The organism is Ancylobacter sp., from assembly GCF_965229075.1.
GTDB lineage: Bacteria > Pseudomonadota > Alphaproteobacteria > Rhizobiales > Xanthobacteraceae > Ancylobacter.
In genome coordinates, this window is the sequence record NZ_CBDDIO010000001.1 from 105,347 (window position 1) to 158,776 (window position 53,430).

Genomic DNA, 53,430 nt, shown 5'->3' on the forward strand with positions numbered 1-53,430 from the left:
CCGGCGGCGACGGCCCGCGTCATCGTGTTCGTGACCCCTTCGGTGGCCAACCTCGCCACCAATACGGGCCTGTTCGGCGTGACGCAGGCGTAAGCTCATGGGGAACCCCGTCACCTATACCCTCCAGCTGGCTGCGGCGAGCGCGAACAACATCGCGACGACGCAGACCCCCTCGGGGGCCGGGAACCTGACCCTCAACGGCTCCACGGTCGTTGACGGGGTTGCCATCCTTGATGTGGCGCGCCGCGTGCTGATTACCTGCGCAGGTAACAACAGCGGCGTGACCTTCACCATCTATGGCACGAACCACACCGGCAGCCCGATCTACGAGACGATCACCGGGCCGAACACCACCACGGCTCAGTCGACATTCGACTACAAGACCGTAACCCGCATCGCGATCTCCGGGGCCTCGACCGGCTCCCTGACCGTGGGCACGTCATCGGTCGGGTCCACCCCGTGGATCATCTCCAATATCCACGCGATCACGCCGTCAATCGGCCTGACATGCGTGGTGTCGGGAACGGTCAACTACACCGTCGAGTACACCCCCGACAACATCATGACGACGCCGCTGCTGACGGCGCCGACTGCTATCGCGCACCCCACTCTCGCAATCGAAGACGCGACGGCTTGGGGCTATTTCGACTTCCCCATCTACGGGTACCGCCTGACGATCAACTCGGGAACGGGCTCTGTCACATTCACCGGCATCCAGGCCGGCATCAAGGGCTGAGGAGGCCATTATGAAAGGTAAGACCGGCGACAAGGCGGTGCGCGCGAACTTTGGCGCCGCTATCCAGAAGGACGCTCACGACCGCCACGACGCTTTCAAGAAGGGCGGCGCGGTGAAGAAGAAAAAGAAGGACGTGGATTACGTCGACAGCAAGATGCCGATGCATCGCCTCGACAAGCCCCGCCGCGCGGCTGGCGGTTCCGTGGTCAAGAACACGGGTTCCCCGTTCTCGGTCGCCTCGCGCGTCTCTCCTGAGCGCTCCTGATCTTCCAGCGGCCTCCTTCCAGCGCCCGGCTTGCGGCTTCGGCCCCTGCCGGGCGTTTTGATTCCATGGGGTGAACATGACAACCAGCGGAACGTACACGTTCGACCCCACATTCCCCGAGATCGCCATTGAAGCGTTCGGGCGCATCAACGTGATGCCGTCTGCGATCACGCCAGACCACATGCTCAGCTTCCGCCGCTCGGTGGGCTATGTGCAGTCGCAGTGGTCGAACAAGGGCGTGAACCTCTGGACGGTCAATCTGGTCACGCAGACCCTGTTGCAGGGGGTGTCGACCTATAATGTCGACGCTTCCACGATCATGATCCTTGACGTGTATCTGCGGATCGCCGGCACAACCACGCCGACAGATCGCATCATGTCCGCGATCTCCCGCACCGACTACGCCTCAATTCCGAACAAGACACAGCAGGCCCCCCCGACAAGCTACTGGTTCGACCGGACGATCAACCCGACCATCACCGTGTGGCCGGCGCCCGACCAGACCTATGAGATGCGCTATTACCGGCAGGTTCAACAGCAGGACGGGAATGCTGTTGGCACGATGACGGCGGATATCCCCTTCCGCTTTCAGGAAGCCTACGCGGCGTGCCTTGCGGCTCAACTGTCGCTTACCTGGGCAAAAGACCTGTCCCCGGCCCTCCTGTCTTACGCAAAGGGTGTGTTTGACGAGGCGGCGGCCGAAGACCGCGAGCGCGTGCCGCTCAACATGGCCCCGGTCACGTCGGGATATTGGCAGTCATGAATTACCACGGGAAGGCGAGGGTCAACCCTCGGAACCTGCAAGCTTTTGCTCTTTGCGACAGGTGCTTCGGCGTCTACAATCATCCGGACCTGCAATGGCAGTTCGAATGGCGGGGAAACTCGCTCCAGAATACCGGCTATCTCGTGTGCCGGCGCTGCCTCGACATTCCGCAGGAACAGTTCCGCGCGCTTATCCTGCCGCCCGATCCGGTTCCTATCGCCAACCCTCGCCCGTACCCCTACCTCTATGCCGAAACCGGCTTTCGCGCCACGGCTGACGGGTCTCTGCGCATTACGGAAGACGACAATTACCGCGTCGTCGACATGGACGACGGTCCGCCGGTTCCATTGGAGCCGATCCCCCGCGTCATCTCGGTCATCCCCGGCGCGACAGGTGGCTATGCAGGGTCGACCTATCTTTCGGACCGCACCGGGCAATGGTCGGCAAACGGCACGGATATCCCTGAGCAAAATGGGCTCTCTTGGCCCATGACGATTGGCTACGAGGGCGACGCCATCCGGTGCGCGGACAGCAACGCCATCCGCATGTGGACCTTTGACGATCTCGGTGCAAACACGTCTGAGTGGGATGCGCGGCACCGGCTGCAACTGAGCGGGCTAAACGTTACGCAATGGGACGCCAGCAATGGCGTTTATGCGGCACAGACGGCGCCGGGGCAGGACCCGGTTTACTCCTCGAATGGCTTCAATGGGTTCCCGTGTCTTGTTACTACAACGTCCAGCCGTCTGTCGATTTCCGGTTCGCCTACATTTCCTCAAGTCATTTTTGATCCAAATAACGTAAGGGTATATGCAGAGCTTAATGGAAGCGCTATACTCGCGCCTCCAAATTCATGGCCAGCAAATGAAGTTGTTTTGATAACTATTGTTTCCTCTTCAGGAAGCGCAAAAATAAGAATTAATGGATCAACTGTTGCAACTTCGGGCACATCAAACGCAACTCAATCTGTGCTGTGGCTTGGCGTGCGCACAGGCGGGGGGGTATTTAGTCGCCTGATTGGCATCAACCAGATTCTTGGGCGTTCTGAGCAGCCGGACAGCGGGCTAATTGGGCAAACGGCAAAGATCGTGCGGGCTACTGACCGCTGGTCAGACGCCGATGTCGAGCGCGCTGAAGGCTGTGCGGTGTGGCAGTACAAGGTCGCGTCGATCCTGCCCGCCGGCCATCCCTACAAGCTCGCGCCTCCCACCATAACCGTTTGAGCGCATTCACCCATGGCTAACGTCAAGATTCCCGACCTTGCCCCGGCTCTTGGCCCTTTGACGGGACAGGAGCTTATGGAAGTGAGCTTGATCCAAGGTAATCCCGGAGCGGGGGCTGTGTCCCGACGCGTGACGACTTCGCAGGTTGCGGGGGTGAATAACTCATTCATCGCCGCTCCACGCATCATCACGGATTCTCCCTATACGCTCCTGACTACGGACTATGGTCTCACGCTTCTTTTCCCGAATTTGTGCTCAATCATTCTTCCCGCAACGTTTCCTGCGGGGTTCTGGTGCAACATCCGCAGGCAGGGCGGTTCTGCCGTCACGTGGGCCACTGAAGCTGGCGCTAGCGTGACGGCCTACCCTTCCGGTTCGGCAGTCGTTGCGCAGTACGGCCAAGTCCGGCTTGCGACGCTCTCCAACACAACCGGGACAAATGCCGCGTGGGCGGCAAACGGGAATATTGGCTGACCATGGCCAATATTAAAATCCCGGACCTAGCGCCTCTCGTCGGGCCGCTTTCCGGTGCTGAGCTTATGGAGGTCAGTGCCCTCCAATCCGAACCCGGTGCGGGGCAGGTTTCTCGCCGCGTCACGACGGCGCAGATCGCTGCGCCTGGCGTCAACGCGGCATCCGTCGCTACAGCAATAGCCGAAAATGCGCAAAACAGCGCTAACGACGCATTGGCTCAGGCCGATATCGCGGTAGCTGCGTCGGAAGCAGCTGCCTCTACCGTTGAAATGATTGGGGCGCTCGTCTCAACGGGCATACCGGTTCAGATTGTGCCGGCCACGACGGACTCGTTTGTGACCGTGGGGTATAGCACGGCTGGCGATGGTGGCGGCGCGCAGTTTGTGCGCGCTTCTGGATCTACGCTGGGTGGCTTCCAGTCCGCAGACGGGCAATGGTGGCAGATCGCGGATCTGCGTCTAACGCCGCAACAGTTTGGCGTGTTCGATGATCCATCCATGTTGCTCGACCAGTCCGCGCGCGTAAAGAACTGGTTCGACGCCTGTGTTGCCACCGGCCGCGCGCCTCATGTGGATCGGCCGCTCAATGTCATGGTGGCGACGCCCGTTTCTTATGCGCCTGTGGCCAACGCAGTCCCTAAATACATCAATCTGGCTCGCCTTCGGATTGGCTCTCCTAGTGGGGGGTGTATTCGGTTCGGCTCTCCAAGCTCTGCCATGTATCTGGCAACGCTACACACGCCTCAAATCGTGCGTGTAGGCACAACCGTTTGGCTTCCAGACGAACGTGCTTCTATGCTTTCCGATGATGCGGGACTGATACTTTACAATCTCATTTCATTCCGGGTTCATGTTGGCGCAATAGCAGGTTTTACTATCGGTTATGCTTTGGAGTCATCTGGTGGCTCATTCTATTCCGCATATAATGTTCTTACGTTCAGCTCAATTTCTGATTGCAGGTACCACGAAGTATTGCGGTGCACTGGTTCGGGCGGTTTTGTCAACGAGAACACATTAATTGGCGGGCGACGTGGTAATTACTCGACGGTAAATGCACTCGGAAACTCGTACGGCACGGTGATTACCTCTTCGGATGCTGGATATAAAGGGAATAATACAAACAGGTGGTATTCGCCATGTTATGAATTAGGCGCGCCCGCGTCGGCTGAATACCGCACTCCCGTCCTGCTCGACAGGACAGGTGTTTTTAACTACTGGCACCTCCCGCGCCATGAGAGCGGAAAAGGCCCGTTCGGCATTGCCAACAACGGCTCTGGGGCCAGCTCCAATGGCGGCTGTCTGAACGAAGTGATCTACGGATATCAGGCCGGTGCAGGCGCCGACTTCTACAAGGGCTGGCACCAGCGCGGCGGCGCGTTCGGAAATATAGCGCGGCACCCAACCTCAACGCCGCAGCCGAAATGGCAAAGCGGGCCGATGGCACAGAAAATCAGCGCTTCGGGCGACACTAGAGCGCAGATTGAGGCGCCGTATTTTTTCAAGGCGAATACCGCCGCCACTCCTCTGGCTGTCGCAGCCTCCAGCGGCGCCGTGCGCGCCAATGCGCGCTGCGTGCAGATCGAGGGGCAGAATGCGGTCCTGATTGAGGTCGACACCAGCAACACGAAGACGTGGCGCCTCTCGGGAGCGTTTGTTGCAAATCGCGGCGGCCGCTATTTCGTCCAGGCGTTCGATGCCGCTGGCGCGGTGCTGTCCGGAACCACTACCGACGAATGGGGCACGGAGACCTACGTTAAGGGACTGTCGGCGACAACAACGCTCTTCGGCGGGGGGTATCAATCTTCTTCCGACACGCCCTCGTGCGTCATTTTCACGGTGCGGGACGATGTGGCGTCGATGCACGTCGGTTATCATGGGGGCACAAGTGGGTGCGCTCTGGTCGGGTTTGAACTGGAGGCTTTCCCGGGCACTTACACCAGCAGCATTGGCATTACAACGCCCCTTGTGAACGTGTCCAGCACCCGGAGGACTGCAAGCGCAAACCCCGGAACGTCTGGCGTACATGGATGGTACACGCCTGGCGAAATCATCGGCTCGACTTCGCCGACCTCGGGGACGCCGGTCGGCTGGATTGTCAGCGCTGGCGCGGCGTTGGCGGATGCATGGGCCGGTTCTACTACCTACGCGGTCCTCGGGCGGTGCGTGGTGAACGGCGGCAATGTCTACAAGCTGCGCACGCCAGGCACCAGTGCGAGCAGCGGCGGTCCAACTGGCACCGGCGTAGCCATCGCCGATGGCACGTGTGAGTGGGATTATGTGTGCCCGAAAGCCGTCTTCGCGCCGCTCCCGCCGATGCCGTAGGGGGATACATGAACTACACCCAATACGTCGCCACGATGCGCAATCTTCTGGTCATCAGCGACACCGGGCCGGGCAACGACAATTTCGTTCAAATCCTGCCGACAATGATCGACTATGCCGAGCGCCGGATCAACAAGGATCTGGACCTCCTAGGATATTACACGTCCGCTACGGGTAACGCATCGAACGGCGTTCGCAGCATCACAATCCCCGATGCTATCGACATCCTCGATAGCGCCTGGGTCGTGACCCCGGCGGGCACGGCGCCGGATGCCGGCACGCGGGCGCCTCTTCAGCGGGTAACGGTCGAGTACATGAACTACGTCTGGCCTCAGGTGACGCAGACCGGAACGCCTCAGTGGATCGCGCTTTTGAACACGACAACGGCCTATCTGGCGCCCACGCCTAATGGGGCCTATCGGGTTGAGTTTGTCGGCCTCTCGGAGCCCGCGCAGCTTTCCGCCGGCACCCCGGAAACGTACATCTCCACCAACTTAACTGACCTGTTTATCGCCGCGTCCATGGTGTTTGGAACGGGCTTCCAGCGGGATTTCGGCTCTCAGTCCGACAACCCGCAGGCCAGCGTGTCATGGGAATCGCAGTATCAGGCGCTTCTCAGTTCCGCGGCCATCCAGGAGCTGCGCCGCAAGGCTCAATCGGTGTCGTGGACCTCCGATCAGCCGTCAGCTCTGGCGAAGCAGTCCAAGACCTGACATGCCGCAACAGAAGCTCCTCCTTAAGCCGGGCATCAACACCCAGGCGACGCAGACGCTTGCCGAAGGCACATGGTCCACGTCGAACCTTATCCGGTGGCGCGACGGGTATCTGGAAAAGCTCGGCGGCTGGCAGAAATACGACCCGGTTCCGTGCGTGGGTGTGGTGCGTGGGCTGCACTCGTGGATGGATCTTTCCGCTGTTGTCTATCTCGCGACAGGATCCGACCAAAGGCTTCAGCTTTACACGCAGGGCGCCGTTTTCGACATTACGCCGATCCGGGCCACGGATTCCGTCACGTCGGCTTTGTCGACTACTTCGGGTTCCTCTACCGTCGCGGTGAACGCGGTCGCGCATCAGGTCAACGTTGGCGATTGGGTGCGGATATTCAATGCCGTCTCGGTGGGCGGCATCGTGCTCCTAGGCTATTATCGCGCGACCACGATCATTGATGCCGACAATTTCGAGTTCGACGCTGGCGTGCTGGCGACGGCCACCGTTGCGGCGGGGGGGAATACTCCATTTTTCACCACCACCAATGGGTCGGCGACCGTCTCGGTGCTGTTTGAGGATCACGGCTATTCACCGGGCGAAACGTTTGAGGTGCAGGTTTCAACCTCGGTAGGCGGCTTGACGATTATCGGCGCATATCTGGTGGAAACCGTGCCAGATGTCGATAATTTCACCATTACGGCCGTATCTGGCGCATCGTCTGCCGACACTGCTTATGAAAACGGCAACGCCGTCGATCTTCAATTTTTGCTTCAGTCGGGGCCTTCTACTAACATTCCGCTAATAGGCTGGGGCTCTGGCGCTTGGGGCTCTGGAACCTGGGGTTTTTCCAGTTCGGCGTCGTCGGCCGTTCTCCCGCTGCGCAACTGGTTCCTCGACAATTTTGGAGAGTACCTGATCGCGCAGTATACCAATGGACCGTTCTACGTTTGGCAGCCGCCTATCGGGGCCAACAACCCGGCAACACTAATCGCAACGGCGCCCACGATCAACACAGCGTCTTTCGTTGCCATGCCGCAGGCTCAAGTGGTGGCGCTCGGCGCGGAAGTCCTTGGCTCTCAAGACCCGCTTCTGGTTCGCTGGTCCGATGCCGGAAATTACACCAACTGGACGGCATCGGCGACCAACCAGGCCGGCTCGTTCCGACTGTCGCGAGGCTCGCGGATCATCGGCGGCCTGCAAGCGCCTCAGACCTCGATCATCTGGACGGACACCGATTGCTGGACCATGCAGTATATCGGGACACCATTCATCTACAGCTTTGACACCATCGGCACCGGGTGCGGCCTTATCGCACCCAAGGCGGCGGCATGCCTTGGGCGGAATACCTATTGGATGAGTTCCCGAGGCTTCTTCATGTTCGGGGACAGCGGGGTTTCCCCGATCACTTGCGACGTGTGGGACCAGGTTTTCGCCCGGATCGATTTCGATAACGCGAACAAGTCGATTGCGGCGGCAAATTCCCTGTTCCACGAGATCGCGTTCTATTTCCCGTCTTTGGACGGAACCGGGGAAATCGACAGCTACGTCAAGCTGAACACCATAACGGGCGAGTGGGATTATGGTTCCCTCACGCGCACGGCATGGCTGGATCAGTCTATCATAGGGGCTCCTGTCGGCGTCGACCTTGAGCACTACATCCAGCAACACGAAGTGTCTGACAACGCTGATGGCGCCGCAATGACAGGCGTGTATGTCGAAACAGGTTATATCGACATTGCAGAGGGTCTAGATTATCCTTTTGTCGATATGATCATCCCCGATTTCAAATGGCGGGGCGAAAATGCTCAGGTGTCTCTTACCCTGTTCTTTACCGACTTCCCCGGCTCCGAACCGACAGTGCAGGGACCGATGCTGGTAACGCCGGCAACCACATTCATCTCGCTTCGCGCCCGCGCGCGTCAGATCGCACTTCGGATCGAGGATGAAAGCCTCGGCTGGTGGCGACTTGGCGCCGTTCGCGTGCGCACAGCGCCTTCAGGGAGGCAGTAATGTCTATTCTACCCTCTGGAAACGGCGACGGTTCCAGCACTGGCATTTGGTCCACGCTCAAGGCAGGGGTGGCCGCGCTTAACAACCTGAACCAGACGGTCAAGTCCGTATTCCCGCAGTCGGGATATGTCATAACCCCGACTGCAACGGCAGGCGCGGCGACCCTCCCTGCCAATCCCGAAGGTTTTGTGCCTTTGATCTTGGCCGATGGCACCGTCGTCAAGGTGGCGGTGTATAATCCATGAGCGACGCCACGGCGTGGCGCCCGGAGCCCGGCGGGTTCATCAATATCAGCCTCCCAGATGAGCTGATCCGGGCGACCGTGATGGAATGCCCCGACAAAGAAACCGTAGTGGCGATCCTGAACGTGACGCCACCTGTCTCCAAGACGCACAGCTACCGCCAGAACGATGTGATCGCCGCCCGGCGCGAACGCGATGAGTTCGGCCGCGACCTGTGGAGGGTCATCCATGCCGCTTAAGTCTGGCGCCAGCGACGAAACGATCAGCACGAATATCCGCGAAATGATGCGCGCGGGTCATCCGCAAAAGCAGGCTGTTGCGGCGGCTCTTGCGCAGTACCGCAAGCGGGCTGAAGGCGGTATTGCCCCTGACGCGGCGGCATCCGGTGGGATCGCCGCCCCTGTGGGCCTGATCCACGACCCGACGCCCGGCCGCACGGATCGGCTCCCCATGGTGGTTGGCAGTGACTCCTACGTCATTCCTGCCGACGTGGTGTCAGGGCTCGGTCAGGGCAACACGATGGCCGGCGCGCAGCTGCTGGATCAAATCCTCCAGAACAGCCCGCAGCCCCGCGCTCGTGGCGGCTCGGTGGACAAGGACGGGGTAGAAATCATCGCGGCCGGGGGCGAGTACGTCGTGCCGCCGGACGCGGTTGAGCGCCTAGGCGGCGGCGACCGCAAGCAGGGTCACAAGGTTCTGGACGGCATGGTCCGCAACATTCGCAAACAGGTCATCTCGCATATGAAGGCGCTGCCGGGGCCGGTGAAATGAACATGCATTCTCCGCAACAGGTTGTCCGGTTCTCCGGCGTTGAACTGGCGACGCTCGCCGATAAAGAAGACATCTTCCGGTTTCTCACGGGGCTGCACCACGAGAACGGTATGTTCCCGATGGATGGCGAGACGGTCATGCGGGCGCTGCACCCGATGTTGTCTATCGAGGGGCGCACGGGCTTCATTGGCGTCATCCGTGGGGCCAATGGCATTGAGGCATCTATCGGCATGACCATGGAGCCGTGGTGGTACACCCGGCAGCTGAGCCTCAATGAGCGCTGGAATTTCGTCCACCCGGATCACCGTCGGACCACGCACGCCAAGCGGCTGATCGAGTTCGCCAAGTGGGTGTCGGACAACGCCGCAGAGGGCGGAATCCCGCTCATCATGGGCATCATATCGACCGAGCGCACTGAGGCAAAGGTGCGGCTCTACAAGCGCCAGCTTGATTATGTCGGCGCGTTCTTCTCCCACGGGCTGGCCCCGCGTCCCGAGAGGCAAATCTGATGGGCAGCAAGTCGACCAAATCCACAAACACGACCTCTGCCGATCCGGTTGCCGCAGCGGCGTATTACAAGCTTCTCAACAGCTCGCAAAAGCTGGCGAAGCAGGAATACACGCCGTACACGGGCCAGCTTGTCGCTGGGTTCACGCCCGATCAGCAGGCGGCGTTTGAGTCGATCCGCTCGTCTCAGGGCGCGTGGCAGCCCTATTATGACCAGGCGCAGGAATATGCTCAACAGGGCGCGCAGGGCACGGCGGGGGCGCTGGAAGAGTTCAATACCGAAAACCTGACCAAGTACCAGAACCCGTACACTCAGAACGTCATCGACGCGACGATGGCGAACATCAACCGCACGAATGCCATCCAGCAAAACGACCTTGTAGGCAAGGCGATTTCGTCCGGGGCCTCTCCGTTCGGCGGGGATCGTGCCGGGATTGCGGCGGCGGAACTCGGGCGCAATCAGGCTTTGGCGGCAAACCAGACCATGGCTGGGCTTCAGAGTGACGCCTATAATTCCGCCGTGTCGCAGTTCAATGCACAAAACCAGGCACAGCAGCAGGCTTTGCAGGCTGATCGGAGCGCGGCGGCGAACGCCGGCACTCAGTTCGCCAATCTCGGCACGAGCGCGCAGGGAGCCAATCTGACCGATATCGGTTCCATGCTGACCGCTGGCGGCTTGCAACAGCAGAACGCGCAGGCCGGCCTCGATAAGTCCTATGAGCAGTGGCAGAACAAGCAAGCGTACCCTTACGCGAACCTGTCGTGGCTTTCCAGCATCATCAGCGGCGTTGGTCCGTTGCTCGGGACGACAAGCACGGGCGAACAGACTTCCCCCGGCATTACGGGCGGCGACGTTCTGGGTCTTGGCACAGCGGCTCTTGGGCTTCTTTCGGATGAGCGCGCCAAGGAAGACATTCGCCGTGTTGGCGAACTCGACAACGGCGAAACCGTCTATGCCTACCGTTATAAGGGCGACCCGCGTACGCAGATTGGCCTCATCGCGCAGGAAGTGGCGGAAAGCGATCCTGACGCCGTTATGGACATGGGCAACGGGCTGCTCGGCGTGAACTATGACAAGGCAACGCGGCTGGCCTCTGGAGGCGTGGCCGGCCCGGCTCCGTTTACGCCGATGACATACGATGTGCCGTGGATCACTATGCCCAATATTCAGTCTCGCGGCATGGGGTCGTCTTCTTCGCAAAGCACGGGCGGCACGAACCCCGGCAGCGGCATTACAGGCGAGCAAATGACCGGGTTCGGCAAAGCGCTTGGGAGCGCCATCGGCAGCCTGTCCAAGCCGTTTGGAGCGTCCACGACCAGCCATCTTGGTGGGGGCGGCCTTGGCCCGATCTACAAGCGTGGCGGTGTGGTCGGCTATGCCGATGGCGGGGGCATCTACGGCACCGATGAGGACCCCGCTGATGCTCCTTGGTTGTTGCCCGAAGATGATGGGGTATACGCGGCAGAGCCCGTGTCTATCGCGCCTTCCGGCGGTATAGCGCCGGCCCCCGAGCGCAAGACGGGAATTGCGGCTTACTTCGACCCCGGCACCCCCGCGCCGTCCGGTATCGGGGGGCGCGGCCTTCTGTTTGGCGAAGGCCCGAATTTGCCGCTTCTCTCCGCTGCCGGCGCCATGATGGCGTCGAACTCCCCGCGTTGGGGCGGCGCCTTGGGTGAGGGCCTGATGGCTGGCGTGGGCCAGTATCAGGCGCAGCTCGCGCGTGAAAAGCATCTTGACGGTAAGCCGCAGATTTTGAAGGACGGCCCGACCATCCGACTGTTCTACCCTTCGGATGGGCGCGTGATCGACACGGGCGTTGTCAACTACGAATTCCAAGGCAACAAGAAGCCCAAGGTAAGCCTTTCGCCGGTCTATGGCACCAAGGGGGGGAAAACCGTTCTTCTCCAGCCTGACGAGGCCGGCAATCTGGTGGAATCGGTAATCCCTGAGGGGGTTGAGATTTCGTCCGGGGTGGACAAGGTTGACCTCGGCACGCAGTGGGGTTTGATCGACAAGCGGACTGGTCAAGTCGTCGGCTATCAGCCCAAGGACATTGCTGGCGCCAAGGCACAGGAAGCCATTGGCAAGGCGCAGGGCGAAAGCGCGGCGGGCCTTCCCGACCAACTCGCGGGGGCGGAGAACTTTTTGGCGCAGATTGACAGTGTGCGCAATGACCCTGGCCGCGAATGGGGAACGGGCGTGTCGTCCATCGCCAACGTGGTTCCGGCTACGCCAGGCTATGATTTTGCGCAGAAAGTCGACCAGCTTAAGGGGCAGGCATTCCTTGAGGCTTACGGCAACCTGCGCGGCACAGGCGCCATCTCGGAAATCGAAGGCAAAAAGGCAACTGACGCCATTGCCCGGCTGTCCACGGCGCAGTCTGAGGGCGCTTTCCTTAAGGCGCTGAACGATCTCGAAAGCGTTGTCAAGGCGGGTCTTGAGCGGGCAAAAAAGAAGGCTGGCGCAGCCACGCCCGAAAGCGCGTCTGGGGAGGCCGGCGCACTGCCCACTCCGAAGACCCGAGCCGAGGTTGAAGCCCTCGCGCCCGGAACAAAGTTCATGTGGAATGGCAAGGTAGTCACGCGCCAATGACGCCGCAAGAACAGTACGCCATCGGTAAGCTTGTCGAAATGGGCTGGTCGCCGGTCGCGGCGGCCGGCATCGTTGGCAATCTGCGCCAAGAATCCGGTCTGAACCCGACAGCCTCTCACGACAACGGGACGGGCTACGGCATTGCCGGTTGGCGCGATCCTCAGCCGGGTCAGGGGCGTTGGACCAACCTGCGCAATTTCGCGCAGGAACAGGGCGCGCCGGTCGATAGCCTCGATACGCAGCTCAAGTTTCTTGATTACGAGCTGCGGGGGCCGGAAAAGTCGGTTGGCGCACGGCTCAAGGCCGCTACGGACCCGCGCCGGGCGGCTGCAACGTTCATTGACTATGAGAGGCCGGCGGGATGGAAGCGGGGCGACCCCAGCGGGGCGCACGGTTACGACAACCGCACGAGCGCGGCGGCGCAGCTTTTTGACCGCTTTGGCGCGGCCCCTGTGGCGGCGGCCCCCGCCCGCGCTCCATTGAATGGGGGCGTAATCGAAACCGCAGCGCTTCCCCCCGTTACTGATGAGCCAATGATCGACGTCAATGCTCAGCCGACCGGTGGCGCGGAGGACATTTCGGACCTGATTATTGAGGCGCCGCGCGCGCCTTTGGCTCAAGGTAATATTGACCTTAGCAAGCGTCCGGTCGTCAAAAACGCCGATGGGACTATCAGCACTGTTCGGTCTATGTCGTTCAATGAAGACGGTCGAGAAATACTTATACCGACTGTTTCCGACGACGGGCGCATAATGTCAGATGATGAGGCGATCGACACCTATCATAAGACTGGACGACATCTAGGCATGTTTGCTACGCCTGAAGAGGCAAACGCTTACGCCGAGAATTTGCACAATCAGCAGGCATCTCTCTATGGCTCAGATAACATCAGCGACCTGATCGCCCCGTCTCAGCGCCCCCGCGAGGCAGCCCAAAGCGGTGATCTCCCCATCGCGGCGGCGGGTGCGGCTGACGCGGCCCCGGATGCCGAGTTGGGAGATTTCGCCGAAGAGGCTTTGGCAGACCCGGCCCGCGCCAAGCGGATCGAGGATCGAACCAAGGAACTTGGTCGCGGCAGCGGATGGCTTGATGCCGCCATGCAGGGCGTGACCTTCGGATTTGGCGATGAGCTTCGTGCCGGCGTTCGTTCCTTGCAGAAGGGAACGAGCTATGACGAGGAAATCGAAGCGGAGCGTCAGGCGCTTGAGCGCTACAAGCAAGAGCATCCTTACGCCGCTCTCGGCTCTGAGGTCGGCGGCGCGCTCCTTACTGCCCCCTTCCTGCCGGCCGTGGGCGTTGTCAAGGGCGCCGGGCTCCTAGGGCGGGCGGCAAGCGCTGCCAAGACCGGAACGGCCTACGGCGCTCTCTATGGGGCCGGAACAGGCGAAGGGCTTGAAGGCCGCGCTACGGGCGCCATCAGCGGCGGTGCTCTTGGCGGACTGACAGGCGGCGGCGCTAGCCTCGGGCTTGACGCGGCGGCCGGTCTTGGCCGCGCCGGTATCAATGCCGTTCGGGCTCCTTTCCGTGGCGCTCTGAACGTCGAGAACGAAGCCGCGCGCCGCGTCGGCACCGCGCTCAACCAGGACCTTGGCGGCGCGCCTCCGGCTCTTGCTGAACTGGCGCTTAGGTCTGCCCAGAAAACGGCCCCTGCCGTCGTGGGAGACATTGGCGGGGAGACAACCAAGGCGCTCGCCCGCTCGTCCGCGAATACGTCCCCCGCTGGCCGTGAAGCGCTCCAGATCGCGACGCAAGATCGGTTCCCCGGTCAGGCCGGGCGTTTCGAGGACGTGTTGCGCGGCATCACGGGGTCGCAGGGCGACAACGCGGCAGTCCGCGAGGGCCTGAAGGACGCGGCGCGTCAGGCAAACGCCCCCGCGTACAAGAAGGCATATCAGGCCGGCCAATCCGTGTGGGATAGCGGGCTGGAGTCTCTGACCGGCGCGCCGGCCATGCAAACCGCTATCAAGGACGCCACCAATCGTAGTCGAAATGTGGCGGCTGTGCAGGGCACGCCGGCGCCCAAAAATCCCTTCAACGTGGATGAGGTCACGGGCACCATCTCGCTTAAGACCAACCCCGATGGAAGTGTTGCGACGCCGTCGCTTGAGTTTTGGGACGTTGTGCAGCGCAATCTCCGCAGCCAGTCGGAAACACTGAAGCGCTCCGGGGATGCTGACCGCGCGCGTGAGGTTGATGCCTTGCGCCGCGCGCTTCTCGACAAGCTAGACACGACTGTTCCTGAATTCGGCGCGGCTCGCAAAGGGGCCGCGCAGTTCTTCGGCGCGGAAGATGCCCTAGAGGCTGGCGAAAAATTTGCCGCAAAATCGTCCATGCCGCTTGATGAGGCGCGCCGAGCGTTCAACAAGCTGAACGGGCCAGAAAAGAAACTGTTTGTCGAAGGCTGGACAGCCAAGACAATGGACAATCTGCGCCGATCCGCTGACCGGCGGGACGTGCTCAAGAGCATGTTTAATTCGGCCGAGGAGCGCGGCAAAGCAGAAATGCTGCTAGGCAAGAACGGTGCCAAGCAGCTTGAATCGCAGATCAAGGTCGAAGACATGATGGAGCGGTTCCGCGCCGCTGTCAGCGGAAACTCGACCACGGCGCGCCAACTTCAAGAGCTAGGTATTGCGGGCGGAATAGGCGGCGGGGTCGCTTCGTTCAGCCCGACCGTCTTGATGGCATCAGCCTTGGCGTATTTCGTCCGTGCCGGACGGAACAAGATCGATGAGCGCGTGGCGCGCCGGGTCGGTGAAATGCTCGCCTCAGATGATCCGGCGGTGCTTCGCCGGGCGCTTGAAATGGTCAGCAAACAGCCGGCGCTTAGAGGCGCGCTCGACAAGGCGTCGCAATGGGTTGCCAAGGCACTCCCAGCCGGAACGCCAACGGTCGACATTCCATTGGGCACGCGCATGGTTGCCGGCCAGGAAGACCAGAACGGCGATAAAAGCCCAGGGATGAGGCCCAACCAAAAGGACAACAGCAGAAAATAGGCTGGCAGGACGGATCAATTCGCGCCCTGCTCCTTAAGCACCGCCTCGGCGTCAAAGGCTTGTTCAAAGCCGGATTCGCCGGGGCGCAGCATCACGACGGTAACGGACACCTTTTCGGTCGGCGCGCGCACGACGGTAGAGGGCGTGGAGTAGCTTGAACCATAAGCCGTGGCGTTGAACGTGTTGCCGTAGGAATAGCCCGAGACAGTCGTGTTGCCATAGGTGCGGCCGGGGATGACCCCGGCGACCTTTGAGCCGGTCTCATAACCCGCATCGGCAAAAATGAAATGGGTGTAGCCGCGCTGGATTGTCAGCTCAGCCGCTCTTTTCAGTGTTTCCTTGCCGGACTGACCGACGAACAAAAGCCCCTGCGCATTCGTCTCTAACCGATAGACGTTCGGCGCCACCTGCATTTCGGATGTCGAGACGCATCCGGCCATTCCAAGCGCAAGCAGCGCTGCAACCCACTTCATCCGATCCGCCCATGTTTCCAAGGCAGCGAGCATAGCGCGCAGCCGATGCGAAGTCATGCGCCCACCAGACAATCCTCCATGGTGAACCGACATGCCCAGCGTAAATAGCGCAAATAAGAACTACGAGCTTATGCAAACTGGTGAGAACCAGGGCACATGGGGCATCAAGACAAACGCCAATCTGTCCACCGTGGATCTGAATTTTGGCGGTCGGATTTCGGTCAATGTCGGCGGCAACTCCAATATCACCATCGCCACGTCACAGGCGCAGAACGTCTATCACACCCTGACCGGTACGCTAACCGGAAGCATTGCCTACATCGTTCCTACGCAGGGCTCATTCTACGCAATCAAGAACTCAACGTCTGGCGCATTTACGATCACTGTTCGGATGGCGTCGGGCTCGGGGGTAGCTGTCCCGCAAGGGTTCACAGCCTTCGTTTTTGCTGACCCGACAGCCGGCGCGGTTGTCCCCATGTTTACCGCCCCCGGCGCGGCTCTGGACATGGGCCAGAACCAGGTCGGCAATCTTCCAGCGCCCTCGGCGGCGAATGACGCGGCTCGAAAAGCCTATGTCGATTCCGCCATCTCGACTGTAACGGCGCTATTGGATGCGTTTGTGCCTCTCGGGACAGTACTGCCTTACGCCGGGCCCGCAACTGTTCCCGCCGGTGGAAAGTACGTTTTCCCCTACGGTCAAGCGATCAGCCGTACCACCTATTCCGCCTATTTCGCCATCGTCGGCACGACCTACGGGGTTGGTGACGGGTCCACAACGTTCAACGTGCCTGACCTCCGTGGCCGCGCCGTGTTCGGCCTCGATAACATGGGAGGGACGGCAGCCAACCGCATCACTACTGCCGGTTCAAGCATTAACGGCACGACCGTTGGAGCGGCAGGTGGCGCGCAAAATGTCACACTGACAACCACGGAAATGCCTAGCCATAACCACGGTGGCGTCACGTCCACGATTGGCGACCATACGCACGGCTATTCCCGCCCAACGACCACCATTTTCCAAGGCGGCAGCGGCGGCGCGTTCATCCCGTCTATCAGTTCGGGAACAACCGACCCCGGCGGCTCGCACAGCCACACCATCAGCGCTCAAGGCGGCGGCGGCGCGCACCAGAATATGCCGCCGGCCATCGTCATGCCCGTCATCCTCCGCGTTCTTTGACAGGAAAGCCAAATGGACCAGCAGCTTTTTAAGGCAAAAACTACCGTTTCGGCTTCGGCTACGACGACTTCCGGGAGCACGGCGGTCGCGCTTCCTACGGCGGGGATCAATATTTCTTGTCTCAACCAAGGGTCGGTCGTCGCCTACTTCAAGTTTGGCACTTCAACGGTGACCGCCGCCACCACTGACACGCCGCTTGACATTGGCGTATCCCGTGGATTCACGCGCAAGACGACCGATACCCATGTTGCGGTGATCACGGCCTCCGGGACAGCCACCGTCACGTTTACCTCTGGCGTCGGCGTCTGACCATGGGCCTCGCTCGTGGCCGGAGCCGGTCGCTTCGGGATGGTGGCGGAGCGGTTTATACGGCCGAAGCGAACGCTTTGTTTGCCAGAATGACAACGCCCCCATCTCCCGAGCGGAAATCATTAATAAACGCAACTATATCTTCGCTTTTGGCAAGCGGCGTATGGGGTAAAATGGATGCCCTATATATGCTGGCCGCTGCTGATTCACAGGCGGCGCGGCTAAACTGGATTTCTGACCAGTATAACGCGTCAGCAATCAACACCCCGTCTTTCACAGTTGATAGGGGATACACGGGAAACGGCTCATCGGCTTATTTGGACTCGTTGTTTAACCCTTTCACCGCAAGCGGCGCAAAATACATTCAAGATAGTGCCCATATCTCCATATGGGATCTAACAAACAGGGCGGCGAAGGCCGTATCAATCGAGACTGGAATATTTAACGGATCAACGTTCCAGACGCATATCAATGCCAGGTATACTGGCGATGTTGCTTTGGGCCGTGTTAACCAAGGCGTCACGGGCGCCATGCAGCCCGCCGTCACATCGTCAAACGGATATTATGTCATCAGCCGGACAGGCGCGACTGCTCAAGCCTATTACAAAAACGGCGCGCTCCTTGTCAGCAGTACGGTCGCATCGGTCTCGCTCGCATCAGCTAACGCCTCGCTCCCATTTCTTGCCGGCAAGAACGTCGGCGGATCAGCTGTCAGCTTCTCAACGGACCAGCTGGCCGCTGCGACCATCGGCGGGGGGCTGACGGCCAGCGATCAATCCTCGCTTTATGCCGCCATCGGCACATACCTCACCGCCATCGGAGCCACTTGACATGATGCAGAATTTCTTCGTGCTGACGCCAGAGCAGCGTGTTGCTTCCATGGAGTACAACACGCCCGAAGTTGCGATAGATCCGCGCGTGGTCGACAATACGACCCCAGGCGTCGGCCTAAATCTCAACGATAACGCCGTTGAGTATGAGCCGGGCGCCCCGGTCACCCTAGCTGGCAACTACGTTGCACCAAAAGCGATTGTGGACGACCCGGATTATGCCACCTACGCGCCGGGCATGATCGCCTATCTGCTGAACTTGCCGTGGTGCACTTTGGAAACCGAGACGATCTTTGCGCCAACCGTCATCCCCGGATGGTGAGCTTGGCCTGACCCTTCCGACAATCTGGGGATTGATATGTACATGATCATTTTGGTGTGCCTCGCCGGGATTGTCTTCGTTGTAGCCAAGGTCGCAGAATCCAAGGGCCGCTCCGCAGACGAGAAGATGGGAAGCATCCCGCTCTACTTTCTCGCCGTCGCCCTTGGCATCGCCGCGCTGATCACGCTCGCCTTCTGAACTTTCCGACAATCTGGAGAAACCCATGACCGCGTCGAGCTTCGACGAGGCGCTTAAGCGCGTACTCATCCACGAGGGCGGATACGTCAACCATCCAAAAGACCCCGGAGGCGCGACAAACAAGGGCGTCACTCAGCGGGTTTATGACGGCTGGCGCGACCGCCTTAAACTGCCCCGGCAGTCTGTTCGCTACATCAAAGACCAAGAGGTAGCTGACATCTATCGGCGCCAGTATTGGGATGCGATCCGAGGCGACGATCTCCCGAGGGGCATTGACTATAGCACTTTTGATGCCGCTGCAAACTCCGGCGTTTCGCAGGGGGCAAAATGGCTCCAGCGCGCTTTGGACGTGACCGCAGACGGGCAGATTGGCGAAGCAACGCTAGAAGCGGCCCGAAAGTCGAATGGTGCGACTGTCATCAACAAGGCAAACGATTTTCGGCTTGCCATGCTGAAAAGCCTGCGTACCTGGCCGACCTTTGGCAAAGGCTGGGAGCGCCGTGTTTCCGATGTCCGCAAGGTGGCGCTGGACATGGCGGCCAAAGCCCCGCTTCCTCCGGTGACAGGCGAGCCGGGAGGCGTCCCCGGCGCCGCGAAGGCCACGGTTGAAGATCGCAGCTTGAAGGACATCGCCAAGTCCCCCGAAGGGATGGGCGGCATTATAGCCGTCGGCAGCGCCGCGCTCAACGCTGCTTCTGACCCGACCAATCCTCTGGCGTGGGCGCTTGGCTTCGCGGTCATTGTCGCGGTTGGCGTAGGCGCGTTCTATTTCGTGCGGCGCCTGCGGAGTGCGGGCTGATGCTCGGCTGGGTTATCGACATCATCCCTTGGTGGGTATGGGCGGCGCTCGCCGCTGGCGCTCTAGCAGCAACATACACCCTCTGGCGCCCCGTGTGGGTGCTGCTGCCGTCCCCCGTCAAAACCGCCGTCATCGTCATCGCGACGGGCGGCGTTGCCTATCTCGCCGGCCGCAACAAGGGCGCGTCCGGTGCTCTCCAGCGCGCCAAAGAACAGGAGCAGGCCCGTGCAGACGAAATCATCGAACGCGGCACTGCCGCTCGCCAGCGTGCTGATCGCGACGCTTCTGACGGCAGGTTGCGTGAGCCAGACAACTGGAAACGGGACAACCGGTAGGGCTGTCTGCACGGTGCTACAGCCGGTGCGCTGGTCCGATTCCGATACAGACGAAACCATCCGCCAGGTTAAGGCGAACAACGCGGCCGGCAAGGTCGTTTGTGGATGGCGCTGAAATGGGTGAGCCTTCGCATTTTGACGACCTCACCCCGCGTGCCCGTGCGTTCCTCGCGAACCTGACAGACGAAAGAATTGAAGAACTAGAAGCGGCTATTGAGTTCTCTCGTGCCACCAAAACCGTCTCGCGCTTCATCAAATGGTGCATCATCACCGTGGCGGCGTTCGTGGTTGCTACTGCCGCTCTAGGCGATGCGGTGCAAAAAATATGGGGCTGGATCGCTCCCGCGTTCAATCCGAAATAATCCTCAGAATCGGAGCAATCCATGCGCTACCGCAACCTTGCGGCGTTCGCTCTATGCGCCGTCGCGTGCGTGCTTTTCGTGCTTTTTGCGCTGCCGGCGGCTTCGGTCCCCTTGGCGTCGTTCTCGGTCAAGATCGATATGCCGGAAGGCCACGGGTCTGGGGCGCATATTGGGAACGGATTCATCCTGACAGCGGCTCACGTCGTGGACGGTCGAGCGCCCACGGTCGTCACCAATACCGGCGCCCGTCAGGACGCAGAAGTCCTTTGGCTTAACCGCGAATATGATGTGGCGCTGTTGCGCATCCACGATCATGAGAACATCGGGGCGGTGCCGTTGGCATGTTCCGACCTTCCTGTTGGCACCGTGTATTCGGCCTATGGAAGCCCAGGCTCTGTCGACTTCGTGCATGCGAGCGGGGAGGTGGTTGGCGCGCCTGAAAAACGCGGCCCTTGGCTCTCTGTGGCGGCCCTAGATGGCACTGTCGTTATGGGTATGTCGGGTGGCGCCATTGTGTCCCGCAATCGCGTTGTCGGTGTCGCGGTCGGCGTTCAGACTGTCCGGGCCGGACTATTCCCCACCATCACCGGATTTGGCTTCGCGGTGCCTAGTCGGGTCGTGTGCGACTTGATGGGGCGCCCCTGACAGACATGGATGAATGGATTGTCCGTGACCCCGAGACTGGCCTAGTGATGGTTGGGCGCCGGCACAACATCGTGCATGACGACGCTCAAGGGCTTCTTGCTCTAGCGGCGCTGCTTATTCGAGCCGCCTATGAAGCGGAGAGGGGTGAGCACGATGCCTCGCTTATGCCAGCCTCGGAATGGCCGGCGGGGTTTCTCAAGCAGATTGCGGACCTCTAAACCGCGCAGTATCCCGCGTCTACCGTCGAGATAGCTTCAAAAATTCGCCCCACGGCTCTGCCGTGTCGCCATCGTACCCTGTCCGCTCGCGGAACCCAATTACTGCCATTTCATAGACGAAGCGCTGGAACTCTCGCCGCATGGCAGAGGCGTTTTTGTCATCGTTGACGTGCTGCATCCACCAGACGAACATCTCGTAGGGAGCATCACCGCGCACGTTGTTGCAGCGGCGGCATGCTATGACCGTTTCAATGCCGCCTCGGCTGGCCGGGGTGATGTGGTCCCGAGTACAAACAAGGCCCGGATCATCGGCTTGCCAATCTGACGGGGCAGTCATACGATGACAATAATGGCATCGCCCTCCGGGTGTAGCTTTCAGGCCGCGCATTTGAATGACGCCATAAGGGCGAACCATCCTTCACTCTCCTAGAGCTTCTTTCGCCAGCTTTCGCATATCCTGCACCTTAGACGATCCTAGCGTGCCGTTGTCTGCGCGCTCTATGATGGCGCGGAGGGCGGATCGGAGAATATTATTCTCCTGCACCGCTTCTTCCATCGTCACTGACTCAATACGGCCTTTGCCAACGCGAAAATATGCCGGTTCCATACTTGGAGCCTTTATGCCTGCTGTGGTTCGCTAAAGTGCAAAATTTCAATAAGCGCAAGCCTGTGGGAAATTGCCGTATTATAACAAGCGCTTGCCCCTATCTGCTCGTTTTTTGCTTGTCCAATATTGCCCATATTAAGCTCTTCAACTGATCGTTCGTAAGCGTCCTTCCCTAGACTAGAGTAAAGCCATATCATAGACTCGAACCTAGATCTTTTATCGTCCATCCCTCACTCCTCTATGTCTGGTGCGAAACAAATCGGGGTCCAGCCAGCGAGCATCCTAGGCGGGTCATCCTTGCCGAGCGAGAAATTACACTCTTCGCACGGCGCCCCGGCCCCACCACACCCGCAGGCCCTTTCCCCAGTCCACGGAGCATCGGTGTGCTCTTCGCACACCCAGCCGGTGCTCCCGCAATTTTGACATGACGGCTGTTTGGGTTTCATCCCCTCACCCTCTCCATAACGTACATCCCTGTAAGGAACCCCGCGACATAGGCGACGAAGACAGCCGCCAATAGCCTCGCGCTCATCAAGTCTGCGAGGAGGTCAAGCATTGCTCTCCTCCTTGGCTATGAGGGCGGAGAGCGCCGATCTCTCGTAATGATCGCGGGCAATTTCAACCGCTTCGATTTTTCCGTCTACCCTAGGGGTTGGGTACTGAATGTTGATCCCCTCGCGGCGCGCAAACCACCGACCGTCGTGCCCCCTTATAACGACGTAAACCCCAAGGTCTGAGCGGGCGATAGATATGTCGTTGGAAAAATCATTCCAAACCAGCGGCTTGATCCGAACACCAGCCCTCTCCAGCAGTTCTTTCAGTGCGGTGAGGTCAGTCATGGGAGGGCTCCCCGGTCTTGAGGGCGGCGCGGGCGATGTCTTCCGCTTCGATCAGCCGCTTGTACCTGGTCAAGGCGCCAGAACCGGCACCGATGTTGGCGATCCGGTACAGCGCTTCGCGGAGCTGAGCGATTTCTCCCGCATCGGCCTTCATCTGGTTACGCCAACCGTCCAGCTCCTCCTCCGCCTTCACCGCCCTTCCGAGCGCCTCTGTGGCCTGCTGATCGAGGGCGAGATATTCCATTGCCTTCTCACGGAGCACGGCCCTGAGCGCTTCAATCTCCTTCGCCCCGGCCTCTACCTGCCCCTTGTAGGCTTCGCAGCGTTCTTCGGCCTTCACCGCCCGCTCGCGCTCGGCTTCTAGCTGGTGGGTGAGGGTGGTGATGGTGTCCGCAGCGTTTAGGCCGGTTTCGATCAGCTTCGGCAGATCGCGGCCGTTCGCAGCTATGTCGGACAGGCGCGCCAGATTGTAGCCGTGGCGGGAGGCTGAGCGCCCGAAGTAGATCGCGTAGCCGTCACCATGCCGCTCGACCGAATAGATGTCCTCATGAGGCGGAATAGAAACGTCGAAGACCGATGCAACCCGGCTTGCCCCGATAGCTCGTGCGCCATTGAGGCCGGGATTATTCTCCCCCTCACTCATGGCCGGCCTCCGAGAGAGCGGCGCGGCCGGCGGTGATCGCTTCGACAATCTGATCGGGCCATATCCACCAGACCGGGAAGGCGCCTTCATCGCGGGCGCGCATCATGTCCTTGCCGCACTGGCAGCGCCGCCCGAGACTGTCGAAGCAGAGAGCGGTGAAGTGCGACCCGCGCCAGCCTTTCTTCTCGCCGTGCTCGGTGTTGTTGTATTCGGGATGGCGTGTCAGCCACGAGGAGGCTTTGTTGACCCACTGCTCGAACGTGTCGAAGCGCTGATCAGCAAAAGGAGGATTCACCCGCGCTCCTGGCGCGGACGGGGTGGGGTGGTCAGTCATCAGAAGCCCCCGCGATATGAGACAAATTCCATGCCCGCAGGCCATCAGATGCATAGCGGGAGTTCTCGGCGGAGGACTTCCCTGTTCGAGGCAGGGAAGGCCTCCACGCGCTGGGAGGCGGGCAATTCTCCCATCCTCCATGCTCGCCGGCACGCTGCCACCTGCCCGCTATTCCGCGCTTGTACTGCTCAGATTTCTTGCTGTAGGGCGTCCAGCGCATGGTGTAGATGTCCATGCCCAGAAATGGTGCGCCGTCACGTGGCGGCTCTTCGCCCTTCCATCGGTCTACATTTTCGGGGCCAGCAGATGCCTCTATGGCACGGGCCGCCTCTTGCAGGATGGCGTTCACTGCCTCATCGCTGATCGCGCCGTTGAAAAAATCTTCCAGCAGCATGCGCTCAAATTCTGTCGGCTCGTGATCCGGCCCCTCATCAGGACTGAACACGTAGTCATCAAGGTAGGCGTGCAACGCCTTGTAGATGCGGTTGCCGAGGCCGTTGTCCTTCCAGATCGGAAGGAGTTCAGTTGCGTTAATGTTTTCCTCAGTCATGAGCCGATCCCAATCATTGGGGGTCCGTTGGGGAGAGGGGCCAAAAACCGCTTTACAATCAGCCCCGATGTTCTGGGCTTGTTCACGGTTTTTCGGCTTGCCCTCGGTAAAACGCACGTCGTTGATTCCGCTTGTATTTCGTCAGTTTTGGACGAGATGTGCGATTTCGGCCCGGACGGCCTCTCCAACGGCCGCTCGCCCGACCGGCTCGACGCGCTGGTCTGGGCCGTCACCGCCCTGGCGCTCGGCCCCCGCGCCACGGCGCCCCGGGTGCGACGGGTGTGAGGGGCCGGGCCTGCGTGCCGGGCCTGCGTGCCAGGCCTGCGTGCTTCGAGACCGGCGCGTTGCGCCGGCACCTCAGCATGACGAGGGGTTCGACCTGGAGCGCCGTCATCCTGAGGTGCGCGCGGAGCGCGCCTCGAAGGATGGAGGTGGAGGGCGGTGATCCCGCCAGGATGCAATGAGATCGGCTACACGGACCGGAGCCCTTTGATGAAGCTCTTTCCCTTCCCGCTCGGTCGCCGGGCGGCGGCGCCCGAGGCGAAAGCCTCGCGCACCCAGGCGCTGGTGGCGCTGCTCGCCGGCCACCGGCCGCAATGGACGCCGCGCGACTATGGCGCACTCGCCCGCGAGGGCTATCAGCGCAACGCCATCGCCTATCGCTGCGTGCGGCTGATCGCCCAGGGGGTGAGCGAATTGCGCCCGCTGCTGAGCGAGGACGGGCGCGAGAGTGCGAGCCATCCGCTGCTCGACCTGCTGGCGCAGCCGAATGCGCGCCTGGCCGGGGCGGGGCTGATGGAGGCGCTCGCCGCGCATCTGCTGCTGGCCGGCAATGCCTATGTCGAGGCGGTGAGCCTCGGCGGCGCGCCGCGCGAACTCCATGTGCTGCGCCCGGACCGCATGCGCGTGGTGCCCGGTCCGGATGGCTGGGCGCAGGCTTATGACTATACCGCCGGCGGGCGCTCGGTGCGCTTCGTGCAGGAAGGTGTGCCGCCGCCGATCCTGCATGTGGCGCTGTTCAACCCGCTCGACGACCATTACGGCGCCCCGCCGCTGGAGGCGGCGCAGATGGCGCTCGATTTGCACAACGCCGCCGGCGCCTGGAACAAGGCGCTGCTCGACAATGCCGCCCGCCCTTCCGGCGCTCTGATCTATGCCGGGGCGGGCAATCTCTCGGACGAGCAGTTCGACCGGCTGAAGGAAGAGCTGGAGGCGAATTTTTCCGGCAGCGCCAATGCCGGGCGGCCGCTGCTGCTGGAAGGCGGGCTCGACTGGCGCCCGCTCTCGCTCTCGCCGCACGACATGGATTTCCTGGAGGCGAAGAACGCCGCCGCGCGCGAGATCGCGCTCGCCTTCGGCGTGCCGCCCATGCTGCTCGGCATTCCCGGCGACGCCACCTATGCCAATTACGCTGAGGCCAGCCGGGTGCTGTGGCGCCAGACCATCCTGCCGCTCGGCCGCCGGCTGCTGCACGAGATCAGCCTCTGGCTCGGCCCCGCCTATGGGCCGGGGCGGCTGGTGCTGGAGCCGGACCTCGACGCCATCGAGGTGCTGCACGGCGAGCGCGAGGCGCTGTGGCGCCGGGTGAACGAGGCGAGCTTCCTCACCGACGACGAAAAGCGCCAGGCGGTGGGCTATGGGGTGCGGGAGTGAGGGAATGCAGCACCATGTGATAGGCCAGGCACATCTCTTCCACGGTGATGCTGTCGAGATAATAAGCCAAATGGCGGATAATTCCATTGGAGCGTTGCTGGCCGATCCTCCTTATTCTAGCGGAAACTCGCTCCGATCCAATCGCGACATACTGACAAGCCAAAAATACTCATTCCGATCGGGAAAGAATCCAGAGTTCGATGGTGATTGCCGTGATCAACGGTCTTATCTCGCGTGGTCTAACCTGTGGTTGACAAAGGCGCGGGCGAAAGTGTCGCCATCGGGCATCTGTTGCGTCTTTTCAGACTGGCGGCAATTGCCGATTACAACAGACGCGATCCAAGCTGCAGGTTGGGTCTGGCGGGGCATTGTTCCTTGGGACAAGACTGAGTGCGCGCGGCCCCAACAAGGCCGATATCGAAACCAAGCAGAGTACGTCGTTTGGGGAACGAATGGACGACGGTCTTTGGCAGGTCCGACTGCGGCAGGTGTCGTTCGGTGTCGGCCTCCGCGCGACAGAGATCACATGGCGGGCAAGCCCGTCGAACTTATGTCCGCCCTACTTAAAATCATGGAAGGCCCCATACTTGATCCGTTTATGGGTTCCGGGTCCATTGGTGTTGCATGTATAAATAGTAATATTCCATATATAGGAATTGAATCTAATATAAAATACTATGAAATAGCGTGCAAAAGATTGGAAGAAGTTTCGAAATATTAGCTATATCAATTATCGATTTAGAAAATTTTGACGGAATCCAAACAAAGGCAGCTTGCAGTGTGGCTCTCGCCTCCATCTGCAGTCGGGAGACCCCCATGCAGCCGCTCATCACCGCTTTCGCCGCCAAGGCCGACATCGCCCATCTCGCCTTGCTGATGTGGGCGCTGGGGGCTTCGGCGCTGGCTGCCGTCGCGCTGCGCGAATTGGGCCGCGCGGTGCGCCGGTTCGATGATTTCGTGCGCGAGATCGCGCGCTTCAACGCCCAGTTCGGAGACGAGACATGAGTTCGACCCCGCGCATCCGGGCCTTCCTGCCCGGCCGCTTCACCGGGCTCGGCCCGCTTCTGCCGGCGCCGGACCGGGCCGGGCAGGCGCCGCAGGTGTTTCGCCAGTTCGGCCGCACGCTCGGCCGGCTGGAACGCACGGCCGCCACCCGCCGGCCGGGCACGGGGGAGGGGGCATGAGCCTCGACGCCCGCGCCTTCCCCCTGCGCGAGACCAAGGCCGGGGCCGCGCCCTTTGCCGGCGCGCTCGCCAGCATCGCGCCCGATGGCCGCTTCGAGGGCTATGCGGCGCTGTTCGGCCGGGTCGATCTCGGCCGCGACCTGATCCTGCCCGGCGCCTTCGGCCACTCGCTCGCCGAACGCGGCGCCGGCGGGGTGCGGCTGCTGTTCCAGCACGACCCGGCCGAGCCCATCGGCACCTGGCTCGGTCTCCACGAGGATTCGGTCGGGCTTTATGTGAAAGGCCAGCTCACCCTCGATGTCGCCCGCGCCCGCGAGGTGCTGGCGCTGATGCGCGCCGGGGCCATTGACGGGCTGTCCATCGGCTTCCGCGCGGTGGAGGGCCGCACCGACCCGCGCACAAGGGTGCGCCGGCTCTCGCGCATCGATCTGTGGGAAGTGTCGGTCGTCACCTTTCCGATGCAGCCGGATGCGCGCATCGCGGCGGTGAAGCGGGCCGGCGACACGCGGGCCGGAGCTTGTCTTGCGGGCGCGATCCGACGCGGCGCCCGCCGCCTGCGCGCCCTGCCGGGTCTGCGGCCGGTGGGGGGGACCTGAACCGGCCTGCGGGCCTCAAAGCCGGCGCGAGGCGCCGGCATCTCAGCAGGACGGGCGGTGGCATCACGAACGTCGTCATCGTGAGGTGCGCGCGTAGCGCGCCTCGAAGGATGGTCGCTCGCAGAGTGTCTCCCCTCATGGCCGGGCGTGACCCGGCCACCCGGACTTTGGCCGCGCACCAGCGGAAAGGCTGGGTCCCCGGGTCGAGCCCGGGGATGAGGAAGGGGGAGGGGCCCCGGATCGGCGTTGCGCGTGACGCGGCTTGTCCGGGGCTGCGGCCGGTGCTGTGAGGGCCTGCGTGGCTCAATGCCGGCGCGGCGCGCCGGCACCTCAGCATAACGGGCGTCGCTCAAAGACCCTCAGGACCGGGCTTGACCCGGCCACCCGGACTTTGGCCGCGCAACGGCGGAAGGGCTGGGTCCCCGGGTCAAGCCCGGGGATGAGGTCGCGTCCGTGGCCCGGTCACGCGACGTTGCAGCGCCGCGTGTGACGCGGCTTGTCCAGGGCACCGTTCCCTAAGGCGACCAACCCGCCTTCCGCCGTCATCGCGGACGGTCCGCCCGACCAATCCGGCATCGCACATTCCGTCTCACGATCCCGGCTCTCCGGCGGCGCCGGCGGCCGGGATGACCTCACTTCTTGCAAACAGGACATCAACTCCATGCAGCCGAGCCCCATTGCCCCCGAATGCAAGTCCGCCGGCCCCGAAGTCTCGGCCGCCTTCGAGGAATTCATGAGCGCCTTCGAGGCGTTCAAGGATGCCAACGACCAGCGGCTCGGCGCGCTGGAGCGGCGTGGCGGCGATGTCGTCGCCGACGACAAGGTGGCGCGCATCAATGCCGCGCTCGACGCGCAGAAGGCGCTGATCGATGAGCTGGTGCTGAAAGCCCGCCGTCCCCTGCTGGGCGGCGGCGATGCCGTCAGCGACCTCGCCGCGCGTGAGCACAAGGCGGCGTTCGACGCCTATGTGCGGACCGGCGAGGCGGCGGGACTAAAACGGCTGGAGGCCAAGGCGCTCTCCGCCGGGGTGGGCGCGGATGGCGGCTACACCGTGCCGAACGAGACCGAGCGCGAGATCGGCCGCCGTCTCACCGCGCTCTCGCCGATCCGCGCCCTCGCCGATGTGCGGGTGATCTCGGCCGGAACCTACAAGAAGCCGTTCATGACCTCCGGTCCGGCAGTGGGCTGGGTGGCGGAAACCGGCGCGCGCGGCCAGACCGCCAGCCCGGTGCTGGACGAGATCGCCTTCCCCGCCATGGAGCTCTACGCCATGCCGGCGGCGACGCAGACGCTGCTCGACGATTCGGCGGTGAATATCGACGAATGGCTCGCCATCGAGGTGGAAGCCGCCTTCGCGAGCCAGGAAGGCACGGCGTTCGTCACCGGCGACGGGGTGGGCAAGCCGAAGGGCTTCCTCGCCTATGACACGGTGGCGGAGAGCGCCTGGGTGTGGGGCAAGCTCGGCTTCCTCGCCACCGGCGCCGCCGGCGATTTCCCCGCCGCCAGCCCTTCCGACCCGCTGGTCGATCTCGTCTATGCCGTGAAAGCCGGCTACCGGCAGAACGGCTCCTTCCTGATGAGCCGGCGCACGCAGGGCGCGGTGCGCAAGCTGAAGGACGAGAACGGCCAGTATCTGTGGGCGCCGCCCAGCGCGCCGGGCACGCCGCCGAGCCTGATGGGCTTTCCCGTCCACGAGGCGGAGGAGATGCCGGGCATCGGGGCGGGTAGCCTCTCCATCGCCTTCGGCGATTTCCGCCGCGGCTATCTCGTGGTCGACCGGGCCGGGGTGCGGGTGCTGCGCGACCCCTATTCCGCCAAGCCCTATGTGCTGTTCTACACCACCAAGCGCGTCGGCGGCGGGGTGCAGGATTTCGACGCCATCAAGCTGCTGAAGTTCGCCGCCTGAGCGGCAAGTCAAAAAAAAATGGGGCGCCCCGGTGAGGGGCGCCCCAGAAGACGGTCAGGTCTCGAAAGGTCCGTTCGGCTCACTTGGTCGAGCGGTCACTTGGTCGAGCAGGTCACTTGGTCGAGCGGGCATTCGCCTCGACGGCCTGGTTGATATAGGCGTCGGAGGTGCCGGGCACGGTCAGGGTGGCGTTGCGGCCTTCCACGACCGGCTGCGCGGTCTGGCTCTGCACCTGCGGGGCCGGGTGGGTGCCATAGAGGGTGGCGTCACGGCCGGCGGCCTGGGCGCCCACGGCGCCGAGGGTGGCGAAGGCAACGGCGGCGATGAGGATCTTGTTCATGGTCGATACTCCTTGAAAAGTGGCCGGCGCGCGCTCACCTGGGGGCGCCGGCCTTGGGGGGAAGCGGGAGATCAGTTGGTCGAGCGGGCGTTCGCCTCGACCGCCTGCTTGATGTAGGCGTCGGAGGTGGCGGGAACCGCGACCGCGGCGTTGCGGCCCTCGACGACCGGCGCGGCGGCTTCCGCCTGCACCGAAGCGGCGCGCTCATAGGTGGTGGCGTCGCGGCCATCGGCAGCCTGGGCGGCAACCGAACCGAAGGTGGCGAGGGCGACGGCGGCGATGAGGATCTTGTTCATTTTGGTCTTCTCCGAAGAGTGGGTGGGCGGCCCGTGTCGGCCGCGCCGTTCATGAGGAGAAGCTAGTTCCGGCATCGGCGCATGGCCAGTTGCGATAAGGCGCCGATAGGATTGCGCAGATGCAATAACAACTGCGTGTTTGGCTCTGGCGGAGGCGCGCGGGCGTGCCTAAGGGCGCAATCGATAAGATCGCGCGCGCTTTAAAATCGAACCGAGACGGCACCGCACGCGCGCTCGTGACGATTGCACGCGCCGCTTCTGGCCGCTACAGGGCAGGACCACTTGCGGAGCCGCCTTTGACACGTCTTCTGTTCGTGTGCAGCCGCAACAGGCTGCGCAGCCCGACCGCCGAGCAGGTCTTCGCCGGGCGGGAGGGGCTTGAGGTCGCGTCCGCCGGCACCAATCGCGATGCCGACACCCCGGTGACGGCCGACCTCGTGGCCTGGGCCGACATCGTCTTCGTGATGGAGAAGGCGCAGCGGGACAAGCTGCAGGCGCGCTACCGCGCCGCGCTCAAGGACAAGCGGCTGGTGTGCCTGGACATACCGGACCGCTTCGCCTTCATGGACCCGGCGCTGGTGGCGCTGCTGGAGCGCAAGGTGAGGCCGTTCCTGCGCTGAGGTCGCGCCCTAGCGTCCGATTCCCCGCAGCGTGGCGTCGATCCAGGCGCGCTGCGGGCCGATGAGCGTGGCGCCGGTGACGCCGCCGCAGCCGCGCGCGCCGCCCGCCGCCGTCGACCAGCCTATGATGCCGGCGACCACACCGTCGATGAGCACCGGGCCGCCGCTGTCGCCGGTGCAGCCGCCCTTGGCGGCGCCGTCGGACAGGCGGACCATGATGCCGCCCGTCGTGCCGATGCTCGGAAGGGTAACGGCGCGCAGCGTGCCGGCACTCTTGCCGTCGCCGTCCTTGGTCACGCCATAGCCGGCGACGGTGAAGGCGGTGCGCTTCGGCGGCAGCGCCACCTCGCGGGTGAGCGCGGCGGGGCGGAAGCTGGCTGGGAGCGTCTCGCTGAGGCGCACCAGAGCGAGGTCCGGCGTCGGGCGGCGCGTTTCGAACGAGTTCGGATCGAAGGACGGGTGCACCGCCTTGCGGTCGACCGGGATGAGGCGCGGCGTCCCGGCCTCGAACACCACCACCGCATAATCCGCCGCCGGCTCGACGCAATGGGCGGCGGTGAGCAGCACGTTTGCACCCAGCACCACACCGGTGCAGGTGGCGCCGCGCGTCGACACGATCATCGCCGTCTCTGCCGCCAGCTCGGGCTCCGCCGGCCCGCCGCCGACAATGGCGCGGGCGGGGGTGGCGAGCGCGAGAGCGGTGAGGACGGCGGAGAGGAGGAGGCGCATCGGCTCGTTCCAGACAAGGGCGCGCCGTTGTGGCGGTGCCCGGCCGCAACGTCAATCGGCAACCCCTTCACACAGAGAGGCACCATGCCCGCGATCCTTCTCGCCGGGCCGACGGCTGAGCCGCTGACGCTCGCCGAGGCCAAGACCTATCTGCGCGTCGACCATGGCGCCGAGGACGCGCTGATCGCCTCGCTCATCACCGCCGCGCGGGCGACCGTGGAGGCGCTGACGCGGCGCGTGCTGATCGAGCAGAGCTGGCGCCTTGTCCGCAATGCCTGGCCCGCCTCCGGCCTGATCGCGGTGCCGGCGAACCCGCTGAAGGCGCTGACCGCCGCCCGCCTTATCGCCGCCGACGGCACCGAAACCGCGCTGCCGCTCGACGCCTTCACGCTCGACACGGCGCGGCTGCCGGGGCTGATCCGCGTCGCGCGGGGGGCTGTGCCCAACCCGATGCGCCCGCTCGCCGGCATCGCGCTCGACATCACCGCCGGCCATGGGCCGAACGCGGACCATGTGCCCTCGCCGCTGGTGGAAGCGGTGCGGGTGGTTCTTGCCCATTTCTACGAGCACCGCGATGTCGCGGGGGCCAGCGCGGCCTTTCCCGCCCGGCTCGACGCGCTGGTGGCGCCGTTCCGGGTGGCGCGGCTATGAGCGGCATTGGGGCCTTAAGGCACCGGCTGGTCCAGGAAACGCCGGTGGAGATGCCGGACGGCATGGGCGGCGTCACCCGCAGCTTCCTCGCCGTTGACAGCCTGTGGGGGGCGATCGCGACACGCGGGGCGGCGGCGGACCTTGCCGACCGGCCCGGCGCGCTGCTCGCCCACACCGTCACCCTGCGCGCGCCCGCCACCGTGCAGCCGGGCGACCGGCTGCGGCTCGGCGCCCGGCGCTTTCTCGTCGAGGCGGTGAGCGACCCGGACGGGCGCGGGCGCTTTCTGATCTGCGACTGCCGGGAGGAGACGCCATGAAATTCGCAACCCGCCTGCGCGGGCTGGAAACGCTGCGGCGCCGGCTGGCACAGCTGGCGCCGCGCCGGTTTGACGGGAGGCGGCGATGAGCGCCGCGACCGCGCCGGCGGTGGCGCTGCGCCGGGCGATCCACGCCGCCCTCGCCACGGACGCGGCGCTGACCGCCGCGCTGGGCGAAGGCCGCATCCATGACCTGCCGCCGGCGAGCCCGGCCTTTCCCTATGTGACGCTGGGCGAGGCGCAGGTGAGCGACTGGTCCACCGCCACCGAGGCGGGGGCCGAGCATCGGCTGAGCCTTGCCTGCTGGTCGCGCCAGGGTGGGCATGCCGAGGCGCACCAGCTGGCGCATCTGGTGCAGCAGGCGCTGCACGACGCGCCGCTCGGCCTTGACGGGCACCGGCTCGTCAATCTGCGGTTCACCTCGGCGGAAATCCGCCGCGAGCCCGGCGGGCGCACCTATCGCGCCCTGCTACGCTTCCGCGCGGTGACCGAGCCGGCGTGACGGACAGCGCCGGCAGCATTTGCACGCAAATGATTCTGCCGACTCAAGAATCCGCGCCGGGTTGAATCGGAATGTGAGAAGGCGCGCGATCCGGGCGCCGGCCCGGCCGCGCCGGGTGTGCAAAGCGGATTGTCGATTTGGCAAAGCCGCGAAGAAAACCGCGCAAGCGATTCCGCCGACTCAGGAATCCGCCTGAAGTTGATTCAGAACATGAAGTCACTTGGCGGCGTTTGCGGATTCGACGTGTGAAGTCGTCGCGACCTCATCCGCAGTCTTGCGTCGGAGTGAGTTTAGTTCCCAAGGGTTAACCATCTCTGAATACCGTCGAACACACGGTATCGCAAGCAAAGGAGCGGCCGATGGCGGCGCAGAAGGGCAAGGACCTTCTTCTGAAGATCCATGACGGCACGGCCTTCGTCACCGTGGCGGGGCTGCGGTCGCGGCAGATCGCCTTCAATGCCGAGGCGGTGGACGTGACCCATGCCGAGAGCGCCGGGCGCTGGCGCGAGCTGCTCGCCGGGGCCGGGGTGAAGCGGGCCTCGGTGGCGGGCTCCGGCGTGTTCAAGGACGGCGCGTCGGACGCGCTGATCCGCCAGAGCTTCTTCGACGGCACGCTGCGCAACGCGCAGATCGTGGTGCCGGATTTCGGCACGCTGGCCGGGCCGTTCCAGATCACCAGCCTGGAATTCGCCGGCGAGCACGACCGCGAGGTGACGTTCGACATCGCGCTGGAAAGCGCCGGGGAGATCACCTTCGCCGCGCTGTGAGGGGCGCGGCGAGGCGCACGCGCGGCGAAAAACATGCCCCGCCCTCAGGACCGGGCGTGACCCGGCCACCCCGTATATCGCCGGGCGAGCGGCGGAGAGGGCTGGATCCCCGGGTCAAGCCCGGGGATGAGGGGTTTCGAGGCGCTTTCAGAAACAGGCGGCCAGGAGCCGACGGCGCTGTGAGGGGCGTTCCCCATCTCCCTCAGGACCGGGCTTGACCCGGCCACCCCGTATATCGCCGGGCGAGCGGCGGGGAGGGCTGGATCCCCGGGTCAAGCCCGGGGATGAGGGCTGTTGGGGTGCTTTCATAAACAGGCGGCCAGGAGCCGGCGGCGCTGTGAGGGTGCGTTCCCCATCTCCCTCAGGACCGGGATTGACCTGGCCACCCCGTATATCGCCGGGCGAGCGCCGGGGACGCCCGGGTCCCCGGGTCAAGCCCGGGGATGAGGGTCGTGTTTTCGCGTCAGCTTCAGCCCTGAGGGAGGAACACATCATGGCCAATCGCCACCGTGGCGAGATTTCCGCCGAACTCGACGGGCGCCGGCGCACGCTGGTGCTGACCCTGGGCGCGCTGGCGGAGCTTGAGGACGCGTTCGGCGCCGAGGATCTGGTGGCGCTCACCGGTCGCTTCGCACAGGGGCGGCTCGCGGCGCGCGACGCCATCCGCCTCATCGCCGCCGGGCTGCGCGGGGCGGGGGAGAGCGTCACCGAGGCGGAGGTGGCGCGCATGACCACGCCGGGCGGGGCGGCCGGTTTCGCACGGCTCGTCGGCGCGCTGATCGCCGCTACGTTTGGCGGGGAAGAGGCGGGCGACGGCGCGGCCCGCCCTTTGCCCGATCTCCCGGAGGCGGCGGGATAGGGGGGCCGTCTCGCCTCGACGGGGAGGGTGCCCCGCCCTTTCCCGGGGAGGGCGCTCCGCCCTTCCCCTGGGAGGAGGCGATGGCCTTCGGCTTTGGCCGGCTGCGCCTGTCCTCGCGCGCCTTTTGGCGCCTCACCCCGCGCGAACTCGCCGCCGCGCTGATGGCGCAGTTCCCGGACTGAGCGGGCACTGCCTCGCCGCGCGGGCCCTCATCCCCGGGCGTGACCCGGGGACCCAGCGCAGCCGCCCGCGCCCGGTTCCAAGGCCGGGTGGCCGGGTCAAGCCCGGTCCTGAGGGCGCTCGGGCTACGCCTCCGCTGGGCCGAAACGCGGGACCATTTCATTCAGGAGGGCACGATGGCATCGGACGAATTGGATGCGTTCGACGAGGGGCTGACGGTCGATATCCGCGCCGATACCAGCGGCTTTCAGCGCGAGATCGCGGAAGCCGAGCGGCTGGCGCGCGGCTTCGGCCGGGCGGTGGGCGATGCGCTGACCGGCGCCACTTTGAAGGGCCGCGAGGCGGACGACGTGCTGCGCACGCTGGCGGGGCGGCTGTCCTCGCTGGCGCTCGACATCGCCTTCAAGCCGCTGGAGCAGGGCGTTTCCGGCCTGCTGCAAGGGGCGCTCGGCGGCCTGTCCGGCTTCGCCAAAGGCGCGGCGTTCGATAAGGGCCGCGTCACCCCCTTCGCCCGTGGCGGGGTGGTGGCGGCGCCGACCTATTTCCCCATGGCCGGGGCGCAACTCGGCCTGATGGGCGAGCGCGGGGCGGAGGCGATCCTGCCGCTGGCGCGCGGGGCCGATGGCCGGCTCGGCGTCGCCGCGCAGGGCGGCGGCCGCGCCACGCAGGTGACGGTGAATGTCGCCACGCCCGATCCGGGCGCCTTCCGCCGTTCCGACGCCTATCTCGCCGGCCTCATCGCCCGCGCCGTGGCGCGCGGGGAAAGGAGCCTGTAAATGCACGGCTTTCACGAGACGCTGTTTCCGCTCGACATCGCGCTTGGCGCGGCGGGCGGGCCGGAGCGGGCGACGGAGATCGTCACCACCCTCACCGGCCGCGAGGAGCGCAACACGCGGCTCGCCCATTCCCGCCGGCGCTGGGATGCCGGCTATGGCGTCACCTCGCTGGCGCAGCTCTCCGCCGTCGTCGCCTTCTTCGAGGAGCGGCGCGGGCGGCTGTTCGGCTTTCGCTGGCGCGACCGGCTCGACCATGCCTCCGGCACGCCGGGGGCGGCGGTGACGCCGCTCGACCAGGCGCTGGGCAGCGGCACCGGGGCGCGGGCGCAGTTTGCGCTGGTGAAGACCTATGGCGGCGCGCATGCGCCCTATGCCCGCCCCATCGCCAAGCCGGTCGCCGGCTCGGTGCGGGTGGCGGTGAACGGCGTGGAGCGGGTGGCGGGCACGCATTTCACCCTCGACGCGGCGGCGGGGCTTGTCACCTTTCTGCCCGGCCATGTGCCGGCGCTGGGGGCCAATGTCACCGCCGGCTTCCTGTTCGATGTGCCGGTGCGCTTCGACACCGATTTTCTCGAAGTGAACCTCTCCGCCTTTGAGGCGGGGGCGATCCCGCGCATTCCCATTGTGGAGATACGGCCGTGAGAGACCTGCCCGAAGGCCTCGCCGCGTCGCTCGCGGGCGGGGTGACGACGCTGGCGCGCTGCTGGCGGCTGACCCGCCGCGACGGCGTGGTGATCGCCCTCACCGAACATGACGAGGACCTCACCGTCGACGGCACGCTGTTCCGCGCCGCCGCCGGCGCCTCAGGCAGCGAGGATGCGGCGTCGCTGGGCTTCGCGGTCGGCGGTGGCGAGATGGCGGCGGCGCTGACCTCGGAGCTGATCGACGACGGCGATCTCGATGCCGGGCGCTATGACGGGGCGGGGATCGAGCTGATCCTTGTGGACTGGTCGGCGCCGGCGAACTTTCTGCTGCTGCGCCGGGCGCATCTGGGCGAGGTGCGGCGCAGCGAGGGAAGCTTCACCGCCGAGTTGCGCGGCCTCTCATCCGCGCTCAACGTGGTGCGCGGGCGGCTGTTCACCGCCGGCTGTGACGCCGATCTCGGCGATGGCCGCTGCCGGATCGCACTCGCCGCGCCGGCCTTCACCGGCCATGGCACGGTGGGCGCGGCGGAGGCGCCGGGGCTGATCGTGGCGGAAGGGCTCGGCGCCTATGCCGCCGGCTGGTTCACGCAGGGGCGGCTCGTCCTCACCAGCGGCGCCAATGAGGGCTTCGCCACCGAGGTGAAGGCGCACACGGTGAGCGAAGGCGCGGTGCGGCTGGAACTGTGGCAGCGCCCGCCGGCCGCGCTGGCGCCGGGCGATACGTTCACCGTCACCGCCGGCTGCGACAAGAGCTTTGCCACCTGTCGCGACCGCTTCGCCAACACGCTGAATTTCCGTGGCTTTCCGCACATGCCGGGCAATGACGCGGTGCTGCGGGTGGCGACGCCGGGGAGGCCGTGATGGGCGCGGCGGAAATGCGCGCGCAGGCGATCGCCGAGGCGCGGGCATGGATCGGCACGCCCTATCTCCACCGCGCCTCGCTGAAAGGCGAGGGCGCGGACTGCCTCGGCCTCATTCGCGGCGTGTGGCGGGCGGTTGTGGGGCCGGAGCCGCAGGACCTGCCGGCCTATGCCCCGGACTGGGCGGAGGCAACGAAGGCCGAACAGATGGCGGAGGCGGCGGGCCGCCACATGCGTGCCGTGGAACCGGAGGCGATCGCCCCCGGCGATGTGCTGCTGTTCCGCTGGCGCGAGGGCTTTCCCGCCAAGCACGCGGCGCTGCTGGTGACGCCCGAGCGCATGGTGCACGCCCATGACGGCGCTGCGGTGGCGGAGGTGTTCCTCGCCCCCTGGTGGCGCCGCCGCCTCGCCTTCGCCTTCGCCTTTCCCGGCGCGTGAGGACCGGGGCACGTCGTTTTCCACCTGGGGGAGTCGCTTATGGCCACACTCATTCTCGGCGCGCTGGGCGGGACGATTGGCGGGGCGCTGTTCGGGCCGGTGGGGGCGCTGGCGGGGCGGGCGCTGGGCGCGCTTGGCGGCTCCGCCATTGACAGCCTGGTGCTGAACCCCGGCCAGCGCACGGAAGGCCCGCGCCTCGCCGAGTTCGGCACGATGACCTCAACGGAAGGCGCGGCGCTGCCCCGGCTCTATGGGCGGGCGCGGCTGTCCGGCCAGGTGATCTGGGCGGCGCCGGTGCAGGAGGTGGTGTCCACCCAGACGCAGGCCGCCGGCGGCAAGGGCGGCATGGCGGGCGGCGGCGCCAGCACCACGACCTACAGCTATTTCGACAGCTTCGCCGTCGGCCTGTGCGAGGGCCCGGTGACGCGGATCGGCCGCATCTGGGCCGATGGAAGGCTGCTCGACACCCGCGCGCTGAATGTGCGGCTGCATCGCGGCGGCGAGGACCAGCTGCCCGATCCGCTGATCGAGGCGCGCGTGCCGGGGGCGCCGGCCTATCGCGGCCTCGCCTATCTGGTCTTCGAGCGCCTGCCGCTCGCCCGCTTCGGCAACCGGCTGCCGCAGATCTCCGTCGAGGTCGAGCGGGCGGTGGGGGCGCTGGAGACTGCGGTGCGGGCGGTGACGCTGATCCCCGGCGCCACCGAGTTTGGCTATGAGCCGCGCGAGGTGCTGCGGGTGGACCGGCCGGGCGTCTACCAGCTGGAAAACCGGCATGTGAGCACCCATGCCAGCGATTTTGCCGCCAGCCTCGACCAGCTGCTCGCCGCCTGCCCGAATCTCGAACGGGTGGCGCTGGTCGTCACCTGGTTCGGCACCGATCTGCGCGCCGGCCAGTGCCAGATCCGCCCGGCGGTGGAGCGGCGCAGCAAGCCGACGCAGATCGGGATCTTCCCCTTGAGCTGGCAGGTGGCGGGGCAGACGCGCGGCACGGCGGCGCTGGTGAGCCAATTTGACGGCAAGCCGGCCTATGGCGGCACGCCTTCCGATTCCAGCGTGATCGCCGCGCTTCAGGCGCTGAAGGCGCGCGGGCTCAAGGTGACGCTGAACCCGTTCGTGATGATGGACATTCCGCCCGGCAACACATTGCCCGACCCTTATGCGCCGGGCGCGATGCAGAAGGCGCATCCCTGGCGCGGGCGCATCACCTGCCACCCCGCCCCCGGTGTGGCCGGCTCGCCCGACGGCACGGCGGCGGCGGGGGCGCAGGTGGCGGCTCTGTTCGGCACCGCCACCGCCGGGCATTTCGGCGCGACCTCCGGCCAGGTCACCTATGCCGGCCCGGCGGAATGGACTCTGCGCCGCATGGTGCTGCACTACGCCAAGCTGGCGCAGATCGCCGGCGGGGTGGAGGCCATCCTCATCGGTTCGGAAATGGCGGCGCTGACCCGCGTGCGCAGCGCGCCCGGCGTCTACCCCGCCGCCGGCGCCTTCGCCGCGCTGGCGGGCGAGGTGCGGGCGATGCTGGGGCCGGGCACGCAGATCGGCTATGCCGCCGACTGGACGGAATATGGCGCGCATGTGCGCGAGGGTGGGGCGGAGCTGCGCTTTCCGCTCGACCCGCTCTGGGCCTCCCCCGCGCTCGATTTCATCGGCATCGACTGGTATCCCCCGCTCGCCGACTGGCGCGAGGGCGACGTCCATCTCGACGCGGACGCGTATGAGAGCGGGCATGACCGCGCCTATCTCGCCGGCAACCTCACGGGCGGCGAAGCCTTCGACTGGTATTACCCGGATGAAGCCGCCCGCGCCGCGCAGGCGCGCGCCCCGATCACCGATGGCGCCTATGGCGAGGCGTGGGTGTTTCGCCAAAAGGACCTCGCCGGCTGGTGGAGCCACGCGCATCACGAGCGCGTCGGCGGCGTGCGGCAGGCGAGCCCGACGGCATGGGTGCCGGGTTCCAAGCCGGTGCGGCTGATGGAAATCGGCTGCCCGGCGGTGGACAAGGGCGCCAACCGGCCGAGCGCCTTTCCAGACCCGAAATCGACGGAGGGCGGGCTGCCGCCCTTTTCCACCGGCGCGCGTGACGACCTGATACAGCGCCGGCATCTGGAGGTGAGTCTCGCCGGCTTCTCCGGCTCCACCACGCTGAACCCGCTGGCCCCGGCGCTGCCGGGCGGGCGGATGATCGACCCGGCGGCGATCCATCTGTGGACCTGGGACGCGCGGCCCTTTCCGATGTTTCCCAACGCCACGCATGTGTGGGCGGACGGGGCCAACTGGCAGACCGGGCACTGGCTCACCGGCCGGCTCGGCGCCGCGCCGTTGGCCGAGCTGACACAGGTGCTGGCGGCGGATTTCGGCGTGCCGGACATTGCTACCGGCGAGCTGCGCGGCATCATCGACGGCTATGTCGTCGACCGGCCGATGACGGCGCGGGCGGCGCTGGAACCGCTGGCGCGGGCCTTCGCCTTCGACCTCGTCGAGCGTGGCGGCGCCCTCGCGCTCGCCCCGCGCGGCGGGCGGGTGCGCGCGGTGCTGACCGATGACGACATCGCCACCGGCGAGGGCATCGCCGCCCCGTCGCTGGTGCGCGCGGCGGAGGGCGAATTGCCGCTCGCGGCCACGCTCGGCTTCATCGACGGCACGAATGACTACCGCCGCGCCACCGCCGTTTCGCGCCGTCTGGCCGGCGCGGCGCGGGCGGAAACCGGCATGGACATCGCCATGGTGGCCGATCCCGGCCTTGCCGCCAGCCTCGCCGACCAATGGCTGCAGGATGCGTGGGCGGGGCGCGACACTTTGAGCCTGACGCTGCCGCCCTCGCATCTCGCGCTGGAGCCGGGCGACCTGCTGCGGCTGGAACGCGACGGGCGGGCGCGGCTGATGGAGATCGTCTCCATCGAGGACCGGGGCACAAGGCAGCTCAACGCGCGCAGCATCGATCCCGCCGTGTTCGCCCTCGCGCTGCGCGAGGGGCGGGCGGGGGAGGTCGAGCTGCCGGGCGGCGAGGGGCCGGCGCTGGTGCATCTCATCAGCGTGCCGCTGGCGGGTGGGGAGGGCGCGCCGGTGCTGGCCTGGCTCGGCGCCTTCGTCACGCCGTGGCCGGGCAGCCTTACCGTCTGGCGGGCGGTGGATGGCGGCAGCTTCGCGCCGGTGGCGACACTTTCGGCGGCGGCAGTGACCGGGGAAACGCTGGAAGCGCTGCCCGCCGGCCCGCTCTGGCGCTGGCAGCGGGGCAGCCTTGAGGTCGAACTCGATGGCGGGCTGGTGGCGGGGGCGAGCGCGGAAGCGGTGCTCGGCGGGGCCAATGCGCTGGCGCTGATCGACCCCTCGGGCGGCGTCGAGGTGATCCAGTTCACCGAGGCCACGCTGATCGGCACGTCGCGCTGGCGGCTCTCCGGCCTGCTGCGCGGCCAGCTCGGCACCGAGGCGCGGGCGGCCGAGGACTGGCCGGCGGGGACAAAGCTGATGAAGATCGACGCCAATCTGGTGCCGGTCGCGAGCGGGCTCGACATGATCGGCCGCGCCGTCACCTACCGCATCGGCGGCAGCGATCGCGACCATGGCGACGACGCAGTGACCGAGATCGCCGCCACGCTCGGGCCGGAGGCGCTGCGCCCCTTCGCGCCGGTGCATGCCCGCGCCCGTCGTGGCCCCGCCGGGGTGACGCTGAGCTGGACACGGCGCACGCGGGCGGGCGGCGATTCCTGGGATCTGGTCGAGGTGCCGCTCGGCGAGACCAGCGAGGCCTATGCGGTGGAGATTCTGAGCGGCGACGCCGTGAAGCGCCGCTTCACCGTTTCCGCGCCGGCCGTTCTCTATGTGAGCGCCGACGAGATCGCCGATTTCGGCGCGGCCCAGCCCTTTCTCGATGTCCGCATCGCCCAGCTCTCGGCCGAGGTTGGCGCGGGGGCGGCGCTGACCGCGCGGCTGCGCAGCTGATTTCGTTCTCCCGACAGGAGCCCTTCATGAGCGAGACGACGCCGCTCCTCGCCCTGCCGCTGCTGGCGGCGGCGCAGGCGCAGAAGCATGTGACCCATAACGAGGCGCTGATGCTGCTCGACGCGGCGACGCAGCTCGCCGTGCTCGACCGCACCCGCACCGCCCCGCCGGCCAGCCCGCTGCCCGGCGACCGGCATCTGGTGGCGGCCGGTGCCAGCGGCGCTTTCGCCGGCCATGAGGGGGAGATCGCGCTCTACGATTCCGGCTGGCGCTTCCTCGCCCCGCGTGCGGGCTGGCGCGCCTATGTGGCGGGCGAGGCGCGCAGCCTGCTGTTCGACGGCACCGCCTGGCGCGAGGCGCTGGCGTTTACCGCGTCCGGCGCCACCGCCACCCTGCGCATGGCGGAGGAGGAACTGAACCTCACCGGCGCCTTCGTCGCCTCCACCCTCCTCATTCCCAGCCGGGCGATCGTGCTTGCCGTGGCCAGCCGCACCGTGGCGGCGGTGACGGGGGCCACCGCCTATGAGGTCGGCATAGCGGGCGATACCGCGAAATTCGGCGGGTTGCTCGGCATCGCCGCCGGCGCCGGCAACATCGGGGTGATCGGCCCTCAGGCCGTCTATGCCGACACGCCGCTGCGCATCACCGCGCTGGGCGGCAGCTTCACCGGCGGGCGGGTGCGCCTCGTCCTGTCCTATCTCGCCTTCACCCTCTGATATCAGGGAGCGAACCATGCCCTATGATTCCGCCAAGGACCCCTGGCACCGCCGCGCGCTTTCGCCCGGCGGGCTCGGCCGTGCCGGCGCGCTCGTGGTGCCGAACGACGCCACCGACCTGCCGCGCTATGCACGTCTGCGGGTGTTCGTGCCGGCCACGCTGGCGAGCGCGGACATCCGCATTCTCCCCGTCGATGCCGCCGACGACGCGCCGCTGACCCTTCCTCTGCCGCCCGGCCAGGTGAGCGTGCTGGAATTCCTGGTGCGGCGCGTGCTGGCCACGGGCAGCACGGCCGGCCTCGTCATTCACCGAGTCGATTGAGATGGCGGCCTTCGGCTTCGCCCTCGATCTCGCGCGCCGCGCCAGCAGCCCGCCGGCGCGGCCCTCGCTCGACGCCTTCGCCGGCACGCTCTATGCCGCCTACGGGCTGGCGCGGCTGGTGTCGTCCACTTCCGGGCCCGGCGTGCGGGTGCGGCGCTCCAGCGATGGCGCGGAGGCGGATATCGGCTTCACCTTCCCTGGGGCGCTGGATGTCGGCGGGCTGCTCGCCTTCGCCGGGAGTGCCAGTGCGTTCGTCGTCACCTGGTACGATCAGAGCGGCAATGGCCGACACGCGACGCAAAGCGTGACGGCGTCCCAGCCGCGACTGGTCAATGCCGGCGCCGTCGACATCGGCCCCAATGGGCGCCCGATCCTCGTCTTCTCCGGAGCGCAGAGTCTCGGCATTGCCGGCGCGGCGGGCTTCGCGCGCAACGCCGGCAATCTCACGGTCGCCGTGGTGGGGATGTCGTCGGCGCCGTCGCTGACCACGGCTTTCTTCACCGCGTCCAGAGGCGGGAACCTCTCCTGGTATCGTGTTGGCCTCCTACATACGCCGACCCTCAACGCCGTGCGGCTGGCGGTGTCCGCCACCGACGCCGACAACCCGCCTGTCGCGTCGCGGGCCTACACGATGGGTGCCTGGGAGCGCCTCATCGGGCGGGCACGCTTTCTCGACGGCGCGCTCGACATCGGCGTCAATGGCGGCTCGACCTCCGCGACGCTCGGCACTGCGGTGGCGTCGGTCGACAGCGACAGCCTGGTGCGGATCGGCATCTCGCCCAATGCCGGCGCCCCGCTCGCCGGCCAGATGTCGACATTGGTGCTGTCCCGCAGCGCGCTCGATGTCGCGGCCCTTGACGCCGCCCTGCAGGGGATCATGCCATGAGCTATCTGATCTTCGCCTCGGCCGCTGAGGCGGCTGCCCGCAGCGCGGCGGCCTGGCGCGCGCTCGGCACCCCCGCGGGGGCGACGCAGTTCCTCTGGGCGTGGCAGGAGCACCCGAGCGATGGGCGGGCGGCGCTGATCATTCCGCCGACGCCGCAGGGGGCGCAGATCGACCTGCCGCCCGCGGATTATGAGCGCTTGCTCACGGCGGAGGAGCACGCGGCGAAAGTCGAGGCGCTGCCCGGCGAGGGCTGGCCTGCCGCGGAAGTGTGAGCGCTACTCGGCCGCCGGCGTGAAGCGGTGGCCCAGCGCCTTGGGCGTCGCCGCCGGGGCGGGGGCCGGTGGGCCGAAGGGCACGCCCGCGGGAACGGGACCAGCCTCGCCATGGGCCGAGGCACCGGCGGCGGCTTTCACGGCGGCTGTCGCGGTCGGCTTGCCGACGATGGTCGGCCGCGCGGTGATTCGGCGCTTGGCGCTTTCGACCACGCCGGCGATCTTCTCGAATCGCTTCAGCCGGTCGATTTCGGCATTGAGTCGGTCCAGCTCGTCGCCAATAGCGCGGCAGATGGCCCGGTAGCTCTCGGGCGCCAGCCGATCGCGCATATAGGCCACGCCGCGCTCGGACTCGCTGGCCTTCAGCACCACCGGAGCGACCGCCAGCAACGCTTCCGCCTGCACCTGGCCGGAGCTGCGGCGGGCTTCATCGAAAATGCCCCGTAGGTCTTCAACGAGTCGATCTTCTGTTGCCATGCCGTGCGGTGCCCCTTGCCGGTAGCCAGCCATTCTCAAAAAGGGTCTTGGAATCCGGGTATTTTTGCAACCGTGCCCAGGTAGTGAGATCGTTAACATAGCGTTAATCCCCAGAAATCACCCCTAAAATTTTGCAGTGGAGTCATGCATGACCGCGTCGGGCTTCGACGGGGCGCTGAAACGCGTGCTCGTTCATGAGGGTGGCTATGTTGAACACCCCGCCGATCCCGGCGGGGCCACCATGCAGGGCATCACCCAGCGCGTCTATGCTGGCTGGCGTCGCCGCCACGGCCAGCCCGTGCGCCCCGTGCGGCGCATCGCGCCGGACGAGGTGGCGGTGATCTACCGCCGTCAATATTGGGACGCGGTGCGCGCCGACGACCTGCCGGCCGGACTCGACTATGCGCTGTTCGACGCGGCGGTGAATTCCGGGCCGGCGCAGGCGGCGAAATGGCTGCAGCGCGCGCTTGGCGTCACGGCGGACGGTCAGGTGGGCGAGGCGACGCTGGCGGCGCTGCACGGCCGGGCGCCCGCCCCGCTGATCGACGCGCTGTGCGACCGGCGGCTCGCCATGCTGCGCGGCCTGCGCACCTTCCCGACCTTCGGCACCGGCTGGGCCCGCCGCGTCGCCGAGGTGCGGGTGGCGGCTAAGGCATTGGCGGGCGCGCCGCTGTCCGGCGCGGCGCCGCCAGAGCCGGCGCGCGAGACCGGCGGCGCCGCCCGGGCCCGCCCTGCCGATACAAGGCTCGCGCGCACTGCCGATGGCGCGGGCGGGCTCATCAGCGGCGCCGGCGTGCTCGGCGCCGTGGTGGCGGAGCAGGCGGACCGCCTCGCCCCGCTCGCCGGCCTCGCCGAACCGCTCAAATGGCTGTTCGCGGCGCTGATGCTGGCCGGGGTAGCGCTGACGCTGCGCGGGGCGCTCACACGAATCCGCGCCGGCGAGGTGGCACCGTGACGGCGCTGCTCGGCCTGCTGGCGAGCCCGCTCGGGCGGGGCGCCGCGCTGCTGTTCGCCGCCGCGCTGCTGGCGGGCGGCATCTATCTCAAGGGCCGCTCGGAAGGCCGGGCCGCCTGCCTCGCGCAAGGAGAACGGGATGTGCTGGAGACGATCGCGCGCGCGAATGGCGCGCGGGCTGATGCTGATCGCCGCAACGCTGACGACGGCCGGCTGCGCGACGACGACACCTTCCGCCGCGACGAGGGGCGCCTGCGGCGCCTTCCGGCCGATAAGCTGGGCGATTGAGGACACCGACGCCACCCTCCGCCAGGTGAAGGCGCACAACGCCGTGGGGCGGGAATTGTGCGGCTGGCGGGGGAGGTGAAGGAGGGGCGCGGGAGGCCATGCCTCTGTTGCCTGTCATCCCGGCCGTAGCGCAGCGGAGAGCCGGGATGACGCATGCGGCCAGTTGCGCCGCACCCACCCTGACAACGGTCTCCCATCGTGACCAAAATAGGCTGGCTCTGACTCATCGCGTTGGCGGCAGGTGGAGACCACGATCGTGCTCGATGAACGCAAAATGTCTGTCCGCAATGGCATCATCAGCTATCTGGAACTGGCGTCATCGCCCGATGCACAGCGCGCCTATGAAAGGCGAGTGTCTATCGCGCGGGTGCCCGATGAACTGATCCTGATGTGGGAGGAGTTGGGTCTCGCCACCGATTCCGATTGGTACGGCGAGCCGGAGTTCTCTCTTGCTGAGCAGGCGGCCATCCGCGATTTTCATCAGGTCTGGAATGCCGTTTCCGACGAGGCACCTGACCCAATGCCGCCAACGATCGACGCTCTTATCGGCACCGCTGTTTGGCAGCGCCTGATCGACGGCGCCCGCAAAGCGCTTTTGGTGTTCGCGAAAAGGGGACGGCTCGACGAAGCAGCGTCGTCTTAGGTCCATTTCACACTCTGCCCGTCATCCCGGCCGCAGCGCAGCGGAGAGCCGGGATCGCCCGCCCGATGCCGCGCGATCCCGGATCGGCCTGCGGCCGTCCGGGATGACGAATGGCGCCAGCTGCGCCGCACCTGACATCCGCCACACTCGGTGGCATGCTCAGGCGGCCGCACTCGCCGTGAATCAGGGTTGGGAATGCTGCCTTCTTTTCACGATGGCCTGCTGTGCGGTCTGTCCGTTACGGAGACGACCGCGACGCTCTCGTTGGTCGAGGTCGACGGTCGCCGGTGGGCCGTGGAACTGACGGGCGTTCGCCTTCTCAAGGCCGACGACTTTCGTCAGGGCAATATCGTGCTCGATCTCGCAGTCGTCACCGGCGAGCCGCCCCCGCATGGATGGCTGGAAAAGCTGCTGCCGGCGCCTCATCCCGAGGTGGCGGCGGTGTATCACGACGCGCATCGCGCCCATCTCGACGAACTTGAGGCCGGCATCGCAGCCGGCGCGCTGACGCTCGTCGTGCTGTCGCCGTCCTATGGCTGTGAACTCCTCGCGATCTGCGAAGCGTGCCGCGGCGTCGAACTTCCCCAGCTCCTCTGAACACACCCACCCCTGACATCCGCCCCGCGCGGTGGCATGCTCAGGCCGCCGCGTGCCCCCCGCGCGGTGTGCGTGAGGAACTGCCGTGCGCCTGCTTGTCGTCGAGGACGATCCCGATCTGAACCGCCAGATGCATGAGGCGCTGGTCGAGGCCGGCTATGCCGTCGACCGTGCCTTTGATGGCGAGGAAGGCCATTTCCTCGGCGATACCGAGCCTTATGACGCCGTGGTGCTCGATATCGGCCTGCCGAAGATGGACGGGCTCTCGGTGCTGGAAGCCTGGCGGCGGGCGGGACGGAAAATGCCGGTGCTGATTCTCACCGCCCGCGACCGCTGGAGCGACAAGGTGCAGGGCTTCGACGCCGGCGCCGACGATTATGTCGCCAAGCCCTTCCACATGGAGGAGGTGCTGGCGCGCATCCGCGCTTTGCTGCGCCGTTCCGCCGGCCATGCCGCCAGCGAACTTACCTGCGGGCCGGTCATGCTCGACACGCGCTCCGGCCGGGTGACGGTGAATGGCCGGCAGGTGAAGCTCACCTCGCATGAGCACCGGCTGCTCGCCTATCTCATGCACCATACCGGGCGCGTCGTGTCGCGCACCGAACTGGTGGAGCATCTCTACGACCAGGATTTCGACCGTGATTCCAACACGATCGAGGTCTTTGTCGGCCGCCTGCGCAAGAAGCTGGAGGTGGATGTGATCCAGACCGTGCGCGGGCTCGGCTATCTCCTCGTCGCGCCCGAGGCAATGCGCGAGGCGCCGCGCTGATGCGCACCGGCTCGCTGGCGCTGCGCCTGTTCGTTTCGGCGACGGTGATCAGCGCCGCTGTGCTGGCCGTCACCGGCTTCGCGCTGCATCAGGTCTACCGCGCAGCGGTGGAGCGGTCCTTCGACCAACGGCTCGATGTCTATCTCAAGACCATCGTCGCCGATGTCGCCAATTCGCCCTCCGGCACCATGCCGGAGCCGACGACATTGGGCGACCCGCTGTTCAATTTCCCCATTTCCGGCTGGTACTGGCAGATCACCCGCACCGACGGGCCGGCGGCGCAGGTGAAGACCTCGCGCTCACTGCCCGAGGGCAAGCTGCCGCTGCTGTTCCAGCGCGAAGATGAAACCGACGTGTCCGGCATGCGCGAGGCCTATGCCGACGGGCCTTCCGGCCAGAGGCTGCGCATCGTCGAGCGCGTGGTCGATCTCGGCGAGGATGGGCGCTACGCGGTGGCGGTGGCGGCGGATGCCGGCGAGATCGAGGAGGAGGTCGCCGGCTTCGACCAGGCGCTGGCGGCGACGCTGGCGATTCTCGGCGGGGCTTTCCTGCTGACGCTGGTGTTCCAGGTATTGTTCGGCCTGCGCCCGCTCAAGCGCATGCTCGCGGCGCTGCACGAGGTGCGCACCGGCCGCGCCGACCGCATCGAGGGCGACTACCCCGTCGAGATCGCCCCCCTGGCGGCGGAGGTCAACGCGCTGATCGACACGAATCGCGAGATTGTCGAACGCGCCCGCACCCATGTCGGCAATCTCGCCCATGCGCTGAAGACGCCGATTTCCGTGCTGCAGAACGAGGCGGCGCGCGGCCACGGCGCGGAAGCCGGGCTCGCCGCCAAGGTGACCGAGCAGGCGCAGATCATGAAGGACCAGGTGGCGCACCATCTGGAACGCGCCCGCATGGCGGCACGCGCCTCCGTCGTCACCACGGTGGAGGAGGTCGAGCCCATCGTCGCGCGCATCGCCGCGACGCTGGCCAAGGTCTACCGCGCCAAGGGCGTGGCGGTGGAGGCCGAGGTGGCGGACGGGCTGCGCTTTCGCGGCGAGCGGCAGGATCTCGAGGAGATTCTCGGCAATCTCGTCGACAATGGCTGCAAATGGGCGCGCACGCTGGTGGAGATCGCGGTGGCGGCGGCGCCGGGCGCGGCGGGCGAGCGGGATTATTTCGACATCACCATCGACGATGACGGCCCCGGCCTGACGCCGGAGCAGCAGACCGAGGCGCTCAAGCGCGGCAAGCGGCTGGATGAGACCCAGCCCGGTTCCGGGCTCGGCCTGTCCATCGTCGCGGAACTCGTCGGGCTCTATGGCGGGCGGCTCACGCTCGGCCGTTCGCCCTTCGGTGGGCTGCGTTGCGTGGTGCGGCTGCCGGCGGCCTGACGGGGCGAAAGGGGTGACGGGGCCGCGCTTTCGCCCTATTCCTCTCATCCTTGGTGCGACAGGCGCCGTGCCGAAGCTGGAGGATGTAATTTCATGCGCGCATACCAATTCGTCGCCGTGGGCCTTGTCGCCGGCGCCCTCGCGGGCTGCAGCACCGCGCAGGAAAACCCGAACACCGTGGGCGGCGCGGCCGTCGGCGCGGTGGCGGGCGGCATCATCGGCCAGGTGGTCGGCCACAACACCGCCAGCACGCTGGTCGGTGCGGCGGTGGGTGGCCTGATCGGCGGCTCGATCGGCAATGCGCTCGACCAGGCGGACCGGCAGCGGGCGCAGCAGGCCGAAATGCAGGCGCTCGAATATGGCAATCCCGGCGCGCCGGTGAGCTGGCGCGGCGACAGCGGCGCCTATGGCACCATCGTGCCCGGCCCGAGCTATGCGCGCGGCGGCTCGCCCAAGTGCCGCGAATTCACCCACACCATCTATATCAATGGCCAGCCGCAGACCGCGCGCGGCACCGCCTGCCGCAATCCGGACGGCACCTGGTCGCCCGTGGCCGGCTGATCCGCGCGGCGGGGTGACGCAGGCGGGGTCCGCATTCTCGCGGGCAAAGCGGGCCCGCCGGGCCCGCGTGCTCGCGGCCAAAGCGGCCCTGCCGGGCCCGCGTGCTCTCAGCACTGTGAGCCTGCGGCGATCCGACTGAGGGTGTTACGGATTGGCGCCGGGCGTCGGGTCGGCTACCTCAGCGCATTAGAGGAACGCTAATGTTGCTGTGGATCGCCTTCTCGCTGATGACCGGCGCCGCCATTCTGGCGGTGCTGTGGCCGTTGCGCACCGGCGCGGCGGCACCCGCCGCCAGCACGGCTGAGGCCGATCTCGCCGTCTATCGCGACCAGCTGGCGGAAATCGAGCGCGACCGCGCCGCCGGCCTCATTGCCCCCGCCGAGGGCGAGGCCGCCCGCACCGAGGTGGCGCGGCGCATTCTGCGCGCCACCGCCGAGCGGGCGGGCGAGGGTGAGGCTTCAGGCGAAGGCCGCCGCCGGCGCGTCGTCGCCGTGGTGGCGCTGCTCGGCGTGCCGCTGCTGGCCGGCGGGCTGTATCTTTCCCTCGGCTCGCCGCTCTACCCGCCGCAGCCGCTGGCGCAGCGGCTGGAGGCGCAGCCCAACCCTTCCGACATCGCCATTCTCATCCGCAAGGTGGAAAGCCATCTCGAAGCCAACCCGAATGACGGGCGCGGCTATGAGGTGGTGGCGCCGATCTATGCCCGTATCGGCCGGCTCGACGACGCCGCCCGCGCCTGGGCCAACGCCATCCGCCTGCTCGGCCCCAGCGCCCAGCGCGAAACCGGCCTTGGCGAGGCGCTGACCGCACAGGCCGGCGGGGTGGTGACCGCCGAGGCCAAGGCGGCGTTCGAGGCGGCGCTGGCCGCCGACCCGCAAGACCCCAAGGCGCAGTATTTCCTCGGCCTCGCCGCCGAGCAGGACGGGCAGAAAGAGCAGGCGGCGGCGCGCTGGAGCGCGCTGGTCGCGCAGTCCCCACCCGATGCGCCCTGGCTCGGCCTGCTGCGCGAGGCGCTGGCCCGCATCGGCGCGCCGGTCCCGGCCGCCGCCGGCCCCGGCCCCGGTGCCGCCGATGTGGCGGCGGCGGAAAGCCTGACGCCAGAGCAGCGCGAGGCCATGGTGCGCGGCATGGTGGAGCGGCTGGAGGCACGGCTGGCGCAGCAGGGCGACGATATCGAGGGCTGGCTGCGGCTGATGCGCGCCTGGACCGTGCTCGGCCAGCAGGACAAGGCGAAGACCGCCGCCGGCCAGGCCCGCACCCATTTCGCCAGCGACACGGCGGCGCTCGGCCGCATCGACGCGCTGGCGCGCGAACTCGGGCTGGAGAGCTGACGCCATGACCCGCAAGAAACGCCGCCTTCTCGTCATTTCCGGCGCCGCCGCCGTCCTCGCTCTGTCCGCCGGGCTGGTGCTGTTCGCGCTCAACGACACCATCGTGTTCTTCCGCACGCCCAGCGAGATCGCCGCCGAGGGCACACAGCCCGGCACGCGGCTGCGACTCGGCGGGCTGGTGAAGGATGGCAGCGTGCAGCACACCGACGGCACGCATGTGCGCTTCGTCATCACCGACCATGGCGCGGATATGAGCGTCGCCTATGTCGGCCTGCTGCCCGACCTCTTTCGCGAGGGGCAGGGGGTGATCGCCGAGGGCGTCGTCGCGCCCGATGGCAGCTTTGCCGCCGACAGCGTGCTGGCCAAGCATGACGAGAACTATATGCCGAAGGAAGTCGCCGACGCGCTGAAGAAGCAGGGCGTGTGGAAGGAAGGGGAGGCGACGCAGTGAGCGAGGACCCCCGCCGCTTCGCGATAACCATCCTTCGAGGCGCGGGCCTTGCCCGAGCACCTCAGGATGACGTGGTTCTCTCTCGTTTTCGTTCTCGGTGCGCCGTCATCCTGAGGTGCCGCGACGCGGCCTCGAAGGATGCTTGTTGGGACAACCGCCCATGAACCCGGAAATCGGCCATTACGCGCTGGTGCTCTCGCTCGCCGTCGCCATCCTGATGACGGTGATCCCGATCTGGGGCGCACGCACCGGCGACGCGGCGCTGATGCGCGTCGGGTCTACCCTCGCGCTGGTGCTGGCCGGCTTTGTCGGCCTGTCCTTCGCCACGCTTGTCGTGGCCTATGTGCAGTCCGATTTCTCGGTGCTGAACGTGGTCGAGAACTCGCACTCGGCCAAGCCGCTGCTCTACCGCATCACCGGCACATGGGGGAACCATGAGGGCTCGATGCTGCTCTGGGTGCTGGTGCTGGCGCTGTTCGCCGCTCTGGTGGCGCTGTTCGGCGGCAATCTGCCGGCGCGGCTGAAGGCCAATGTGCTGGGCGTGCAGGGGGCGGTGGCGGTGGCGTTCCTGCTGTTCATCCTGCTCACCTCCAACCCGTTCATAAGAGTGGTGCCGCCGCCGGCGGAAGGGCAGGACCTCAACCCGATCCTGCAGGATATCGGCCTCGCCATCCATCCGCCGCTGCTCTATCTCGGCTATGTCGGCTTCTCCATCACCTTCGCCTTCGCCGTCGCCGCGCTGATCGAGGGGCGGATCGACGCCGCCTGGGCGCGCTGGGTGCGGCCCTGGGCGCTGACCGCCTGGGCGTTCCTGACGCTCGGCATCGCCATGGGGTCCTACTGGGCCTATTACGAGCTCGGCTGGGGCGGCTGGTGGTTCTGGGACCCGGTGGAGAACGCCTCGCTGATGCCGTGGTTCGCCGGCACGGCGCTGATCCATTCCGCCGTGGTGATGGAAAAGCGCGACGCGCTGAAAGTGTGGACGGTACTGCTCGCCATCCTCGCCTTCTCGCTGTCGCTGCTCGGCACCTTCCTCGTGCGCTCGGGCGTGCTCACCTCGGTGCATGCCTTCGCCACCGATCCCTCGCGCGGCGTATTCATCCTCGCCATCCTCGTCTTCTTCATCGGCGGGTCGCTGGCGCTGTATGCGCTGCGGGCGCCGATGCTGCGGCAGGGCGGGCTGTTCGCCCCGGTGTCGCGCGAAGGCGCGCTGGTGCTGAACAATCTTCTGCTCACCGCCGCCGCCGCCGCCGTGCTGGTCGGCACGCTCTACCCGCTGGCGCTGGAAGCCTATAACGGCGCCAAGATCACGGTAGGCCCGCCCTATTTCAACCTGACCGTCGGCGCGCTGATGCTGCCCGTGGCCTTCGCCATGCCGTTCGGCCCGCTGCTGGCGTGGAAGCGCGGCGATCTCGCCGGCGCCGCCCAGCGGCTGATGGCGGCGTTCGGCGCCGCCATCGTCATCGCCGCGCTGGCGGCCTATGCGCAGGGCGGTGGCCCGCTGCTGGCGCCCTTCGGCATGGGGCTCGCCGCCTTCGTGGTGATCGGCGCGGTGGCGGAAGTGACCGAGCGCGCCGGCTTCGGCCGGGTGCCGCGGGCGACCGCCTTCGCCCGGCTGCGCGGCCTGCCGCGTTCAGTGTTCGGCGCGGCGCTGGCCCATGCCGGCGTCGGCGTCTGCCTGTTCGGCATCATCGCCGAAACCAGCTGGAACGCCGAGCGCATCACCGGGGTGAAGGTCGGCGGGCGGTTCGAGGTCGGCGGCTATGAGCTGACGCTCGACCGGCTGGAACCGCGCAACGGGCCGAATTATCGCGATCTCGTGGGCGTGTTTACCATCCGTCGTGGCGGGATGGACATCGGCACCATCGAATCCTCGAAGCGCCTGTTCACCGCCCGCAATATGCCGACGACGGAATCGGGCATCCGCACCTTCGGCTTCAGCCAGCTCTATGTCAGCCTCGGCGACGAGCTGCCCGGCGGCGGGGTGGGCGTGCGGGCCTATTGGAAGCCCTATGTGACGCTGATCTGGATCGGCTCCATCATCATGGCGCTGGGCGGCGCGCTCTCGCTCAGCGACCGGCGCCTGCGCGTCGGGGCGCCGAAGCCAGCGAATAAGCCGAAGCCCAAGGCGGACGGCCCGTCACCCGTGCCGGCGGAGTGAGGGTAATGCGCAAGGCCCTCGCCTTCTCCCTGACCGCCCTCTTGCTGGCGGCGACGCCCGCCGCCGCCGTGCAGCCGGACGAGGTGCTGCCCGATCCGGCGCAGGAGGCGCGGGCGCGC

Annotated in this window: 66 protein-coding genes and 1 pseudogene (2 of these 67 only partly in view); 57 read left to right on the top strand and 10 right to left on the bottom strand. The window is 66.0% G+C overall.

The genetic code is table 11. The features are described from left to right. The 14 genes from ACO07Z_RS00665 to ACO07Z_RS00730 all read left to right on the top strand — a co-directional run. Window positions 1–93: the 3' portion of a hypothetical protein gene (locus ACO07Z_RS00665; RefSeq protein WP_421696929.1), read on the top strand. Its footprint begins 798 nt before the window's first position; only the last 93 of its 891 coding nucleotides appear in the window; its start codon lies off the left edge, out of view; its stop codon occupies window positions 91–93. A 4-nt stretch (window positions 94–97) separates the two neighbouring features. Next, entirely contained in the window at window positions 98–736 is a 639-nt protein-coding gene (locus ACO07Z_RS00670) for a hypothetical protein (protein WP_421696930.1), read from the top strand. A 10-nt stretch (window positions 737–746) separates the two neighbouring features. Further along, window positions 747–1,001, top strand: a complete 255-nt coding sequence (locus ACO07Z_RS00675) for a hypothetical protein (RefSeq protein ID WP_421696931.1) — start codon at window positions 747–749, stop codon at window positions 999–1,001. A gap of 76 nt (window positions 1,002–1,077) precedes the next feature. Then, on the top strand, window positions 1,078–1,764 hold the full coding sequence (locus ACO07Z_RS00680; protein WP_421696932.1) for a hypothetical protein: 687 nt from the start codon (window positions 1,078–1,080) through the stop codon (window positions 1,762–1,764). Then, window positions 1,761–2,987 carry a hypothetical protein gene (locus tag ACO07Z_RS00685; RefSeq protein ID WP_421696933.1) on the top strand — a complete coding sequence of 409 codons (1,227 nt, stop codon included), beginning with the start codon at window positions 1,761–1,763 and terminating at the stop codon, window positions 2,985–2,987. The genes ACO07Z_RS00680 and ACO07Z_RS00685 overlap by 4 nt, the downstream gene beginning before the upstream one ends. A gap of 446 nt (window positions 2,988–3,433) precedes the next feature. Next, entirely contained in the window at window positions 3,434–5,782 is a 2,349-nt protein-coding gene (locus tag ACO07Z_RS00690; protein ID WP_421696934.1) for a hypothetical protein, read from the top strand. A gap of 8 nt (window positions 5,783–5,790) precedes the next feature. Beyond that, window positions 5,791–6,495, top strand: coding sequence for a hypothetical protein (locus tag ACO07Z_RS00695; protein ID WP_421696935.1), 705 nt, complete (start codon window positions 5,791–5,793; stop codon window positions 6,493–6,495). A gap of 1 nt (window position 6,496) precedes the next feature. Next, window positions 6,497–8,500, top strand: coding sequence for a hypothetical protein (locus ACO07Z_RS00700; RefSeq protein ID WP_421696936.1), 2,004 nt, complete (start codon window positions 6,497–6,499; stop codon window positions 8,498–8,500). Next, a complete protein-coding gene (locus ACO07Z_RS00705) occupies window positions 8,500–8,745 on the top strand; it encodes a hypothetical protein (RefSeq protein ID WP_421696937.1) in 246 nt (81 codons plus the stop codon). The genes ACO07Z_RS00700 and ACO07Z_RS00705 overlap by 1 nt, the downstream gene beginning before the upstream one ends. Beyond that, the gene (locus ACO07Z_RS00710; protein WP_421696938.1) at window positions 8,742–8,981 is read left to right on the top strand and encodes a hypothetical protein; all 240 of its coding nucleotides are present in this window, start codon (window positions 8,742–8,744) and stop codon (window positions 8,979–8,981) included. The genes ACO07Z_RS00705 and ACO07Z_RS00710 overlap by 4 nt, the downstream gene beginning before the upstream one ends. Next, window positions 8,971–9,513 (top strand): hypothetical protein, encoded by a 543-nt coding sequence (locus ACO07Z_RS00715; protein WP_421696939.1) that lies wholly within the window; start codon window positions 8,971–8,973, stop codon window positions 9,511–9,513. Before ACO07Z_RS00710 ends, ACO07Z_RS00715 begins: the two co-directional genes overlap by 11 nt. Next, the gene (locus tag ACO07Z_RS00720; protein ID WP_421696940.1) at window positions 9,510–10,022 is read left to right on the top strand and encodes a hypothetical protein; all 513 of its coding nucleotides are present in this window, start codon (window positions 9,510–9,512) and stop codon (window positions 10,020–10,022) included. The genes ACO07Z_RS00715 and ACO07Z_RS00720 overlap by 4 nt, the downstream gene beginning before the upstream one ends. Beyond that, the gene (locus ACO07Z_RS00725) at window positions 10,022–12,613 is read left to right on the top strand and encodes a tail fiber domain-containing protein (RefSeq protein ID WP_421696941.1); all 2,592 of its coding nucleotides are present in this window, start codon (window positions 10,022–10,024) and stop codon (window positions 12,611–12,613) included. Before ACO07Z_RS00720 ends, ACO07Z_RS00725 begins: the two co-directional genes overlap by 1 nt. Continuing rightward, window positions 12,610–15,606 carry a phage tail tip lysozyme gene (locus ACO07Z_RS00730; protein ID WP_421696942.1) on the top strand — a complete coding sequence of 999 codons (2,997 nt, stop codon included), beginning with the start codon at window positions 12,610–12,612 and terminating at the stop codon, window positions 15,604–15,606. The genes ACO07Z_RS00725 and ACO07Z_RS00730 overlap by 4 nt, the downstream gene beginning before the upstream one ends. 14 nt (window positions 15,607–15,620) lie before the next feature. Here the strand turns inward: ACO07Z_RS00730 and ACO07Z_RS00735 are convergent, their stop codons facing one another. Then, window positions 15,621–16,079: a CC0125/CC1285 family lipoprotein gene (locus ACO07Z_RS00735; RefSeq protein WP_421696943.1), complete on the bottom strand. Its 459-nt coding sequence runs from the start codon at window positions 16,077–16,079 to the stop codon at window positions 15,621–15,623. Window positions 16,080–16,170: 91 nt separating this feature from the next. Between ACO07Z_RS00735 and ACO07Z_RS00740 the strand changes: the two genes are divergently transcribed. The 9 genes from ACO07Z_RS00740 (at window position 16,171) to ACO07Z_RS00780 (ending at window position 21,056) form a co-directional block, all read left to right on the top strand. After that, on the top strand, window positions 16,171–17,256 hold the full coding sequence (locus ACO07Z_RS00740; protein ID WP_421696944.1) for a phage tail protein: 1,086 nt from the start codon (window positions 16,171–16,173) through the stop codon (window positions 17,254–17,256). Window positions 17,257–17,268: 12 nt separating this feature from the next. Continuing rightward, the gene (locus ACO07Z_RS00745; protein WP_421696945.1) at window positions 17,269–17,565 is read left to right on the top strand and encodes a hypothetical protein; all 297 of its coding nucleotides are present in this window, start codon (window positions 17,269–17,271) and stop codon (window positions 17,563–17,565) included. Window positions 17,566–17,753: 188 nt separating this feature from the next. Further along, complete coding sequence (locus ACO07Z_RS00750) at window positions 17,754–18,395, top strand: hypothetical protein (protein WP_421696946.1); 642 nt, start codon at window positions 17,754–17,756, stop codon at window positions 18,393–18,395. Between the two features lies 1 nt (window position 18,396). Further along, window positions 18,397–18,717, top strand: coding sequence for a hypothetical protein (locus ACO07Z_RS00755; protein ID WP_421696947.1), 321 nt, complete (start codon window positions 18,397–18,399; stop codon window positions 18,715–18,717). A gap of 36 nt (window positions 18,718–18,753) precedes the next feature. After that, on the top strand, window positions 18,754–18,915 hold the full coding sequence (locus tag ACO07Z_RS00760) for a hypothetical protein (RefSeq protein ID WP_421696948.1): 162 nt from the start codon (window positions 18,754–18,756) through the stop codon (window positions 18,913–18,915). 25 nt (window positions 18,916–18,940) lie between these two features. Next, window positions 18,941–19,714, top strand: coding sequence for a glycoside hydrolase family 108 protein (locus ACO07Z_RS00765; RefSeq protein WP_421696949.1), 774 nt, complete (start codon window positions 18,941–18,943; stop codon window positions 19,712–19,714). Continuing rightward, the gene (locus ACO07Z_RS00770; RefSeq protein WP_421696950.1) at window positions 19,714–20,049 is read left to right on the top strand and encodes a hypothetical protein; all 336 of its coding nucleotides are present in this window, start codon (window positions 19,714–19,716) and stop codon (window positions 20,047–20,049) included. Before ACO07Z_RS00765 ends, ACO07Z_RS00770 begins: the two co-directional genes overlap by 1 nt. 116 nt (window positions 20,050–20,165) lie before the next feature. Further along, window positions 20,166–20,411, top strand: coding sequence for a hypothetical protein (locus ACO07Z_RS00775; protein ID WP_421696951.1), 246 nt, complete (start codon window positions 20,166–20,168; stop codon window positions 20,409–20,411). Window positions 20,412–20,432: 21 nt separating this feature from the next. Next, window positions 20,433–21,056 carry a trypsin-like peptidase domain-containing protein gene (locus ACO07Z_RS00780; protein ID WP_421696952.1) on the top strand — a complete coding sequence of 208 codons (624 nt, stop codon included), beginning with the start codon at window positions 20,433–20,435 and terminating at the stop codon, window positions 21,054–21,056. Between the two features lie 237 nt (window positions 21,057–21,293). Here ACO07Z_RS00780 and ACO07Z_RS00785 read toward each other — a convergent pair whose 3' ends face one another. From ACO07Z_RS00785 to ACO07Z_RS00805, 5 genes are all read right to left on the bottom strand, one after another. Next, entirely contained in the window at window positions 21,294–21,689 is a 396-nt protein-coding gene (locus tag ACO07Z_RS00785; RefSeq protein WP_421696953.1) for an HNH endonuclease, read from the bottom strand. Window positions 21,690–22,429: 740 nt separating this feature from the next. Then, a complete protein-coding gene (locus ACO07Z_RS00790; protein ID WP_421696954.1) occupies window positions 22,430–22,720 on the bottom strand; it encodes a hypothetical protein in 291 nt (96 codons plus the stop codon). Beyond that, window positions 22,713–23,363, bottom strand: a complete 651-nt coding sequence (locus ACO07Z_RS00795; protein ID WP_421696955.1) for a hypothetical protein — start codon at window positions 23,361–23,363, stop codon at window positions 22,713–22,715. Before ACO07Z_RS00795 ends, ACO07Z_RS00790 begins: the two co-directional genes overlap by 8 nt. Next, the gene (locus ACO07Z_RS00800; RefSeq protein WP_421696956.1) at window positions 23,356–23,697 is read right to left on the bottom strand and encodes a hypothetical protein; all 342 of its coding nucleotides are present in this window, start codon (window positions 23,695–23,697) and stop codon (window positions 23,356–23,358) included. The genes ACO07Z_RS00795 and ACO07Z_RS00800 overlap by 8 nt, the downstream gene beginning before the upstream one ends. Further along, on the bottom strand, window positions 23,690–24,364 hold the full coding sequence (locus ACO07Z_RS00805; RefSeq protein WP_421696957.1) for a hypothetical protein: 675 nt from the start codon (window positions 24,362–24,364) through the stop codon (window positions 23,690–23,692). Before ACO07Z_RS00805 ends, ACO07Z_RS00800 begins: the two co-directional genes overlap by 8 nt. A gap of 33 nt (window positions 24,365–24,397) precedes the next feature. On the opposite strand from ACO07Z_RS00805, the pseudogene ACO07Z_RS00810 reads away from it, so the two are divergent. The 7 genes and pseudogenes from ACO07Z_RS00810 to ACO07Z_RS00840 all read left to right on the top strand — a co-directional run. After that, window positions 24,398–24,532, top strand: a pseudogene (locus ACO07Z_RS00810) (ATP-binding protein); the annotation flags it as partial. A gap of 207 nt (window positions 24,533–24,739) precedes the next feature. Next, entirely contained in the window at window positions 24,740–25,900 is a 1,161-nt protein-coding gene (locus ACO07Z_RS00815) for a phage portal protein (protein ID WP_421696958.1), read from the top strand. Between the two features lie 70 nt (window positions 25,901–25,970). Beyond that, window positions 25,971–26,621 carry a DNA-methyltransferase gene (locus ACO07Z_RS00820; protein ID WP_421697856.1) on the top strand — a complete coding sequence of 217 codons (651 nt, stop codon included), beginning with the start codon at window positions 25,971–25,973 and terminating at the stop codon, window positions 26,619–26,621. 95 nt (window positions 26,622–26,716) lie between these two features. Next, window positions 26,717–26,905, top strand: coding sequence for a hypothetical protein (locus ACO07Z_RS00825; protein WP_244377874.1), 189 nt, complete (start codon window positions 26,717–26,719; stop codon window positions 26,903–26,905). After that, window positions 26,902–27,084 carry a hypothetical protein gene (locus ACO07Z_RS00830; protein WP_421696959.1) on the top strand — a complete coding sequence of 61 codons (183 nt, stop codon included), beginning with the start codon at window positions 26,902–26,904 and terminating at the stop codon, window positions 27,082–27,084. The genes ACO07Z_RS00825 and ACO07Z_RS00830 overlap by 4 nt, the downstream gene beginning before the upstream one ends. Next, window positions 27,081–27,680, top strand: a complete 600-nt coding sequence (locus ACO07Z_RS00835) for an HK97 family phage prohead protease (protein ID WP_421696960.1) — start codon at window positions 27,081–27,083, stop codon at window positions 27,678–27,680. The genes ACO07Z_RS00830 and ACO07Z_RS00835 overlap by 4 nt, the downstream gene beginning before the upstream one ends. A 661-nt stretch (window positions 27,681–28,341) precedes the next feature. After that, the gene (locus tag ACO07Z_RS00840) at window positions 28,342–29,586 is read left to right on the top strand and encodes a phage major capsid protein (protein WP_421696961.1); all 1,245 of its coding nucleotides are present in this window, start codon (window positions 28,342–28,344) and stop codon (window positions 29,584–29,586) included. Window positions 29,587–29,698: 112 nt separating this feature from the next. On the opposite strand, the gene ACO07Z_RS00845 is transcribed toward ACO07Z_RS00840, so the two are convergent. Together ACO07Z_RS00845 and ACO07Z_RS00850 are read right to left on the bottom strand one after the other, a co-directional pair. Next, window positions 29,699–29,926: a hypothetical protein gene (locus tag ACO07Z_RS00845; RefSeq protein ID WP_421696962.1), complete on the bottom strand. Its 228-nt coding sequence runs from the start codon at window positions 29,924–29,926 to the stop codon at window positions 29,699–29,701. Between the two features lie 71 nt (window positions 29,927–29,997). Continuing rightward, the gene (locus tag ACO07Z_RS00850) at window positions 29,998–30,222 is read right to left on the bottom strand and encodes a hypothetical protein (RefSeq protein ID WP_421696963.1); all 225 of its coding nucleotides are present in this window, start codon (window positions 30,220–30,222) and stop codon (window positions 29,998–30,000) included. A gap of 296 nt (window positions 30,223–30,518) precedes the next feature. Between ACO07Z_RS00850 and ACO07Z_RS00855 the strand changes: the two genes are divergently transcribed. Further along, window positions 30,519–30,842 carry a low molecular weight protein tyrosine phosphatase family protein gene (locus tag ACO07Z_RS00855; RefSeq protein WP_421696964.1) on the top strand — a complete coding sequence of 108 codons (324 nt, stop codon included), beginning with the start codon at window positions 30,519–30,521 and terminating at the stop codon, window positions 30,840–30,842. A gap of 9 nt (window positions 30,843–30,851) precedes the next feature. Here the strand turns inward: ACO07Z_RS00855 and ACO07Z_RS00860 are convergent, their stop codons facing one another. Next, a complete protein-coding gene (locus tag ACO07Z_RS00860; protein WP_421696965.1) occupies window positions 30,852–31,571 on the bottom strand; it encodes a S1 family peptidase in 720 nt (239 codons plus the stop codon). Window positions 31,572–31,655: 84 nt separating this feature from the next. Between ACO07Z_RS00860 and ACO07Z_RS00865 the strand changes: the two genes are divergently transcribed. From ACO07Z_RS00865 to ACO07Z_RS00935, 15 genes are all read left to right on the top strand, one after another. Further along, window positions 31,656–32,222, top strand: a complete 567-nt coding sequence (locus ACO07Z_RS00865) for a head-tail connector protein (protein WP_421696966.1) — start codon at window positions 31,656–31,658, stop codon at window positions 32,220–32,222. Further along, on the top strand, window positions 32,219–32,539 hold the full coding sequence (locus ACO07Z_RS00870; protein WP_421696967.1) for a head-tail adaptor protein: 321 nt from the start codon (window positions 32,219–32,221) through the stop codon (window positions 32,537–32,539). The genes ACO07Z_RS00865 and ACO07Z_RS00870 overlap by 4 nt, the downstream gene beginning before the upstream one ends. Before the next feature lie 85 nt (window positions 32,540–32,624). Next, complete coding sequence (locus ACO07Z_RS00875) at window positions 32,625–33,041, top strand: DUF3168 domain-containing protein (RefSeq protein ID WP_421696968.1); 417 nt, start codon at window positions 32,625–32,627, stop codon at window positions 33,039–33,041. A gap of 359 nt (window positions 33,042–33,400) precedes the next feature. Then, window positions 33,401–33,808 (top strand): phage major tail protein, TP901-1 family, encoded by a 408-nt coding sequence (locus ACO07Z_RS00880; RefSeq protein ID WP_421696969.1) that lies wholly within the window; start codon window positions 33,401–33,403, stop codon window positions 33,806–33,808. A 493-nt stretch (window positions 33,809–34,301) separates the two neighbouring features. Continuing rightward, window positions 34,302–34,667, top strand: coding sequence for a gene transfer agent family protein (locus ACO07Z_RS00885; protein ID WP_421696970.1), 366 nt, complete (start codon window positions 34,302–34,304; stop codon window positions 34,665–34,667). Then, window positions 34,664–34,849, top strand: a complete 186-nt coding sequence (locus ACO07Z_RS00890) for a phage tail assembly chaperone (RefSeq protein ID WP_421697857.1) — start codon at window positions 34,664–34,666, stop codon at window positions 34,847–34,849. The genes ACO07Z_RS00885 and ACO07Z_RS00890 overlap by 4 nt, the downstream gene beginning before the upstream one ends. Before the next feature lie 174 nt (window positions 34,850–35,023). After that, window positions 35,024–35,623, top strand: coding sequence for a phage tail tape measure protein (locus tag ACO07Z_RS00895; protein WP_421696971.1), 600 nt, complete (start codon window positions 35,024–35,026; stop codon window positions 35,621–35,623). Then, complete coding sequence (locus ACO07Z_RS00900; protein WP_421696972.1) at window positions 35,624–36,265, top strand: phage distal tail protein, Rcc01695 family; 642 nt, start codon at window positions 35,624–35,626, stop codon at window positions 36,263–36,265. Beyond that, complete coding sequence (locus tag ACO07Z_RS00905; RefSeq protein WP_421696973.1) at window positions 36,262–37,128, top strand: DUF2163 domain-containing protein; 867 nt, start codon at window positions 36,262–36,264, stop codon at window positions 37,126–37,128. The genes ACO07Z_RS00900 and ACO07Z_RS00905 overlap by 4 nt, the downstream gene beginning before the upstream one ends. After that, entirely contained in the window at window positions 37,128–37,565 is a 438-nt protein-coding gene (locus tag ACO07Z_RS00910; RefSeq protein WP_421696974.1) for an NlpC/P60 family protein, read from the top strand. The genes ACO07Z_RS00905 and ACO07Z_RS00910 overlap by 1 nt, the downstream gene beginning before the upstream one ends. 39 nt (window positions 37,566–37,604) lie before the next feature. Beyond that, window positions 37,605–41,507, top strand: a complete 3,903-nt coding sequence (locus ACO07Z_RS00915) for a baseplate multidomain protein megatron (RefSeq protein ID WP_421696975.1) — start codon at window positions 37,605–37,607, stop codon at window positions 41,505–41,507. A 26-nt stretch (window positions 41,508–41,533) separates the two neighbouring features. Next, window positions 41,534–42,223 carry a DUF2793 domain-containing protein gene (locus tag ACO07Z_RS00920; RefSeq protein WP_421696976.1) on the top strand — a complete coding sequence of 230 codons (690 nt, stop codon included), beginning with the start codon at window positions 41,534–41,536 and terminating at the stop codon, window positions 42,221–42,223. A gap of 16 nt (window positions 42,224–42,239) precedes the next feature. Further along, the gene (locus tag ACO07Z_RS00925) at window positions 42,240–42,545 is read left to right on the top strand and encodes a spike base protein, RCAP_Rcc01079 family (protein WP_421696977.1); all 306 of its coding nucleotides are present in this window, start codon (window positions 42,240–42,242) and stop codon (window positions 42,543–42,545) included. A gap of 1 nt (window position 42,546) precedes the next feature. Further along, entirely contained in the window at window positions 42,547–43,431 is an 885-nt protein-coding gene (locus tag ACO07Z_RS00930; protein WP_421696978.1) for an arabinofuranosidase catalytic domain-containing protein, read from the top strand. After that, window positions 43,428–43,703: a hypothetical protein gene (locus ACO07Z_RS00935; protein ID WP_421696979.1), complete on the top strand. Its 276-nt coding sequence runs from the start codon at window positions 43,428–43,430 to the stop codon at window positions 43,701–43,703. The genes ACO07Z_RS00930 and ACO07Z_RS00935 overlap by 4 nt, the downstream gene beginning before the upstream one ends. 3 nt (window positions 43,704–43,706) lie before the next feature. On the opposite strand, the gene ACO07Z_RS00940 is transcribed toward ACO07Z_RS00935, so the two are convergent. After that, window positions 43,707–44,180 carry a hypothetical protein gene (locus ACO07Z_RS00940; protein ID WP_421696980.1) on the bottom strand — a complete coding sequence of 158 codons (474 nt, stop codon included), beginning with the start codon at window positions 44,178–44,180 and terminating at the stop codon, window positions 43,707–43,709. Between the two features lie 148 nt (window positions 44,181–44,328). On the opposite strand from ACO07Z_RS00940, the gene ACO07Z_RS00945 reads away from it, so the two are divergent. The 11 genes from ACO07Z_RS00945 to ACO07Z_RS00995 all read left to right on the top strand — a co-directional run. Beyond that, entirely contained in the window at window positions 44,329–45,135 is an 807-nt protein-coding gene (locus ACO07Z_RS00945; protein WP_421696981.1) for a glycoside hydrolase family 108 protein, read from the top strand. Continuing rightward, a complete protein-coding gene (locus ACO07Z_RS00950) occupies window positions 45,132–45,422 on the top strand; it encodes a hypothetical protein (protein WP_421696982.1) in 291 nt (96 codons plus the stop codon). The genes ACO07Z_RS00945 and ACO07Z_RS00950 overlap by 4 nt, the downstream gene beginning before the upstream one ends. 256 nt (window positions 45,423–45,678) lie before the next feature. Continuing rightward, entirely contained in the window at window positions 45,679–46,065 is a 387-nt protein-coding gene (locus ACO07Z_RS00955) for a hypothetical protein (RefSeq protein WP_421696983.1), read from the top strand. Between the two features lie 195 nt (window positions 46,066–46,260). After that, window positions 46,261–46,662: a hypothetical protein gene (locus ACO07Z_RS00960; RefSeq protein ID WP_421696984.1), complete on the top strand. Its 402-nt coding sequence runs from the start codon at window positions 46,261–46,263 to the stop codon at window positions 46,660–46,662. Between the two features lie 85 nt (window positions 46,663–46,747). Further along, entirely contained in the window at window positions 46,748–47,431 is a 684-nt protein-coding gene (locus ACO07Z_RS00965) for a response regulator transcription factor (protein ID WP_244377831.1), read from the top strand. Continuing rightward, window positions 47,431–48,810 (top strand): ATP-binding protein, encoded by a 1,380-nt coding sequence (locus ACO07Z_RS00970; RefSeq protein WP_421696985.1) that lies wholly within the window; start codon window positions 47,431–47,433, stop codon window positions 48,808–48,810. The genes ACO07Z_RS00965 and ACO07Z_RS00970 overlap by 1 nt, the downstream gene beginning before the upstream one ends. A 93-nt stretch (window positions 48,811–48,903) precedes the next feature. Beyond that, window positions 48,904–49,371 carry a glycine zipper domain-containing protein gene (locus ACO07Z_RS00975; RefSeq protein ID WP_421696986.1) on the top strand — a complete coding sequence of 156 codons (468 nt, stop codon included), beginning with the start codon at window positions 48,904–48,906 and terminating at the stop codon, window positions 49,369–49,371. A 200-nt stretch (window positions 49,372–49,571) separates the two neighbouring features. Next, window positions 49,572–50,699, top strand: coding sequence for a c-type cytochrome biogenesis protein CcmI (gene ccmI, locus ACO07Z_RS00980; protein ID WP_421696987.1), 1,128 nt, complete (start codon window positions 49,572–49,574; stop codon window positions 50,697–50,699). Between the two features lie 4 nt (window positions 50,700–50,703). Beyond that, window positions 50,704–51,150, top strand: coding sequence for a cytochrome c maturation protein CcmE (gene ccmE / locus ACO07Z_RS00985; RefSeq protein WP_421696988.1), 447 nt, complete (start codon window positions 50,704–50,706; stop codon window positions 51,148–51,150). Between the two features lie 160 nt (window positions 51,151–51,310). Continuing rightward, complete coding sequence (locus tag ACO07Z_RS00990; RefSeq protein ID WP_421696989.1) at window positions 51,311–53,311, top strand: heme lyase CcmF/NrfE family subunit; 2,001 nt, start codon at window positions 51,311–51,313, stop codon at window positions 53,309–53,311. 5 nt (window positions 53,312–53,316) lie between these two features. Next, window positions 53,317–53,430, top strand: the start of a protein-coding gene (locus tag ACO07Z_RS00995) for a cytochrome c-type biogenesis protein (protein WP_421696990.1). It continues 399 nt past the right edge of the window; only the first 114 of its 513 coding nucleotides appear in the window; its start codon is at window positions 53,317–53,319; its stop codon lies off the right edge, out of view.

Bases quoted from the DNA above. Each gene is read 5' to 3' on its own strand.
- ACO07Z_RS00670 (WP_421696930.1), top strand. From the start codon at position 98: ATGGGGAACCCCGTCACCTATACCCTCCAGCTGGCTGCGGCGAGCGCG.
- ACO07Z_RS00675 (WP_421696931.1), top strand. From the start codon at position 747: ATGAAAGGTAAGACCGGCGACAAGGCGGTGCGCGCGAACTTTGGCGCC.
- ACO07Z_RS00680 (WP_421696932.1), top strand. From the start codon at position 1,078: ATGACAACCAGCGGAACGTACACGTTCGACCCCACATTCCCCGAGATC.
- ACO07Z_RS00685 (WP_421696933.1), top strand. From the start codon at position 1,761: ATGAATTACCACGGGAAGGCGAGGGTCAACCCTCGGAACCTGCAAGCT.
- ACO07Z_RS00695 (WP_421696935.1), top strand. From the start codon at position 5,791: ATGAACTACACCCAATACGTCGCCACGATGCGCAATCTTCTGGTCATC.
- ACO07Z_RS00700 (WP_421696936.1), top strand. From the start codon at position 6,497: ATGCCGCAACAGAAGCTCCTCCTTAAGCCGGGCATCAACACCCAGGCG.
- ACO07Z_RS00705 (WP_421696937.1), top strand. From the start codon at position 8,500: ATGTCTATTCTACCCTCTGGAAACGGCGACGGTTCCAGCACTGGCATT.
- ACO07Z_RS00710 (WP_421696938.1), top strand. From the start codon at position 8,742: ATGAGCGACGCCACGGCGTGGCGCCCGGAGCCCGGCGGGTTCATCAAT.
- ACO07Z_RS00715 (WP_421696939.1), top strand. From the start codon at position 8,971: ATGCCGCTTAAGTCTGGCGCCAGCGACGAAACGATCAGCACGAATATC.
- ACO07Z_RS00720 (WP_421696940.1), top strand. From the start codon at position 9,510: ATGAACATGCATTCTCCGCAACAGGTTGTCCGGTTCTCCGGCGTTGAA.
- ACO07Z_RS00725 (WP_421696941.1), top strand. From the start codon at position 10,022: ATGGGCAGCAAGTCGACCAAATCCACAAACACGACCTCTGCCGATCCG.
- ACO07Z_RS00730 (WP_421696942.1), top strand. From the start codon at position 12,610: ATGACGCCGCAAGAACAGTACGCCATCGGTAAGCTTGTCGAAATGGGC.
- ACO07Z_RS00735 (WP_421696943.1), bottom strand. From the start codon at position 16,079: ATGAAGTGGGTTGCAGCGCTGCTTGCGCTTGGAATGGCCGGATGCGTC.
- ACO07Z_RS00740 (WP_421696944.1), top strand. From the start codon at position 16,171: ATGCCCAGCGTAAATAGCGCAAATAAGAACTACGAGCTTATGCAAACT.
- ACO07Z_RS00745 (WP_421696945.1), top strand. From the start codon at position 17,269: ATGGACCAGCAGCTTTTTAAGGCAAAAACTACCGTTTCGGCTTCGGCT.
- ACO07Z_RS00750 (WP_421696946.1), top strand. From the start codon at position 17,754: ATGCTGGCCGCTGCTGATTCACAGGCGGCGCGGCTAAACTGGATTTCT.
- ACO07Z_RS00755 (WP_421696947.1), top strand. From the start codon at position 18,397: ATGATGCAGAATTTCTTCGTGCTGACGCCAGAGCAGCGTGTTGCTTCC.
- ACO07Z_RS00760 (WP_421696948.1), top strand. From the start codon at position 18,754: ATGTACATGATCATTTTGGTGTGCCTCGCCGGGATTGTCTTCGTTGTA.
- ACO07Z_RS00765 (WP_421696949.1), top strand. From the start codon at position 18,941: ATGACCGCGTCGAGCTTCGACGAGGCGCTTAAGCGCGTACTCATCCAC.
- ACO07Z_RS00770 (WP_421696950.1), top strand. From the start codon at position 19,714: ATGCTCGGCTGGGTTATCGACATCATCCCTTGGTGGGTATGGGCGGCG.
- ACO07Z_RS00775 (WP_421696951.1), top strand. From the start codon at position 20,166: ATGGGTGAGCCTTCGCATTTTGACGACCTCACCCCGCGTGCCCGTGCG.
- ACO07Z_RS00780 (WP_421696952.1), top strand. From the start codon at position 20,433: ATGCGCTACCGCAACCTTGCGGCGTTCGCTCTATGCGCCGTCGCGTGC.
- ACO07Z_RS00785 (WP_421696953.1), bottom strand. From the start codon at position 21,689: ATGGTTCGCCCTTATGGCGTCATTCAAATGCGCGGCCTGAAAGCTACA.
- ACO07Z_RS00790 (WP_421696954.1), bottom strand. From the start codon at position 22,720: ATGACTGACCTCACCGCACTGAAAGAACTGCTGGAGAGGGCTGGTGTT.
- ACO07Z_RS00795 (WP_421696955.1), bottom strand. From the start codon at position 23,363: ATGAGTGAGGGGGAGAATAATCCCGGCCTCAATGGCGCACGAGCTATC.
- ACO07Z_RS00800 (WP_421696956.1), bottom strand. From the start codon at position 23,697: ATGACTGACCACCCCACCCCGTCCGCGCCAGGAGCGCGGGTGAATCCT.
- ACO07Z_RS00815 (WP_421696958.1), top strand. From the start codon at position 24,740: ATGAAGCTCTTTCCCTTCCCGCTCGGTCGCCGGGCGGCGGCGCCCGAG.
- ACO07Z_RS00820 (WP_421697856.1), top strand. From the start codon at position 25,971: ATGGCGGATAATTCCATTGGAGCGTTGCTGGCCGATCCTCCTTATTCT.
- ACO07Z_RS00825 (WP_244377874.1), top strand. From the start codon at position 26,717: ATGCAGCCGCTCATCACCGCTTTCGCCGCCAAGGCCGACATCGCCCAT.
- ACO07Z_RS00830 (WP_421696959.1), top strand. From the start codon at position 26,902: ATGAGTTCGACCCCGCGCATCCGGGCCTTCCTGCCCGGCCGCTTCACC.
- ACO07Z_RS00835 (WP_421696960.1), top strand. From the start codon at position 27,081: ATGAGCCTCGACGCCCGCGCCTTCCCCCTGCGCGAGACCAAGGCCGGG.
- ACO07Z_RS00840 (WP_421696961.1), top strand. From the start codon at position 28,342: ATGCAGCCGAGCCCCATTGCCCCCGAATGCAAGTCCGCCGGCCCCGAA.
- ACO07Z_RS00845 (WP_421696962.1), bottom strand. From the start codon at position 29,926: ATGAACAAGATCCTCATCGCCGCCGTTGCCTTCGCCACCCTCGGCGCC.
- ACO07Z_RS00850 (WP_421696963.1), bottom strand. From the start codon at position 30,222: ATGAACAAGATCCTCATCGCCGCCGTCGCCCTCGCCACCTTCGGTTCG.
- ACO07Z_RS00860 (WP_421696965.1), bottom strand. From the start codon at position 31,571: ATGCGCCTCCTCCTCTCCGCCGTCCTCACCGCTCTCGCGCTCGCCACC.
- ACO07Z_RS00865 (WP_421696966.1), top strand. From the start codon at position 31,656: ATGCCCGCGATCCTTCTCGCCGGGCCGACGGCTGAGCCGCTGACGCTC.
- ACO07Z_RS00870 (WP_421696967.1), top strand. From the start codon at position 32,219: ATGAGCGGCATTGGGGCCTTAAGGCACCGGCTGGTCCAGGAAACGCCG.
- ACO07Z_RS00875 (WP_421696968.1), top strand. From the start codon at position 32,625: ATGAGCGCCGCGACCGCGCCGGCGGTGGCGCTGCGCCGGGCGATCCAC.
- ACO07Z_RS00880 (WP_421696969.1), top strand. From the start codon at position 33,401: ATGGCGGCGCAGAAGGGCAAGGACCTTCTTCTGAAGATCCATGACGGC.
- ACO07Z_RS00885 (WP_421696970.1), top strand. From the start codon at position 34,302: ATGGCCAATCGCCACCGTGGCGAGATTTCCGCCGAACTCGACGGGCGC.
- ACO07Z_RS00895 (WP_421696971.1), top strand. From the start codon at position 35,024: ATGGCATCGGACGAATTGGATGCGTTCGACGAGGGGCTGACGGTCGAT.
- ACO07Z_RS00900 (WP_421696972.1), top strand. From the start codon at position 35,624: ATGCACGGCTTTCACGAGACGCTGTTTCCGCTCGACATCGCGCTTGGC.
- ACO07Z_RS00910 (WP_421696974.1), top strand. From the start codon at position 37,128: ATGGGCGCGGCGGAAATGCGCGCGCAGGCGATCGCCGAGGCGCGGGCA.
- ACO07Z_RS00915 (WP_421696975.1), top strand. From the start codon at position 37,605: ATGGCCACACTCATTCTCGGCGCGCTGGGCGGGACGATTGGCGGGGCG.
- ACO07Z_RS00920 (WP_421696976.1), top strand. From the start codon at position 41,534: ATGAGCGAGACGACGCCGCTCCTCGCCCTGCCGCTGCTGGCGGCGGCG.
- ACO07Z_RS00925 (WP_421696977.1), top strand. From the start codon at position 42,240: ATGCCCTATGATTCCGCCAAGGACCCCTGGCACCGCCGCGCGCTTTCG.
- ACO07Z_RS00930 (WP_421696978.1), top strand. From the start codon at position 42,547: ATGGCGGCCTTCGGCTTCGCCCTCGATCTCGCGCGCCGCGCCAGCAGC.
- ACO07Z_RS00935 (WP_421696979.1), top strand. From the start codon at position 43,428: ATGAGCTATCTGATCTTCGCCTCGGCCGCTGAGGCGGCTGCCCGCAGC.
- ACO07Z_RS00940 (WP_421696980.1), bottom strand. From the start codon at position 44,180: ATGGCAACAGAAGATCGACTCGTTGAAGACCTACGGGGCATTTTCGAT.
- ACO07Z_RS00945 (WP_421696981.1), top strand. From the start codon at position 44,329: ATGACCGCGTCGGGCTTCGACGGGGCGCTGAAACGCGTGCTCGTTCAT.
- ACO07Z_RS00960 (WP_421696984.1), top strand. From the start codon at position 46,261: ATGCTGCCTTCTTTTCACGATGGCCTGCTGTGCGGTCTGTCCGTTACG.
- ACO07Z_RS00970 (WP_421696985.1), top strand. From the start codon at position 47,431: ATGCGCACCGGCTCGCTGGCGCTGCGCCTGTTCGTTTCGGCGACGGTG.
- ACO07Z_RS00975 (WP_421696986.1), top strand. From the start codon at position 48,904: ATGCGCGCATACCAATTCGTCGCCGTGGGCCTTGTCGCCGGCGCCCTC.
- ccmI (WP_421696987.1), top strand. From the start codon at position 49,572: ATGTTGCTGTGGATCGCCTTCTCGCTGATGACCGGCGCCGCCATTCTG.
- ccmE (WP_421696988.1), top strand. From the start codon at position 50,704: ATGACCCGCAAGAAACGCCGCCTTCTCGTCATTTCCGGCGCCGCCGCC.
- ACO07Z_RS00990 (WP_421696989.1), top strand. From the start codon at position 51,311: ATGAACCCGGAAATCGGCCATTACGCGCTGGTGCTCTCGCTCGCCGTC.